The sequence below is a fragment of the Shewanella sp. ECSMB14101 genome, assembly GCF_000773485.1.
GTDB lineage: Bacteria > Pseudomonadota > Gammaproteobacteria > Enterobacterales > Shewanellaceae > Shewanella > Shewanella marisflavi.
In genome coordinates this window covers 57,672-115,342 of the sequence record NZ_JSFF01000006.1, presented here as the reverse complement: position 1 = coordinate 115,342, position 57,671 = coordinate 57,672, and the positions used below count along the sequence as shown (strand labels likewise).

General features: G+C 51.8%; 50 protein-coding genes (1 of these 50 only partly in view). 33 read left to right on the top strand and 17 right to left on the bottom strand.

Features of this window, described 5'->3' with window-relative positions; translation table 11 throughout:
- Positions 1–244: 244 nt before the first annotated feature.
- The 20 genes from tsaE (at position 245) to NY07_RS07490 (ending at position 22,579) form a co-directional block, all read left to right on the top strand.
- Complete coding sequence (gene tsaE / locus NY07_RS07585; RefSeq protein ID WP_033538744.1) at positions 245–703, top strand: tRNA (adenosine(37)-N6)-threonylcarbamoyltransferase complex ATPase subunit type 1 TsaE; 459 nt, start codon at positions 245–247, stop codon at positions 701–703.
- A 2-nt stretch (positions 704–705) separates the two neighbouring features.
- A complete protein-coding gene (locus tag NY07_RS07580; RefSeq protein WP_033538743.1) occupies positions 706–2,025 on the top strand; it encodes an N-acetylmuramoyl-L-alanine amidase in 1,320 nt (439 codons plus the stop codon).
- A 9-nt stretch (positions 2,026–2,034) separates the two neighbouring features.
- Positions 2,035–3,849 carry a DNA mismatch repair endonuclease MutL gene (mutL, locus tag NY07_RS07575; RefSeq protein WP_033538742.1) on the top strand — a complete coding sequence of 605 codons (1,815 nt, stop codon included), beginning with the start codon at positions 2,035–2,037 and terminating at the stop codon, positions 3,847–3,849.
- Positions 3,842–4,768, top strand: a complete 927-nt coding sequence (gene miaA, locus NY07_RS07570) for a tRNA (adenosine(37)-N6)-dimethylallyltransferase MiaA (RefSeq protein WP_033538741.1) — start codon at positions 3,842–3,844, stop codon at positions 4,766–4,768. The genes mutL and miaA overlap by 8 nt, the downstream gene beginning before the upstream one ends.
- Before the next feature lie 91 nt (positions 4,769–4,859).
- The gene (gene hfq, locus NY07_RS07565) at positions 4,860–5,138 is read left to right on the top strand and encodes an RNA chaperone Hfq (protein WP_033538740.1); all 279 of its coding nucleotides are present in this window, start codon (positions 4,860–4,862) and stop codon (positions 5,136–5,138) included.
- A 20-nt stretch (positions 5,139–5,158) separates the two neighbouring features.
- Positions 5,159–6,457, top strand: a complete 1,299-nt coding sequence (gene hflX, locus NY07_RS07560; protein WP_033538739.1) for a ribosome rescue GTPase HflX — start codon at positions 5,159–5,161, stop codon at positions 6,455–6,457.
- 43 nt (positions 6,458–6,500) lie between these two features.
- Complete coding sequence (hflK, locus tag NY07_RS07555; RefSeq protein WP_033538738.1) at positions 6,501–7,643, top strand: FtsH protease activity modulator HflK; 1,143 nt, start codon at positions 6,501–6,503, stop codon at positions 7,641–7,643.
- 2 nt (positions 7,644–7,645) lie between these two features.
- The gene (gene hflC, locus NY07_RS07550; protein ID WP_033538737.1) at positions 7,646–8,524 is read left to right on the top strand and encodes a protease modulator HflC; all 879 of its coding nucleotides are present in this window, start codon (positions 7,646–7,648) and stop codon (positions 8,522–8,524) included.
- 334 nt (positions 8,525–8,858) lie between these two features.
- Complete coding sequence (gene petA / locus NY07_RS07545; protein ID WP_033538736.1) at positions 8,859–9,449, top strand: ubiquinol-cytochrome c reductase iron-sulfur subunit; 591 nt, start codon at positions 8,859–8,861, stop codon at positions 9,447–9,449.
- On the top strand, positions 9,449–10,663 hold the full coding sequence (locus tag NY07_RS07540) for a cytochrome b (protein ID WP_033538735.1): 1,215 nt from the start codon (positions 9,449–9,451) through the stop codon (positions 10,661–10,663). The genes petA and NY07_RS07540 overlap by 1 nt, the downstream gene beginning before the upstream one ends.
- Positions 10,663–11,364: a cytochrome c1 gene (locus NY07_RS07535; RefSeq protein ID WP_033538734.1), complete on the top strand. Its 702-nt coding sequence runs from the start codon at positions 10,663–10,665 to the stop codon at positions 11,362–11,364. The genes NY07_RS07540 and NY07_RS07535 overlap by 1 nt, the downstream gene beginning before the upstream one ends.
- Before the next feature lie 109 nt (positions 11,365–11,473).
- Complete coding sequence (gene sspA / locus NY07_RS07530; protein WP_033538733.1) at positions 11,474–12,103, top strand: stringent starvation protein SspA; 630 nt, start codon at positions 11,474–11,476, stop codon at positions 12,101–12,103.
- Entirely contained in the window at positions 12,104–12,562 is a 459-nt protein-coding gene (locus tag NY07_RS07525; protein WP_033538732.1) for a ClpXP protease specificity-enhancing factor, read from the top strand. It begins immediately after the preceding gene.
- Positions 12,563–12,746: 184 nt separating this feature from the next.
- Entirely contained in the window at positions 12,747–13,334 is a 588-nt protein-coding gene (locus NY07_RS07520) for an anthranilate synthase component II (RefSeq protein ID WP_033538731.1), read from the top strand.
- Positions 13,335–13,537: 203 nt separating this feature from the next.
- Positions 13,538–16,012, top strand: coding sequence for a S9 family peptidase (locus tag NY07_RS07515; protein ID WP_033538730.1), 2,475 nt, complete (start codon positions 13,538–13,540; stop codon positions 16,010–16,012).
- A 117-nt stretch (positions 16,013–16,129) separates the two neighbouring features.
- The gene (locus NY07_RS07510; RefSeq protein ID WP_033538729.1) at positions 16,130–17,275 is read left to right on the top strand and encodes an HDOD domain-containing protein; all 1,146 of its coding nucleotides are present in this window, start codon (positions 16,130–16,132) and stop codon (positions 17,273–17,275) included.
- 524 nt (positions 17,276–17,799) lie between these two features.
- Positions 17,800–19,017, top strand: coding sequence for an aspartate aminotransferase family protein (locus NY07_RS07505; RefSeq protein WP_033538728.1), 1,218 nt, complete (start codon positions 17,800–17,802; stop codon positions 19,015–19,017).
- A 134-nt stretch (positions 19,018–19,151) separates the two neighbouring features.
- Entirely contained in the window at positions 19,152–20,171 is a 1,020-nt protein-coding gene (gene astA / locus NY07_RS07500) for an arginine N-succinyltransferase (RefSeq protein ID WP_033538727.1), read from the top strand.
- A gap of 9 nt (positions 20,172–20,180) precedes the next feature.
- On the top strand, positions 20,181–21,641 hold the full coding sequence (astD, locus tag NY07_RS07495) for a succinylglutamate-semialdehyde dehydrogenase (RefSeq protein WP_033538726.1): 1,461 nt from the start codon (positions 20,181–20,183) through the stop codon (positions 21,639–21,641).
- A gap of 137 nt (positions 21,642–21,778) precedes the next feature.
- Positions 21,779–22,579, top strand: coding sequence for a DUF1338 domain-containing protein (locus NY07_RS07490; protein WP_033538725.1), 801 nt, complete (start codon positions 21,779–21,781; stop codon positions 22,577–22,579).
- A 57-nt stretch (positions 22,580–22,636) separates the two neighbouring features.
- Here the strand turns inward: NY07_RS07490 and NY07_RS07485 are convergent, their stop codons facing one another.
- The 4 genes from NY07_RS07485 to crp form a co-directional block, all read right to left on the bottom strand.
- Complete coding sequence (locus tag NY07_RS07485; RefSeq protein WP_033538724.1) at positions 22,637–23,968, bottom strand: ATP-binding protein; 1,332 nt, start codon at positions 23,966–23,968, stop codon at positions 22,637–22,639.
- On the bottom strand, positions 23,965–24,639 hold the full coding sequence (locus NY07_RS07480; RefSeq protein WP_033538723.1) for a response regulator: 675 nt from the start codon (positions 24,637–24,639) through the stop codon (positions 23,965–23,967). The genes NY07_RS07485 and NY07_RS07480 overlap by 4 nt, the downstream gene beginning before the upstream one ends.
- 109 nt (positions 24,640–24,748) lie before the next feature.
- Positions 24,749–25,087 carry a PepSY domain-containing protein gene (locus NY07_RS07475; protein ID WP_081953791.1) on the bottom strand — a complete coding sequence of 113 codons (339 nt, stop codon included), beginning with the start codon at positions 25,085–25,087 and terminating at the stop codon, positions 24,749–24,751.
- 82 nt (positions 25,088–25,169) lie between these two features.
- Positions 25,170–25,805 (bottom strand): cAMP-activated global transcriptional regulator CRP, encoded by a 636-nt coding sequence (gene crp / locus NY07_RS07470; RefSeq protein ID WP_011864391.1) that lies wholly within the window; start codon positions 25,803–25,805, stop codon positions 25,170–25,172.
- A 508-nt stretch (positions 25,806–26,313) separates the two neighbouring features.
- Here crp and NY07_RS07465 point away from each other — a divergent pair.
- The gene (locus NY07_RS07465; RefSeq protein ID WP_373681774.1) at positions 26,314–27,027 is read left to right on the top strand and encodes a tetratricopeptide repeat protein; all 714 of its coding nucleotides are present in this window, start codon (positions 26,314–26,316) and stop codon (positions 27,025–27,027) included.
- Between the two features lie 353 nt (positions 27,028–27,380).
- On the opposite strand, the gene NY07_RS07460 is transcribed toward NY07_RS07465, so the two are convergent.
- From NY07_RS07460 to NY07_RS07450, 3 genes are all read right to left on the bottom strand, one after another.
- Positions 27,381–28,268: a phosphoribulokinase gene (locus tag NY07_RS07460; protein WP_033538722.1), complete on the bottom strand. Its 888-nt coding sequence runs from the start codon at positions 28,266–28,268 to the stop codon at positions 27,381–27,383.
- Positions 28,269–28,350: 82 nt separating this feature from the next.
- Positions 28,351–28,614, bottom strand: a complete 264-nt coding sequence (locus tag NY07_RS07455) for a YheU family protein (protein WP_033538721.1) — start codon at positions 28,612–28,614, stop codon at positions 28,351–28,353.
- On the bottom strand, positions 28,608–29,582 hold the full coding sequence (locus NY07_RS07450) for a hydrolase (protein ID WP_033538720.1): 975 nt from the start codon (positions 29,580–29,582) through the stop codon (positions 28,608–28,610). Before NY07_RS07450 ends, NY07_RS07455 begins: the two co-directional genes overlap by 7 nt.
- A gap of 135 nt (positions 29,583–29,717) precedes the next feature.
- Between NY07_RS07450 and NY07_RS07445 the strand changes: the two genes are divergently transcribed.
- Entirely contained in the window at positions 29,718–30,224 is a 507-nt protein-coding gene (locus tag NY07_RS07445) for a twin-arginine translocation signal domain-containing protein (RefSeq protein ID WP_033538719.1), read from the top strand.
- Between the two features lie 63 nt (positions 30,225–30,287).
- Positions 30,288–31,886, top strand: a complete 1,599-nt coding sequence (locus NY07_RS07440; RefSeq protein WP_033538718.1) for a GMC family oxidoreductase — start codon at positions 30,288–30,290, stop codon at positions 31,884–31,886.
- Positions 31,887–31,921: 35 nt separating this feature from the next.
- Here the strand turns inward: NY07_RS07440 and NY07_RS07435 are convergent, their stop codons facing one another.
- On the bottom strand, positions 31,922–32,377 hold the full coding sequence (locus NY07_RS07435; RefSeq protein WP_033538717.1) for a TIGR02444 family protein: 456 nt from the start codon (positions 32,375–32,377) through the stop codon (positions 31,922–31,924).
- A gap of 48 nt (positions 32,378–32,425) precedes the next feature.
- On the bottom strand, positions 32,426–34,336 hold the full coding sequence (locus NY07_RS07430; protein ID WP_033538716.1) for an ABC transporter ATP-binding protein: 1,911 nt from the start codon (positions 34,334–34,336) through the stop codon (positions 32,426–32,428).
- Positions 34,337–34,510: 174 nt separating this feature from the next.
- Here NY07_RS07430 and NY07_RS07425 point away from each other — a divergent pair, with 174 nt between their 5' ends.
- Positions 34,511–34,711 carry a YheV family putative zinc ribbon protein gene (locus tag NY07_RS07425; RefSeq protein ID WP_033538774.1) on the top strand — a complete coding sequence of 67 codons (201 nt, stop codon included), beginning with the start codon at positions 34,511–34,513 and terminating at the stop codon, positions 34,709–34,711.
- Here NY07_RS07425 and NY07_RS07420 read toward each other — a convergent pair.
- Positions 34,708–35,019: a hypothetical protein gene (locus NY07_RS07420; protein ID WP_033538715.1), complete on the bottom strand. Its 312-nt coding sequence runs from the start codon at positions 35,017–35,019 to the stop codon at positions 34,708–34,710. The two genes, NY07_RS07425 and NY07_RS07420, sit on opposite strands and share 4 nt — an antisense overlap.
- Before the next feature lie 315 nt (positions 35,020–35,334).
- Here NY07_RS07420 and NY07_RS07415 point away from each other — a divergent pair, with 315 nt between their 5' ends.
- From NY07_RS07415 to NY07_RS07405, 3 genes are all read left to right on the top strand, one after another.
- On the top strand, positions 35,335–36,744 hold the full coding sequence (locus NY07_RS07415; RefSeq protein WP_033538714.1) for an MFS transporter: 1,410 nt from the start codon (positions 35,335–35,337) through the stop codon (positions 36,742–36,744).
- A gap of 203 nt (positions 36,745–36,947) precedes the next feature.
- Positions 36,948–38,354 (top strand): ATP-dependent RNA helicase DbpA, encoded by a 1,407-nt coding sequence (gene dbpA, locus NY07_RS07410; RefSeq protein ID WP_033538713.1) that lies wholly within the window; start codon positions 36,948–36,950, stop codon positions 38,352–38,354.
- Positions 38,355–39,058: 704 nt separating this feature from the next.
- A complete protein-coding gene (locus NY07_RS07405) occupies positions 39,059–39,259 on the top strand; it encodes a hypothetical protein (RefSeq protein ID WP_033538712.1) in 201 nt (66 codons plus the stop codon).
- A 45-nt stretch (positions 39,260–39,304) separates the two neighbouring features.
- Here the strand turns inward: NY07_RS07405 and NY07_RS07400 are convergent, their stop codons facing one another.
- Positions 39,305–39,742, bottom strand: coding sequence for a GFA family protein (locus NY07_RS07400; RefSeq protein WP_052125542.1), 438 nt, complete (start codon positions 39,740–39,742; stop codon positions 39,305–39,307).
- A gap of 141 nt (positions 39,743–39,883) precedes the next feature.
- Positions 39,884–41,317, bottom strand: a complete 1,434-nt coding sequence (locus NY07_RS07395; protein ID WP_033538711.1) for a DEAD/DEAH box helicase — start codon at positions 41,315–41,317, stop codon at positions 39,884–39,886.
- 321 nt (positions 41,318–41,638) lie between these two features.
- Between NY07_RS07395 and NY07_RS07390 the strand changes: the two genes are divergently transcribed.
- Positions 41,639–41,968 (top strand): DUF3622 domain-containing protein, encoded by a 330-nt coding sequence (locus NY07_RS07390; protein ID WP_033538710.1) that lies wholly within the window; start codon positions 41,639–41,641, stop codon positions 41,966–41,968.
- Between the two features lie 88 nt (positions 41,969–42,056).
- Here NY07_RS07390 and nrfD read toward each other — a convergent pair whose 3' ends face one another.
- From nrfD to NY07_RS07370, 4 genes are all read right to left on the bottom strand, one after another.
- Positions 42,057–42,998, bottom strand: a complete 942-nt coding sequence (gene nrfD, locus NY07_RS07385) for an NrfD/PsrC family molybdoenzyme membrane anchor subunit (RefSeq protein WP_033538709.1) — start codon at positions 42,996–42,998, stop codon at positions 42,057–42,059.
- The gene (locus tag NY07_RS07380; protein WP_033538708.1) at positions 42,995–43,567 is read right to left on the bottom strand and encodes a 4Fe-4S dicluster domain-containing protein; all 573 of its coding nucleotides are present in this window, start codon (positions 43,565–43,567) and stop codon (positions 42,995–42,997) included. Before NY07_RS07380 ends, nrfD begins: the two co-directional genes overlap by 4 nt.
- A 12-nt stretch (positions 43,568–43,579) precedes the next feature.
- Positions 43,580–45,862, bottom strand: coding sequence for a thiosulfate reductase PhsA (phsA, locus tag NY07_RS07375; RefSeq protein ID WP_033538707.1), 2,283 nt, complete (start codon positions 45,860–45,862; stop codon positions 43,580–43,582).
- Between the two features lie 295 nt (positions 45,863–46,157).
- Positions 46,158–46,745 (bottom strand): response regulator transcription factor, encoded by a 588-nt coding sequence (locus tag NY07_RS07370; protein ID WP_033538706.1) that lies wholly within the window; start codon positions 46,743–46,745, stop codon positions 46,158–46,160.
- 193 nt (positions 46,746–46,938) lie between these two features.
- Between NY07_RS07370 and NY07_RS07365 the strand changes: the two genes are divergently transcribed.
- The 5 genes from NY07_RS07365 (at position 46,939) to cydC (ending at position 54,542) form a co-directional block, all read left to right on the top strand.
- Entirely contained in the window at positions 46,939–48,801 is a 1,863-nt protein-coding gene (locus tag NY07_RS07365; RefSeq protein ID WP_033538705.1) for a sensor histidine kinase, read from the top strand.
- Between the two features lie 428 nt (positions 48,802–49,229).
- On the top strand, positions 49,230–49,829 hold the full coding sequence (locus NY07_RS07360; RefSeq protein WP_081953790.1) for a DUF3885 domain-containing protein: 600 nt from the start codon (positions 49,230–49,232) through the stop codon (positions 49,827–49,829).
- Between the two features lie 111 nt (positions 49,830–49,940).
- Entirely contained in the window at positions 49,941–50,324 is a 384-nt protein-coding gene (locus NY07_RS07355; protein ID WP_033538704.1) for a hypothetical protein, read from the top strand.
- A 679-nt stretch (positions 50,325–51,003) separates the two neighbouring features.
- Positions 51,004–52,767, top strand: a complete 1,764-nt coding sequence (gene cydD, locus NY07_RS07350) for a heme ABC transporter permease/ATP-binding protein CydD (RefSeq protein WP_033538703.1) — start codon at positions 51,004–51,006, stop codon at positions 52,765–52,767.
- Positions 52,767–54,542 (top strand): heme ABC transporter ATP-binding protein/permease CydC, encoded by a 1,776-nt coding sequence (gene cydC / locus NY07_RS07345; protein ID WP_033538702.1) that lies wholly within the window; start codon positions 52,767–52,769, stop codon positions 54,540–54,542. The genes cydD and cydC overlap by 1 nt, the downstream gene beginning before the upstream one ends.
- A 118-nt stretch (positions 54,543–54,660) precedes the next feature.
- Here the strand turns inward: cydC and putA are convergent, their stop codons facing one another.
- Positions 54,661–57,671: the 3' portion of a bifunctional proline dehydrogenase/L-glutamate gamma-semialdehyde dehydrogenase PutA gene (putA, locus tag NY07_RS07340; protein WP_033538701.1), read on the bottom strand. 169 nt of this gene lie beyond the right edge of the window; 3,011 of the gene's 3,180 nt are visible here — the last part of the coding sequence; its start codon lies beyond the right edge, outside the window; its stop codon occupies positions 54,661–54,663.

Here is a 57,671-nt window from a genome sequence, read left to right as displayed (position 1 = left end):
CCCGTTGGTCTTTCAGGGGTCATTTGGATGACCCCTTTGTACGGCATTATCGCCAGCCGGTGTAGATAAAAACTTTACTGGCTCTGCCTTGTACAATTGGCCAACAAGCTGCTGCAAAAACAATCAGGAAAGATTAACAGGCTCTAACCAGATTAAAATGCGCTAATGTTTGTTTAGATAAACGTCGGTTTAGGTTAAAGTATCTGGCTCAAAAAAGGTTTGTCCTGAATTAGTGATAGATACGATGAGAACAGTGAAAGTTTATCTTGAAAATGAAGCAGAAACCGTTAGTTTAGGTCAAAGGTTAGCCAGTGCGATTAAGCCGCCATTGACTCTCTATTTGAGCGGTGAATTGGGCGCAGGTAAAACCACATTTAGCCGTGGTTTGATCCAAAGCCTAGGGCATAAGGGCGCGGTAAAGAGCCCTACCTATACACTGGTTGAGCCATATGAGTTGGGTGATATAGATGTGTATCATTTTGATCTGTATCGGTTAAGTGATCCTGAAGAACTTGAATTCATGGGGATTAGAGATTATTTCACTGAGTCGAGCCTGTGTATCGTTGAGTGGCCTGACAAGGGCGTTGGACTCTTGCCTGAGGCTGATCTGGCGATCGATATTCAATATCATCAACAGGGCCGCGAGGTCACACTGACGGCGCAATCGCGTGCCGGCGAGATTTTGTTAGATAGTTATACATAATAATGATAAGAACTGAATCACTAATAAAACGTATATTATTGATTGTCCTACTTTGTATTCCTTCCATTGCCTATAGTGCAAATAAGCTGGAAGGTGTACGCATCTGGGCGGCTCCTGAATCGACACGTGTGGTGTTTGATCTGCGTGAGCCGCCAAAATACACCCACTTCACCCTGACCAGTCCCTATCGTTTGGTCGTGGATCTTGCGACCACGGCAACGGGCCTAGATCTAAGTAAGATTGAAAATAACAGTAAGCTGGTAAAACGGGTACGTGTTAGTAAACCGCCGAAGAAGGGAACGCTGAGGTTGGTGATTGATCTGGTGAAGCCTGCTAAAGCTAACTTATTTTCATTGGCACCCACAGCCCCCTATGGTAACCGCCTGGTCGTGGATCTTGAAGGGGATAGTGTTAATAAGAAAACGGTAAAAGCGGATCCAGAGCAAGAGCTTAGGGACGTTATCGTGGCGATTGATGCGGGACATGGTGGCGATGACCCAGGTTCCATTGGGCCCAAAGGCACTTATGAGAAAAAGGTGGTGCTGCAGATCGCTAAAAAGGTGGAGGCCAAAATTAATGCCACCCCAGGTATGCGCGCCGTTATGACCCGCACCGGCGATTACTTCGTCAACCTGAATAGACGCTCGGAGATTGCCCGCAACAGCAAGGCGGATCTGCTGATCTCTATCCATGCAGATGCCTTTACTTCTCCTCAGCCTCACGGCGCCTCGGTATGGGTGCTGTCGATGCGCCGGGCCAACAGTGAAATTGGTCGTTGGTTAGAGCAAAAAGAGAAACATTCTGAACTGCTTGGTGGAGCCGGTGAAATTATTCAAAACACCGACAATGAGCAGTATTTGGCTATGACGCTGCTGGATATGTCCATGGATAGATCGATGGCGATCAGCCATAACATTGCCGGCGACGTACTAGACAACTTGGGCAAGGTGACGCGTCTGCACAAGCATAAGCCTGAGGCGGCGAGTTTCGCGGTGCTCAAGTCGCCAGATATTCCTTCCATTCTGGTCGAAACAGGCTTTATTTCGAATCATAGAGAAGAGCGTCTGTTGACCCAGCGCGATCATCAAAACAATATCGCCAATGCCGTTCATAAAGGTGTGGTGCGTTATTTCGAGAATAATCCGCCCGCACATACCCTGCTGGCGAGCAAGAGTGGTTTCAAGCATAAAGTGGCCGCCGGTGAGTCTTTATCTGTGATTGCCCATCGTTATCAGGTTTCAATCGCCAGCATTAAAAAAGCCAATAAGCTCAAGTCGAATACCTTGTTTATTGGTCAAAAGCTGATTATTCCCAGGGCTTAAGGATCCAAGATGACGATTAGAGTTTTGCCTCCTCAATTGGCTAACCAGATAGCCGCCGGGGAGGTGGTGGAACGTCCGGCATCTGTTATCAAGGAGTTAGTTGAAAACAGCCTGGATGCGGGTGCCACACGTGTCGATATCGAGATCGATAAGGGCGGCAGTAAGCTTATTAAGATCACAGATAATGGCTCGGGTATTCCCAAAGAGGAGCTTAGTCTCGCGTTGTCGCGCCATGCCACCTCTAAGTTGGCCTCATTAGACGATCTCGACGCTATTTTGAGTTTTGGTTTTCGCGGTGAGGCCCTTGCCAGTATCAGTTCGGTATCCAGATTAACCTTTACCTCTCGTACCCAAGAGCAAGCAGAAGCCTGGCAAGCCTACGCCGAAGGCTCAGAGATGGCGGTCAAGGTGATCCCTGCTGCCCATCCAGTGGGCTCCACGGTCGAAGCGGCGGATCTGTTTTTCAACACACCAGCCAGGCGCCGATTTCTAAAGAGTGATAAAACTGAATTTACCCATATCGATGAATGGCTTAAGCGTATTGCCCTAGTGCGTAGCGAGATTCACTTTACGCTTAAGCACAACGGCAAACAGGTGCGTAACTATCGTCCAGCGAAGACCGAAGCCCAGTATCTGCAACGTCTGGGTCAAGTTAGCGGTAAGGCTTTTGCCGAGAATGCCCTAAAGGTCGACTGTGAGCATAACGGCTTGAGCTTGAGTGGTTACATTCAGTCTCCCAACAGCGAGATGCCTGTCGGCGATACTCAATATTTTTATGTTAATGGCCGCTTGGTGCGTGACCGATTGGTGAATCACGCGGTGCGTCAGGCGTTTGCACAGCAACTACAGGGCGAGCAGATAGCCTTTGTGTTGATGTTGAGCTTGGATCCCCATCAGGTTGATGTGAATGTGCATCCGGCCAAGCATGAGGTGCGCTTTCATGAGAGCCGCTATGTTCATGATTTTATCTTGCAAGCCCTAGAGTCGGCGCTGCGCCAAAGTAGCGAACTGAGTTTTGAACCTGTATTCGCTAGGCCTGCCAATGTTCCCGCTGCAGAGACGCAAACCGCTTATATCAGGCCGTTGATGTCTGAGTCTCAACGGGGAGAGAGCGGGAGGGAGTATGGCGACGCTCGAATCAGCGAGTCTCACGGCCAGGGTTACAGCAGTCAGCACCAGACAAGCAGTCGCGGCCGAAGTTATGCCAGTACCGAGCTCCCAAGCCAGGCGGCAGTCGATAGTTATGCTCAGTTGATGACCACTCCTGGTCAAGTAAACCATCAGGCTACAGCCAATCAGCCGCAGATGCCTCAGGTGCTAGACGGCCGCTATTGGCTGCTGGTGCGAGGAGCCGAATTGGCTTTGCTCGGTTTATCTAGCGTGGCGCGCGAAGTTGCTCGGCAACAGATATCGGCCAAGCTGGCATCGGGGCTGATAGGTCAGCCGCTCTTAATGCCTGTGTCGGTTAAAGTCGATGAAGATTGGCAACAAACCCTGCTTGAGCGTGAGCAGCTAATTAGAAAATTAGGCCTAGAGCTAACTATTCGTCTTGGCCAGTTGATAATTAAAAAAGTGCCCCCATATCTAAGGCAGAGTCAGCTGGCGAGCGTGGTTCCTGAGTTTTTACAGTGGATACGCTTCGAAGAGCCCACGACCGATGCGTTGATTAATTGGTTGGTTGAACAGTCGAGCGGCCAGTTTAGTTCTGCCAGTGCGCTGTGGGCTGAACTTATGGGATTACCAGAGTCGCAGCAGCAAGACATTTTATCTATGGCTAAGGCTTTGCCTTGGCAAGAATGGTTAGGTGAGCAAACGAGTGAATAGCGAGAGTCAGCCGACAATTATCACCCTGATGGGACCGACCGCGTCGGGTAAGACTGCGCTTGCGATGGCTTTGGCCGAAGAGCATAATTGCGAGATCATCTCGGTGGACTCAGCGCTTATCTACCGTGGTATGGATATCGGCAGTGCTAAACCGACCCAGGAAGAGCTCAGTCGTGCACCTCATCGTTTGATCGATATTCGTGACCCGAGCGAAAGTTATTCCGCGGCGGATTTTCGCAGCGATGCGATAGCAGAGATAGAGCAGATTTTAAGTGCGGGTAAAACACCACTCTTGGTGGGAGGCACTATGCTCTATTTCAAGGCGCTATTAGAGGGGTTATCTCCATTGCCGCCAGCCGATGAAACGATTCGGGCTGAGATAGCGAAAGAGGCTGAGACCAAAGGGTGGCAAGCCTTGCATGATCAGTTACGCCAGATAGATCCTGTGTCTGCAGAGCGTATTCACCCTAATGATCCGCAGCGACTGTCGCGGGCATTAGAGGTATACCGCATTAGTGGTAAGAGCCTGACGACCTTAACTGAGGTTAAGGCTGATGCTTTGCCTTATAAGGTGGTGCAATTTGGTATAGCACCTAAAGATCGTAAAGTGCTACACCTTGCTATAGCAGAAAGATTTAAATTGATGTTAAATCAAGGTTTCGTCGAAGAGGTGCAAGCGCTCAAGGCGCGAGAGGATCTGCATCTAGACCTGCCTTCGATGAGATGTGTGGGATATCGCCAAGTGTGGCAGTATCTCGATGGGGAATATGACTATGATACTATGGTCGAAAAATCCATAGTTGCGACTAGGCAATTGGCTAAGCGTCAATTAACATGGTTGCGAGGATGGGCTGATCTAAATTGGCTGGAGAGTGGTGATGAATCAAATCTGGCGCGACTATTAGAGCATTGTCGCTAGCTAATTCATTCACTCTGTATAATACTAAAACCAAACCAGAAATTGATGCTGTATTAGGTTTTAATTAATTTTAATAAAAAGGAAATTACAAATGGCTAAGGGGCAATCTTTACAAGACCCATTTTTGAACGCATTACGACGTGAACGCGTTCCGGTATCTATCTACCTAGTTAATGGTATCAAGCTTCAAGGACAGGTTGAGTCATTCGATCAGTTTGTTATTTTATTGAAGAACACCGTCAGCCAGATGGTATACAAGCACGCTATCTCAACTGTGGTGCCTGCACGTCCATTTAACGTGAGCAGCCACCATAATACGCCAAATCAGTCTGCCGGTTATAACGCACCGCATGATGATAGTGCTGAGTAATTTCCTAAGGAGTTCGATTTTTGTTTGAACGCTATGAGGCGGGAGAAGCTGCAGTACTTGTCCATATCGACTTTTCAGATGAAGACAGTAGGGAAGATATTACCGAACTTCGTTTATTAGTCGAATCGGCAGGCGCTGAAACCGTAGGCGTGATCACGGGAAGTCGTCGTTCTCCAGATAGAAAGTATTTTGTTGGTACAGGTAAAGCGGAAGAGTTGGCAGCTATGGTTGCCGCTACTGACGCCAATGTGGTGATTTTTAACCACGCCTTGAGTCCTGCACAAGAGCGTAATCTTGAGTTGATCTGTCAGTGCCGGGTCTTAGACCGTACGACACTGATTCTTGATATTTTTGCTCAGCGCGCCAGGACTTATGAAGGCAAGTTGCAGGTGGAGCTAGCGCAATTGCGCCACATGTCAACGCGCCTGATCCGTGGTTGGACCCACCTTGAACGTCAAAAAGGGGGCATCGGCCTGCGGGGACCGGGTGAAACTCAGCTGGAAACCGATAGACGTTTGCTTCGTGGTCGTATTAAGACCATCAACAAGCGGCTCGAGAAAGTCGATAAACAGCGTGAGCAGAGTCGACGCGCAAGACAAAGAAGCGAGTTAGCCACAGTATCACTGGTGGGTTATACCAACGCGGGCAAGTCAACCTTGTTTAACGCGTTAACCGTTTCCGAGGTCTATGCTGCCGATCAGCTGTTTGCGACACTCGATCCGACCTTACGTAAGCTGGACTTAGAAGACGGTTCGGTCATTTTGGCTGATACCGTTGGATTTATCAGACATCTTCCCCATGACTTGGTGGCTGCGTTTAAAGCCACGTTACAGGAAACTCGCGAAGCGGATCTTCTGTTACATGTGGTTGATAGTGCTGATGAAAACATGGGCGACAATTTTGAACAGGTACAATTAGTACTGAAAGAAATTGGCGCCGAAGAGATTCCACAGCTCATTGTCTGTAACAAGATAGATCTGTTGGAAGAAGTGGGACCTAAGATCGACTATGATGGCGATGGGGTCCCAACGCGTGTTTGGGTTTCGGCTCAACAGCGTTTAGGCTTGGAATTACTTGAAAAGGCAATCAATCAATTGATTGGTCGTGCCATAGTAGAGTTGACCTTGTGTATTCCGGCGACGGCCGGACATTATCTTGGCCAGTTTTATCGACTGGATGTGATACAGCAGAAAGAGTATGACGATCTGGGGAACTGTATCGTGTCTGTACGCTTATTGGAGGCCGATTGGCACCGATTAGCTAAGCAGAGCCAAGGGGAGTTGGAAACCTTTATTGTTGAAACAGCATCAATAGAGTAGTTTTTAGTAATCTCGTTTATTTCATACACCTATGGAGTGCTAAATGGCTTGGAACGAGCCCGGTAACAAGGGTCAAGACCCTTGGGGAAACAAGAACGGCAATGACAAAGGGCCACCAGATCTCGATGAAGTATTTAAGAATATTTCTAAGCGTTTTGGTGGTAAAGGTAATGGCGCTGGCGGTGGTTTCAGTGCATTAGGTTTTATCATTGTATTAGGCATCGCCGTTGTCGTGTGGGGACTCTCAGGTTTCTATACGGTGAAAGAAGCCGAAAAGGGTGTGGCGCTACGTTTTGGTGAATATATTGGCCAAGTAGAGCCGGGCCTGCAGTGGAAGGCAACCTTTATCGATGAGGTCTTCCCAGTGAACGTGAGTAATGTTCGCTCTATTCCTGCCTCTGGCAGCATGCTTACCGCGGACGAAAACGTCGTGCTGGTTGAGCTGGATGTGCAATATATTGTTGTCGATCCTTATCGCTATTTGTTTAGCGCGGTTGATGCCAATTCGAGCTTGCGTGAAGCGACTGACAGTGCGCTGCGTTATGTCGTAGGTCACAACAGGATGGATGACATTTTGACGACTGGTCGTGATCAGATCCGTCGTGATACTTGGGAAGAAGTTGAGCGTATCATCAAGCCTTACAATCTAGGTATTGAGATCCGTGACGTGAACTTCTTGCCAGCACGTCCGCCTGAAGAGGTAAAAGATGCCTTCGATGATGCCATCGCCGCTCAGGAAGATGAGCAGCGCTTTATTCGTGAAGCTGAGGCTTATTCTCGTGAGATCGAGCCTAAGGCGCGCGGTACTGTGCAGCGTATGGAGCAGCAGGCAAATGCATATAAAGAACGTGAGATCTTAGAGGCTCGCGGTAAAGTGGCTCGTTTCGAGAAGTTGTTGCCTGAGTACCAGGCGGCACCAGAAGTGACTCGTAACCGTCTCTACATAGATGCCATGTCAAAAGTGCTTTCTGGCACCAATAAGGTATTGGTCGACTCTAAGTCGGGCAATAACATGATGTATCTGCCGTTAGATAAGTTAATGGAACAGCGCACTCAAACTAAACCGACTAAGTCTGTTGAGTTGGATGCGGTCAATGATTCAGTTAATAGCATAGTAGATAGTGTGAGCATGCCGCTGGATGGAAGACCTTCTCGTAGCGACCGAACTCGTCAGGGGAGGAACTAAACATGGGTAGATTATCTGTCATTATTGCAGCTATCTTAGTTGCCGTGGGCCTGTCATCTTTGATGGTGGTTAACGAAGGTGAACGCGCTATCGTGTCTCGCTTTGGTAAGATCCTTAAAGATGATGGTGTGACTCGTATCTACAAGCCGGGTCTGCACATAAAGTTACCAGTGATCGATAAGATCAAGATTTTAGATTCTCGTATCCAGACGATGGATGGCGCTGCGGATCGCTTCGTGACCTCAGAGAAGAAAGATTTGATGGTCGATTCTTATGTGAAATGGCGCATCAAGGATCATGAGAAGTACTATCTGGCCACTAACGGCGGTAACAAGGTTCAGGCTGAGTCTCTACTCCAGCGCAAGATCAACAACGATCTGCGTACCGAGTTTGGTCGTCGTACCATTAAAGATATCGTTTCTGGTAGCCGTGATGAGCTTCAGCAAGACGCTTTGCGTAATGCTTCTGATAGTGCTCAAGATCTAGGTATCGAGGTGGTCGATGTGCGTGTTAAGCAGATCAACCTGCCTGCTAACGTGAGTTCGAGCATTTACCAGCGTATGCGCGCCGAGCGTACCGCGGTGGCGAAAGAGCATCGTGCTCAGGGTAAGGAGCAGTCTGAGATCATTCGCGCTAAGACAGATGCGAGTGTGACTATTCAGATCGCCGAGGCTGAGCGTAAGGCTCTGCAGGTACGTGGTGAAGGTGATGCCATTGCCGCGAAGATCTATGCAGATGCTTATAAGAAAGATCCTGAGTTTTACTCTTTCTTGCGTAGCCTAGAGGCTTATCAGGCAAGTTTCGAGAAGGGGTCTAACGTTATGGTCATTGAGCCGGAAGGTGACTTCTTCAAGTATATGAAGGACGCTAACGCTAAATAGTTCTCATTGAGTCTGATTTGTATTAAAGCCCGACAAGTTCGGGCTTTTTTTACTCTTATCGGTGCAAGTTACTAATTTAGCTTTGATTGTTATTCTTGTTTATTATTTTTTGTCGTAAAATCCTGGTCGATTATCTTTTGTATTGCTGCTCTTTATCTTCTAGAATCGCCATTTTTCTATCATAGTTAACTTTGTGCTTTGTTTTACTATGATCTGGTTCTAATTTTTGGCTATAATGAGCCCCGCCTCAAATTTGATTTTTGCGCTTTGGGGTAAAACCCCAAAATCAAAAATTTTTAAAACAAAAATTCCAACACTCTCTGGAGATAAGTGGATGAGCAATGCGCCAGTCGATACCGGACGTCGCAGATTCCTGACCGCAGCAACCGCCGTAGTGGGTGGTGTTGGTGCCGTCGCTGTAGCGGTTCCTTTTATAAAGTCGTGGAATCCGAGTGCCAAAGCGAAAGCTGCAGGTGCGCCGGTTGAAGTAAATATTAGTAAGTTAGAACCGGGTCAGCTGATCCGTGTTGAATGGCGTGGTAAGCCTGTATGGGTTGTCCGCCGCACTGAAGAGATCTTAAACGGTCTTGCTACTCTCGATGATCAACTACGTGATCCAGCCTCAAACGAAGAGCAACAACCTGCCTACGCGCAGAATGCGGTTCGTTCTATTAAGCCTGAGTATTTTATTGCTGTTGGTCTATGTACGCATCTAGGTTGTTCGCCAACGTATCTACCTGATACCTTTGGTGAGCAAGTAGAAGGCGTTGCGTCTGGTTTCTTCTGCCCATGTCATGGTTCTAAGTTTGATATGGCAGGCCGTGTATTCCAAGGTGTACCAGCGCCGTTGAACCTAGTTGTTCCACCTCATCAATATATTGATGACGGCAACGTGATTATCGGTGTCGATCAGGGGGCTGCATAATGGTTAAGAATATTATCGATTGGATTGATGCACGCATCCCAATGACGGCGACTTATAATCGTCACGTTGGTCAATATGCGACGCCGACCAACTTCAACTTCTGGTATTTCTTTGGTTCTTTGGCTATGTTGGTGCTGGTTAACCAGTTGCTGACCGGTATCTGGCTAACCATGAACTATGTGCCGACTGCAGAAGGTGCGTTTGCCTCTATCGAATACATCATGCGTGATGTGGAGTATGGCTGGCTACTACGTTACATGCACTCAACGGGGGCTTCTGCCTTCTTCGTGGTGATCTACCTGCACATGTTCCGTGGACTGCTCTATGGTTCATACCAAAAGCCAAGAGAACTGCTCTGGTTGTTTGGTATGTTGATCTTCCTGGTACTGATGGCTGAAGCCTTTATGGGTTATCTGCTGCCATGGGGACAGATGTCTTACTGGGGAGCACAGGTTATTATCTCGCTGTTCGGTGCGATTCCTGTTATCGGTGACGATCTAACACTTTGGATCCGTGGTGACTTCGTTGTTTCTGGCGCGACACTGAACCGTTTCTTCGCCCTGCACGTTATCGCGCTACCTTTAGTCCTAGTGGTATTGGTGTTCTTACACCTTATCGCTCTGCACGAAGTGGGTTCGAACAACCCTGATGGTATCGAGATTAAGAAGAACAAGGATGAGAATGGCTGGCCGAAAGACGGTATCCCATTCCACCCATACTACACAGTGAAAGATATCATGGGCGTCGCTGGTTTCCTGATTGTCTTCTGCTACGTGTTGTTCTTTATGCCTGAAGGTGGTGGATACTTCCTGGAGAAGCCAAACTTTGAAGCGGCTAACCCAATGAAGACCCCTGAGCATATCGCTCCTGTTTGGTACTTCACGCCTTTCTACGCCATTCTGCGTGCGATTCCTGATAAGTTATTAGGGGTTGTCGGCATGGGCCTAGCGATTGCTGTCCTCTTCGTTCTACCTTGGTTAGATCGTTGTAAGGTGAAGTCAATTCGCTACCGTAGCATGATTCATAAGCTGAATATTGGTCAGTTTGCCGTATCTTTCATTGTCTTAGGCTACTTGGGTGCCGTACCTGCGACGCCGACGCTGACAATTGCTGCGCGTATCTTTACTCTGACATACTTCGGTTTCTTCTTAGCGCTGTGGCTATACAGTAAGAATGAGAAAACTAAGCCTGTACCAGAGAGGTTGACCCACTAATGAAAAAATTACTGATTGCATTAGTTACATTAGTACCATCTCTTGCGTTTGCTGCAGGTGGTGCCAATGTTCATCTAGAAAGTGCTAACGTCGACCTGAATGACAAAGAGTCGCTCGAACGTGGTTTGGATGCTTTCCAACACTACTGTTCAGGTTGTCACAGCACTCAGTACCAGCGTTATAACCGCGTTGCCGAAGACTTAGGTATCTCTGTAGACGATATGCGTAACAAGTATATGTTTAACAGTGACGCTAAAGTGGGCGATCTGATGGAGAACGCCATTCCTGAAGCCGAAGCGGCTAAATGGTTTGGTGCTGCGCCGCCAGATTTGACCTTGGTAGCTCGTGTACGTGGTGAAGACTGGGTTTACACTTATTTAAAGAGCTTCTACAAAGATGACTCTCGTCCATTTGGTGTAAACAACACAGTATTTCCGTCAGTGGCCATGCCACACGTACTGGAAGAGCTGCAAGGTTTGCCGGTTAAACAAGAAGATGGCAGCTTTGTCACTATGGGTGGCAAGCTAACCGCAGAAGAATATGATCAAGTGGTTCGTGATATCACTGGCTTCCTGGTTTATTCGGGTGAGCCAGTCAAACTTGAGCGTGAACGCTTAGGTTGGTGGGTATTGGGCTTCCTGTTTATTTTCTTTATTGTGGCCTACCTCTTGAAGAAAGAGTACTGGAAAGATGTACACTAACCCCCAATAAAGGTTAGAATATATTATCCGCATATTATAAACGGGGGGCTTTGCCCCTCGTTTGTTTTTGCTTTTTTAGCTTTTTGAATTTAAATCTTGGAGGGTATCAATGGCTGTTGCTGCCAATAAACGCTCAATCATGACCCTGTTTTCAGGCGCCGACGATCTCTATAGCCATCAAGTCCGTATCGTCTTGGCGGAGAAGGGAGTGACTGTCGATGTTCTGCAGGTAGATCCTAGTGAAATGCCTGAAGATCTTATTGAGCTAAATCCATACAACACAGTACCGACTCTGGTTGATCGTGAACTTGTGCTCTATAACTCACGCATCATAATGGAATATCTGGATGAGCGTTTCCCGCATCCACCTCTTATGCCTGTTTACCCTGTATCACGTGGTCAGACGCGTCTGATGATGCACCGCATCGAAAACGACTGGTACAGCCTGGTCGATCGTATCCGTAATGGCGATCGTGCCGATGAGGCGCGTAAAGAGTTGCAGGAAAGCCTGACCGCTATCGCACCTATCTTTAACGAAATGCCTTACTTCATGGCTGAAGAGTTCGGCCTGGCCGACTGCTACTTAGGCCCGCTGTTATGGCGTCTGCCTGTATTGGGTATCGAGCTAGATAGCCGCACAGCAAAAGAGGTTAAAGCCTATATGACACGTCTGTTTGATCGTGATTCATTTAAGGCGTCTTTGACCGAGGCTGAGCGCGAAATGCGCATGGGTATCTAAATGAAGCCGATGACCCCTAACCGTCCTTATTTGTTGCAGGCCTACTATGATTGGCTGATGGACAATGAGCTGACACCACATGTAGTGGTCGATGCCTATGTACCTGGTACGCAAGTGCCGCAGCAGTATGTTAAAGATGGACAGATAGTGCTTAATATTACCGCCAGTGCTGTGGGTAATTTGCAGATAGGTCATGACTTCATCGAGTTTAACGCCCGTTTTGGTGGCGTACCCCAGCAGGTGGTATTGCCTATGGCCTCGATCGTCGCTATCTATGCCAGAGAAAATGGCGCAGGTACCGTATTCGATCAGGAAGAGGCCTATCAACTGGAGGCGGATGCCCAAGATTTAGGGCTCTCCGTTGTCGATGAGACTAAGACTGAAGACAAGCCGTCTTCAACGGCGTCGCAAGACAAGGAAAAGCCAAAGCGTCGTGGTCACCTCACTATAGTGAAGTGAAACACCAACACCCGATAAAAAAACCAGCCTAGGCTGGTTTTTTTGTATCACAAATCTTCCATTAGCATGTTGCTTTATCGGCAGAGGTTTAAGCTCGAATAGGCAGAGTGGATGATCCCATCAGGACTCTGTGTTAGCATCGGCGCCAGAAAAACGCGACACAACTCACACGAGCAATTTATCCATGATCCTGATGATCGACAATTACGACTCCTTTACCTTTAACCTAGTGCAGTATTTTCAGCAGTTAGGTGAGGAGATAGTCGTCAGGCGCAACGATGAGGTGACGCTTGAGGAGATAGAGGCCTTGGCTCCGAGTTTGTTAGTGATTTCACCTGGTCCCTGCAGCCCCAATGAGGCGGGGATATCCTTAGCAGCCATCAGCCACTTTGCCGGCAAACTTCCCATATTGGGTGTGTGTCTGGGCCATCAGGCGATCGCCCAGGCCTTTGGTGTTAAGGTGGTTCGAGCGAAGCGGGTGATGCACGGCAAGACCAGCGCCATCACGCACAGCAATTGTCGCCTGTTTCAGGATTTAAATCAGCCGCTGACCGTCACTCGCTATCACTCCTTGCTAGTCGATGAAGTGCCAGAAGGATTTGAGCTGGATGCCTGGTTTGATGACCCTGTACATGGGCGTGAGATCATGGCCATGAGTCATCCTAGCCTTGGTCTCTACGGCGTGCAGTTTCATCCAGAATCGATACTGACCGAACAAGGGTTAGAGCTTCTGGCTAATATGGTTAAGTTAGCCCAAAGGCCATTAAGCTAGTTTTTACTTCCAGAAATATCAGCTTTTCTCTCTCCAAATTAGGTGTCGCAAAAGTTAATGAATCGCGCGGCTTTTTTTCAAAATGTTACAAGTTTTATCCTGCTAATCTCACCGTCCTTTCCTCATTTTATGATATAAAAGGCAGCAAAATAACAAGGCTCAGCCTCTTGCTGTCTGGGTAATATCAATAATAAGGAAGGACGATGACGGGTGCGTTTCGTGGATTGGGTCTGAGCATATTGACCCTCACCATCTTAGGGGGCTGTGCTGCAACCCCTTCAACTGACAAGGTTCAAACCAAGGCGCCATCGCCTGTCGTGCTGGCAACGCCGCCGAGTGTTGACAGTCAGCTGACACTGAATCAGATCATGGCTAATCCAGATTGGATGGGTATCCTCGCCAAGGGCGAATACTGGAGTGATGACAGCCAGTCAGTTTACTTTGCCCGTCAGGCGCATCAGTCTCCTCTGCGAGACTATTATCAACAGTCAATAACAGCCGGTGAAGCCTCAAAGTTGGCACTTGATGCCCTACATCAAGCGGATCAGCAATATGGCGTGCTAGATAGTGACCGTACTCGTAAGGCCTATATCTATCAGGGCAATCTGTTCGTTAAAGATCTGCTCAGTGGCAAGGTGTCACAGCTGACACGTCAAAACACTAAGGTCGATGGCGTGCGTTTCCTGACCAATGGCGATATCGCCTATTGGCAAGGGCAGCAGGTGTTCCGTATCCATGGCGATACTGGCCTGTATGAACAGATTGCCAATATTAAGATGGCTAAGGCACCTAAAGGTGTTGAGGCGCCGAGCAGCTATATCGCCAAGCAGCAGCACAGGCTGATTGAGTATGTCGCCTTGCAGCAGACCCAAGCCGAACAGAACGAGCAATATCAGGCTGAACTTGCCAAGCAAGATCCCACAATGACCGCTAAAACCTGGTATCTGGGCGAAGAGGAAACCGTTTCTCAGATGAGTCTGTCGCCCGACGGTCGCTACCTGCTGCTCTCTCTGGTCGATAAAAACTATAGCTGGCGCTCAGAGCATGACATTATGCCCAACTACTTAGGCAGTCAGGGTTATGTTGATGCCGTACCTGCCAGGGCCCGTGTCGCCGAAGATAAGTTTCCCGGGGAGCGTCTGGTGTTGCTTGATCTGGTGCAGCATGAGAAGCGCGATATCACTATCGAAGGACTCACAGGTTTCGATGAAGATGTGCTGGCTTCGGTAAAGGCCGAAAATGCCAAAGCGAAAGGCGAGACCTATAAGAGCGAGAAGAGTCCGCGTAAAGTCCAGCTGATGCAAGACTGGGGCTGGACTCAGAGCGCTATGCAGTGGCAGGCCAAGGACAACAAAGTCGCTATCATGCTCGAAGCCGTGGACAACAAAGATAGATGGATTGCCACCCTTAACCTGGCTGCAGGCAAGCTTAATACCGAGCATAGACTGCACGACGATGCCTGGGTTAACTACAATTTCAATCAGTTTGGCTGGCTACCAGAGAGCGATACCCTTTATTATCTCTCGGAAGAAACCGGTTATTCTCACCTTTACCTTAAGCCAAGTGGAGCCAAACCCCAGGCACTGACCCAGGGTCAGTATGTGGTTAGCGACATCACCCTGGGCCCCAAGGCCGAGTATATCTACTACAAGGCCAACAAAGACCATCCGGGTATCGACAATGTGTACCGCGTTAAGCTGGCCACGGGGCAGAGTGAGCAGCTTACCCAATGGGATGGTCAGTTGGATTACAGCCTGAGCCCAGACGGTAGCAAGCTACTGCTTAATGCATCGCGCCGCACCGAGCCTAGCGAGCTGTTTGTACAGGCCATTGGCGGAGAGATTAAGCAGTTGACTCATTACACGTCAGATGCCTTCAAGCAGTATCCTTGGCAGGCACCAGAAGTGGTTAAGGTGCCATCGAGCCATGGCGCAGGAGATGTCTATGCAAGGGTTTATCTGCCACAAGGTTATGATAAGGCGAGCGCTGATAAGTACCCAGCGGTGATCTTTAACCATGGTGCGGGTTATCTGCAAAACGCCCATTATGGTTTCTCGGGCTACTTCCGTGAGTTTATGTTCCACAACCTGTTAACCCAGCAGGGTTATGTGGTGATGGATATGGACTATCGAGGCTCTAAAGGCTATGGCCGTGACTGGCGAACTGCGGTGTACCGCAACATGGGCCACCCAGAAGTCGAAGATCTCAAAGATGGCGTCAGCTGGATGGCAAGCAATGTCAATGTCGATGCCAATCGCGTCGGCACCTATGGTGGCTCCTACGGTGGTTTCCTCACCTTTATGGCGCTGTTTAACGAACCAGAGTTGTTCCAGGCCGGGGCGGCACTACGTCCGGTAAGCGATTGGGCTCATTATAATGCGCCTTATACCTCTAACATACTCAACACCCCGGATGTGGATGCTATCGCCTACGAGCGCAGCTCACCGATTGAACATGCCGAGGGCCTGCAGAAGCCTCTGCTTATCATGAGTGGCGTACTGGATGATAACGTTTTCTTCCAAGATAGCGTGCGTCTGGTACAGCGATTGATTGAGCTGGAGAAACCAATGTTTGAAACGGCAATCTATCCGGTTGAACCTCACGGTTTCCGTCAGCCATCGAGCTGGTTAGATGAATATCGCCGTATCTTTAAGTTATTCGAGCAAGAGTTAAAGTGATAATCAAGAGGGTCTCCAATGGAGACCCTTTTTTTGTTGCCAACTTCTCGCTGTGAAGTCACTGAATTGGTGTAATATAAGGCCAGTGAGCTTAGTTTGCTGAGGAGAACAGCTTAGGTGGCAAAGTCCATTGCCGGTGGTGTCCGTCCGGGGATCATCATTGATATAGAACACAGGCTTTTGAAACAGATCATCGTCGGCAAGCAAAAAGCCGCGGCGTCTATGTTTGATGACCTAGACCGTGAACTGGAAAATGATGCCAATAAGCTCGATATCGAGCGCGACGCCGTGTTTGAGCGCCTCTCAAAGCAGATCCAAGCCAGGCAGGTGTATGAGGCGGTGTCGGCCCAGCTGATCACCACGATCACCACCACCTTGGATAATCAACTTGCGTCGCCTGATCTCTTGATAAAGCAGTCGGGGATCAACGAGAACCAGATGTTGATGCTGGAGCTTCTGTATGAGAAAAACCTCGATCTCAATCGCTTACGTCTGCTGATCGCCGATCTGCCTTGGCTGGCGCGGGATCTCACCAATATGGTCAATAGTCCATCCTTCAGACACAAGCGGCAACATCGTTCTGACGTTAAGGTGACTGAGATAAAGCTGGTGCTTAACTTTATTGGGGTGGAAAACCTTAAGCTGGTGATTCCCTATTTTTGCTTGCGTAATTGGTTGCCTACAGGCCATGCCAATTTACTGTGGACAACACGTAAGCTGTGGCGATACGCCATGTTAACTGGCATTGCCGCCAAGGCGTTGGCACAGCTTAACGAGCTGGATATCGCCCAAGCCTATACCAGCAGTCTGCTGCACCAACTCGGGATCTCTGTGGTGCTGAAAAACAGCGCTAAAGTTTATGAGAATATCTGGGGAACCTGGCTGCGCGAGGCTAGTGCCAGTCGCGATAAGGAGCTGCATGACGCCGTGCTGGCTACCGAGTTCCCCGCCGAGGAGATCTATCAGCAGGTGCTACAACATGCCCATAAGTTGAATTGGCGTCTGCCGGAGCTGCTCGACTTTAACACCAGCCTCCTGACCCAGACGCAAAAGGAACTCGACACCTCGCTTAGCTATAGTGAGCTTTCCGAGTATGCCGCCTTAGTGGCTCGCGCCAGCTGTTTTGCTAAGGTATTGATGCTCGAAGAGATGCGGATGATCTCGCCGAAAGAGAAACAGCTGATGTTCGACTATTATCAGTTGTCAGAGCAGGAACAGATACGTCTTAAGGGGCAAAACTACCGCAAGCTAGATCTCTATTGATTTTGCTTGTTGGATTCTTGTTATTTGGACAAAGCCATGGCGCCTCTAGTGAGGGCTGTGGCTTTTGTTTTATGGAGCGCTAATCCCCGGCAGCAGTGACCTGAGGTAACAGAGCCGGCGGAAAAGGTGAATTCATTATGACAGTCGAAAGGAACTGGGTTACTGCCTGTTTTTAGTGTTATTTGCTGTGGAAATGTTTTACTATCCACGTCACGCCGAATGTGACTATATATTCAAAATATTTACATTATTAGTGAAAGCTTGGGTCGATAAATTTTTTTCTGACTATTTATGCTCAACGCGGGGTTATAAACGCTTGTATAACCTTTAAGCTCAAATCTTTATGCATTTGTTATGCACATACAAAGAAGGCTTGACTAGAGGAACTGGTATTTTGATCACGTTTTCGCTATTAATGACCCCCTAGAAAACAAAATAACCGTCATCGAAGGGCGCCGCTTTTCGAAAAAAGACGGGTACGACAGGCTGTTGAAGCCTTCGGCAACATTGAAAGGATGAGTAGAATGAGCGTAAACCATAAGCTAACCCGAGCCCAGTTTGATGAAGTAATGGTGCCTAACTATGCACCTTCGGCTGTGATCCCTGTCCGTGGTGAGGGGAGCCGAGTTTGGGATCAGGATGGCAACGAGTTTATAGATTTTGCCGGTGGTATCGCGGTGAACTGTTTAGGTCATTGTCATCCGGCGCTTGTGAGCGCATTAAAAGAGCAAGGCGAGAAGCTTTGGCATCTTTCAAACGTTATGACGAACGAGCCAGCTCTGGCGCTGGCGACTAAACTGGTTGAGGCCACTTTCGCCGAAAAGGTTTATTTTGCCAACTCTGGCGCAGAAGCTAACGAGGCAGCCCTTAAGCTGGCGCGCCGTTATGCCATGGAAAAATTTGGCGCTGAAAAAGATCAGATCATCGCCTTCGACAAGGCTTTCCACGGCCGAACCTTCTTCACCGTAAGTGTTGGTGGTCAGGCGGCATACTCTGACGGTTTTGGTCCTAAGCCACAATCTATTACTCACTTACCATTTAACGACATTGCGGCGCTTGAAGCCGAAGTGTCTGATAAGACATGTGCCATCATGCTTGAGCCGCTTCAAGGCGAAGGCGGTATCATTGATGCCGATCCTGAGTTCCTGCAGGCTGTTCGCGCCCTGGCCGACAAGCACAACGCCCTAGTGATCTTCGATGAAGTACAAACGGGTGTGGGTCGTCTGGGTGAACTTTACGCCTACATGCGTACCGACGTGGTACCGGATATCCTCACTACCGCTAAGGCGCTAGGTGGTGGTTTCCCTATCGCGGCGATGCTGACTACGACTGAGATTGCCTCTCACCTTAAGATTGGTACTCATGGTTCGACTTACGGCGGTAACCCGTTAGCGTGCGCCATAGGTAATGCGGTACTTGACGTAGTGAACACCCCTGAGGTGCTTGAGGGTGTTAAACGTCGCGAGCAGCTGCTACGTGATGGCCTGAACCAGATCAACGAAAAGTACAATGTATTTAGCCAAGTGCGCGGTCAAGGCTTGCTACTGGGCGCGGTACTGAATGAGCAATACCAAGGGCGTTCAAAAGATTTCTTGGTTGCCGGTATCGGTGAAGGCTTGATGAGCCTGGTTGCCGGTGCAAACGTTATTCGTTTTACTCCTTCTCTTGTTATCCCTGAGGCCGATATCGCCGAGGGTCTTGCTCGTTTCGAACGTGCAGTAGCCAAAGTAGTAGCTGGCTAAGCGACAGTATAAGCGCGGGGTAACAGCCGCGCTTTTTTGTCTGTGGAAATACTTGAACCTCAAACGTGTCATATTGGTCTTAGTGTTAAGACTGTCTGCGTTTGAACGACAAGGACAAGTGAGGAGACTCAGAGATGTTAATTATCCGCCCCATCCGCTCAAGCGATTTTGATGCCTTGTATCAGATCGCTATCGAGTCTGGACATGGATTCACGTCTTTACCTGTCAATGAAGAACTATTAAGAAAAAAGATTGCCCGCGTTGAAGCCTCGTTCGTCAAGGAGATCGAGAAGCCCTTCGATGAAGGTTATCTTATGGTGCTGGAAGATACAGAGACTGGCGAAGTGGTCGGTACCTGTGGTCTCGAGGCCGCCGTAGGCATGGTCGATGCTTTCTATCACTATCGTCTGGGTACCGAGGTCTACTACTCTGAGCAGATCGATGTGCGCAACGAAGTGGAGACTCTGACCCTGTGTCACGATTACACCGGCGCCGCCGAACTATGTACTTTGTTTTTGCGTGATTCCTATCGTAAAAACAACAATGGTCGCATGCTGTCTCGCAGCCGCTTCCTGTTTCTGGCGCAGCACGCCGAGCGTTTCGGTGAAACTGTGATTGCCGAGATGCGTGGCGAGAGCGACGCAGAGGGTAACTCGCCTTTCTATGGTTGGTTGCAGAAGCATTTCCTGGGCATAGATTTTGTGCAGGCAGATTACCTGTCTGGCCTGGGGCAGAAGGCCTTTATGGCCGAGATGATGCCGAAAAACAGCGTCTATGTTTGTCTTTTACCAGAAGAGGCGCAAAAGGTGATTGGAGAGGTACACACTAACACTCGTCCAGCGCTTAACCTGTTACAGGCTGAAGGCTTTAGGTGTCGTGGCTATGTGGATATTTTCGATGGTGGCCCGACGGTGGAGTGTAATCTTCACGACATTCGCTCGGTCAGAGAGAGCCGTCTGCTGACGGTTAAGTTGGGTGAAATGCCCGCCTCTAGCTGTAGCTTTATTATCTCAAATACTTTGTTAGCGGGTTACCGTGCAACCTCGGCCAAATTGATGGTCAGCGATGAAACGGATGAGGTGATCCTCTCTCCCGAACTCGCCGGTGCGCTTTTGGTGGCCGAAGGTGAACAGATCCGTGTTTTGGCAATGTAGGAATTTATGATGAGTCAATTTATTAACGGCCAGTGGGTTGCCGGTCTGGGCCATGATGTGGTCTCGAAGAACCCTGCAAATCAAGAAGTCATATGGGAAAGCAAGACGGCGACACCTGAACAGGTTAACGCAGCGGTTGAGGCGGCTCGCGCCGCACAGTTCGACTGGTTTATGTCGGGTTTCGATGCACGTCTGGCGATTATTGAAGCCTACCGCGATCAGCTAGAGGCCCACAAAGCCGATATCGCAGAGGTGATCGCTCAAGAAACCGGTAAGCCACAGTGGGAAACCGCCACCGAAGCGGGTGCCATGATTGGTAAGATCGGTCTGTCGGTTGCGGCCTACCATAAGCGTACCGGTACCACCGAGAGTGATACACCAGCGGGTCGCGCTGTGCTGCGTCATAAGCCGCATGGTGTAGTGGCTGTTTTCGGTCCCTATAACTTCCCGGGTCATCTGCCTAACGGCCACATAGTGCCTGCATTACTGGCGGGTAATACTGTCGTATTCAAGCCTTCTGAGCTAACCCCTAAAACGGCCGAGCTAATGCTTAAACTGTGGGAAAAGGCGGGTCTGCCGGCTGGAGTGATCAACCTGGTTCAAGGTGAAGTGGAAACCGGTAAGGCGCTGGCGTCACACTCTCAAATCGATGGCCTCTTCTTTACCGGTAGCTCTCGCACAGGTCATATCCTGCATCAGCAATATGCGGGTCATCCGGGTAAGATCCTGGCCCTTGAGATGGGTGGTAATAACCCGCTTATCATCAAAGGTGTTAAGGATACCAAGGCTGCCGTGCATGACATTATTCAGTCGGCCTATATCTCGTCGGGGCAACGCTGCACCTGTGCTCGTCGTCTTTACGTACAGAAGGGCGCCGAGGGCGATGCCTTGTTGGCGCAACTTGTTGAGGCGGTTAAGCAGATCAAGGTTGGCCCTTGGGATGCCCAGCCACAGCCTTTCATGGGCTCTATGATCTCAGAGACGGCGGCTAAAGGCATGGTGGAAGCTCAGCGTAACTTGGTTAACTTAGGCGGTACGCCTCTGGTTGAGCTGCAGCACCTAGAAGCTGGAACGGGTCTGGTTTCTCCGGGTCTTATCGATGTGACTCAGGTGATCGAACTGCCTGACGAAGAGTATTTCGGTCCACTGCTACAGGTGGTGCGTTACACTGATTTCGACGAAGCGATCAGGTTGGCAAACAACACCCGCTATGGTCTTTCGGCCGGTATTTTGGCCGATAGCCGTGAAGATTACGATTACTTCCTGGCGCGAATCCGTGCGGGTATCGTCAATTGGAACAAGCAGATCACTGGCGCATCAGGTTCGGCTCCCTTTGGTGGTGTCGGTGCATCGGGTAACCACAGAGCGAGCGCCTTTTACGCCGCCGACTACTGTGCCTACCCAGTGGCTTCGGTCGAGGCCGATGCGCTGGCGATGCCAGCGAGCCTGAGTCCAGGTTTGACTATTTAGTAAAACAAGCATGGGAGTGGGTATTTTGCCTGCTCCCATTTTTATAGGCGTACACGAAAACTCTCGTTGTACTTATATCGTGAAAACAAACCGGCGCGATAACGACCGGTAACACGATGATGTTAAGGAAGAAATTGATGCATACCGATGTAAACCAGCTATTTGCCGCCCTATGGGACGACTATGTTGAAATGACCCCCTCAGCCGCCAAGGTTCACCAGTTACTGGCCAAGGGTGAGACCATCATCAACGATCATATCGCCCTACGTACCTTCAACATTGCCAAGGTGAACCTGAGTGTTCTGGCTAAGCATTTCGAGTCACTGGGCTATGTGGCCTGCGGCGATTACGACTTCGAAGCCAAGAAGCTAAAAGCCAAGCACTTTGAGCATCCGGATCCAACTCAGCCAAAGGTGTTTATCTCTGAGCTGATGGTTGAGGCATTTAGCCCCGAACTACAAGCCATTGTCCATGGCCTGGTGGAGCAGGTGGACGAAGCCGCAACGACTGCGGATAACTTCCTCTATTCTGGCCGTCACTGGGAGCTGGATTATGCAACCTATGAGCAGTTACTGGCAGAGAGCGAGTATGCGGCTTGGGTAGCGGCTTTCGGCTACCGTGCCAACCACTTTACGGTATCAATCAACCATCTGCCTGGATACAACACTATCCTTGAGGTGAACGAGACCCTGAAGCAGGGCGACTTCGTGCTCAACAGTGTCGGCGGCGAGGTGAAAGGGTCGGCTGAAGTATTGCTGGAGCAGTCATCCACCATGGCGGACAAGGTTGAAGTCAGCTTTAAAGATGCCCAGAAGACGATTCCAAGCTGTTTCTATGAGTTTGCCTTGCGCTACCCTAAGGCTGATGGCGAGCTTTACACAGGCTTTGTGGCGGCCTCTGCGGATAAGATCTTCGAGAGCACTAATAACGCCGGTTAATATTAGGCAGATAAAAAAAGCCGCGATGCACTGCATCGGCTTTTTTATGTCTGAATGTTAGGCATTGAAGCCTAAGGTGATCTTCAAGCCGCCGAGTTGTTGGCTATGCTCGAAGTTCAGGCTTATCTCGTACTGCTCGGCAATGTCTTTGACGATGGAGAGGCCGAGCCCATGGCCCATAATGCCCTCGTCCAGGCGCTTGCCTCGTTGGGTGAGCTGGCAAAGCGCATCGTCAGCCACACCCGGGCCATCATCTTCTATGGTGAGCAGTATCTGCTCCTTGGTTAATTTCGCCGAGACTGTAACCTCTTGATTGGCCCACTTGAAGGCGTTATCCAGCAGGTTACCGATAAGCTCCATACCGTCTTCACGGTGTATGGGCAGGCGACAGAGTTGGTCGGGCAGATTGAAGCGGCACTCAATGCTCTTGTGACCGTGGACCTTGGTGAGGGTCTGCGTAAGATCCTGCAGATCTTTAGGCAGTTGCATCTGCGCCGCGGGTAGCATGTCGCCGGTGATCCTCGCCGCCGCCAGCTTGCGCTCTATCATCTTGTGGATCTGATCCAGTTGATTCTGCATGGCGCTGGCGGTCTCGGGATCTTTCAGTCCCAAGACTTCCACCTGTTGCTGCATCACCGCCAGCGGCGTCTTCAGTCCATGACTGAGGTTGCCCAGATTATTGCGGCTGCGCTCCATCTGCTTGCTCGAATACTGCAGCAATTCGTTGTAGGTCTGCGCCAAGGGAGCCAGTTCAGGTGGGATCTTATTGACCTCAAGCGCCGTGATCTCGCCCTCTCTGAGTTTCATCAGGGCCTGCTGCATGTCGTTGATCGGTTTGAAGGATTGTCTTAGCAGAATAAAGATCCCCGCCACCATGGCCAGTAACATGGCTAGGTTGACCGACAGCTTAGTGCCATACACCTGGGAAAATACCTGACGACCGATACTGAGATCCTGGGCGACCGTGAGCGTTGCCTGTACCTTGGCGTCGGCACTGCTAAGTCCTAGCGACAGTAGCTGGATATCATGGTTTTGCGGCCCCTTAGTTTGCCAGACACGTGTCTGTCCCTTGGGCAGCGGTTGTATCTCTAGACGCTGATCCCACAAGGAGCGGGACCTGAGTTCGATATCTTTTAGATTAAGCTGGTAATAACGCCCGGAATAGACGGGCTTATAGAAGTTAGAGACCTGGCTGGGGTCAATGCTGATATCGCCGTTATCGAGCTGTATCGCCAGTAATACTTGTTCTAAGTCTTCCTCAAGACGATCGATAATCGAGTCATGAAACGCCTGGCGTAACATGGACTCGAAGATAACGATCGCCACGAAGGTGGAGATGATGACTAAGGCTGACAGCCAGAGGCTGAGCTTAGTGCGGATTGATATCATGGTTTCAGGCCATGGAAAATATAACCCTGTCCACGGCGAGTCTCGATGGCCGTTTTGCCTAGCTTCTTACGTAGGTGGGTCACATAGACCTCGACCACGTTACTCTCTTTCTCGTCGTCAAATTGGTACAGCTTGTCGGTCAGCTGGGCCTTGGAGAGCAGTTTCTTGGGTGACATCAGGAAGATCTTCAGCAGGCGAAACTCCATGGCGGTGAGTTCAAAATGTTGCTCGCCTACGGTGACACTCTGCTGCCCTTCATCTAAGGTTACGCCTTCGAAGCTCAGCTCCTTGGTGGCGGTGTTGGTCTTGCCATGGGCGCGGTTGATCAGCGCATGAATACGCGCCAGCAGCTCCTGGCTGTGGAAGGGTTTACCCAGATAATCGTCGGCGCCGGCGTTAAAGCCTTCGACCTTCTCATGCCATTGGCTGCGGGCGGTGAGCATGATCACTGGCGTGTTAATGCCTTGGTTGCGCCAGGTTTCCAATAGCTGCAAACCATTGCCATCGGGCAGGCCGATATCCAGGATGACGCAGTCGTAGTGGGTCTCTTTGATGAGGTAGTCGGCTTCGGCGGCTCTATCGGTGACATCGGTAACATAACCAGCCTGTTTCAGCTGTTTGGCAAGCTCTTCGACCAGTAGGGTGTTGTCTTCAACCAGCAGCAATTTCATCGTTTCTTTCTACCTTAGCGTTGTCGCACTGAATCTAGTTCTTGAGGCGCTTTAAATCGGACGCCTCGATTGATAATACACTTTTTCGTCTTAAGCGGATATTTCAGCGCTAATTTTTGTGCGGTACGCAGGCGTCTGGCAGGGGCTTACCCGTCTGATGTTGGCCAGTGGTAGCGTCAATATCGAGGGAGATGAGTTCACCGTTTGCGGATTTGATCTGCAGATCATATTGCCATCTGCCCTGGGCATGGAACAGGTGGGCATCGACCAGTTTGCCATCACAGTAGGCCTGTACTTGGCTGAGGGTGAGATCGAGAGAGAGAATTTTACCTTCGCTGACCAGTTGTTTGGCCTGGTTGTGTTCCAGTTCGATGGCAGCGTGTACGGCAGGGCTTAACAGTGAGCTGACGATAAGCATGAGTGTGCTGGCTACGGCTGTCGGTTTCACTGATGCTGTCCTAAAAAAAAATGGCCTGACAAGGAGTCAGACCACTTTAACTAAGATCTATTAAATCTAACTTAACGTTAGCTTAGCGGGTGCCATAAACCACGATAGTTTTGCCGTGGGCTTGGATCAAGTTCTGCTCTTCAAGCATCTTGAGAATACGACCCACAGTTTCGCGTGAACAGCCAACGATCTGACCAATTTCTTGGCGAGTGATCTTGATCTGCATACCATCAGGGTGAGTCATGGCATCGGGTTGCTTCGCTAGGTGCAGTAGTGTCTGCGCGATGCGACCAGCAACGTCTAGGAATGCAAGGTCACCTACTTTCTGGCTGGTGCTTTGCAGACGGTAAGCCATCTGAGAAGAGAGCTTCATCAGGATCTCAGGGTTTACCTGGATCAGCTGCTTAAATTTCTTGTAAGAGATCTCGGCAATTTCACAGGCTTGTTTAGCGCGAACCCAAGCGGTACGCTCAGCTTGCTCTTCGAACAGACCTAATTCACCGATGAAGTCACCTTGGTTTAGGTAAGAGAGGATCATCTCTTTGCCTTCTTCATCTTTAATCAAGACGGCGACAGAACCTTTTACTATGTAATACAGAGTATCGGAGTCTTCACCTGCATGGATCAGAGTGCTTTTGGCTGGGTATTTATGAATGTGACAGTGTGATAAAAACCATTCCAATGTTGGATCCGGTTTAGGCTTACCAATCAGAGCCATGCCTGTGTTCCTCGACTGATTAATGTAAATACAAGAATATGCTAAATAAGCAGACTACGTCAATTAGACCCCAAAAACCTCGTCAGAGATCAAATTATTGCAATAAGTATGCAGCGGGTAACGTAATTTAACTTGCTCTCAATAGTGGGAGTTTATTTTGATACATTAGTAATATATGTCAACTAATACCGTACGGTGCCCTGTTTATTTGGCTGACAATGCTGCCCATATCACATCTGTCTAAGATCTTGCTGTGCTTTCAGGAGATAAAGCTAGTGATTTTCATGCATTAAAATGCGGTTTTTACTCGACTTAGCCGGGAGATTATTGGTAGTGTTAGCCTCTGCGTCCCTGTAAATCCTTGGACAGAGGAACCTTAACGTTGTGGCTATTTCGTGTCTGTTAGCTGATAACACGAACTGGTGAAGGAGAGTCTTGAATCGTGACAAAGCATGTTTGGAAACTGGCTACCGGTCTGTTCGCCCTGTTTGCCTTGCATCAGCAAGCCATGGCGTTTTCAATTCCCGCAACCGCCGCGGCAGAGCCCGCCAGTAAGTTAGCCCATATTCAACTTAAGGCGGCTCAAGGAGAGTCTGAGGCCCAGTTTCTGCTCGGCCTTATGTATCTCTCTGGTCGTTTCGTCGATCCCAATCCGCAGTTAGGTGCCACTTGGGTTGAACGCGCTGCCGAAATTGGTCACAAGAAGGCGGCTCAGACCATAGCGGATCTGGCCTTTGACGGTAAGATCATCCCACGGGATCTGGCCTTGGCCGAGCGATGGTATCTAAGCCTTGCCAGTGAGAATGACAAGTGGGCTCAGTTTCGTTTGGGGTTCATCTATGCCGCCGGTGGTCACGGTGTGACACGCAATTGCGGTAAGGCGGTGGACCACTTCCTGGCGGTGGGCGATGAGATCTCATTGGGCAATGTGGTGTGGATTCTCTCTACCTGTCCCGAGGCCAAATACCGTGATGGCGGAAAAGCGCTGGCAATCGGTAAGGGCTTGGTCGCGGCGAACAGTCAAGACCCCACCAATCTGGATAACCTAGCTGCTGCCTATGCCGAAATTGGTGACTATAGCTCGGCGGTCGACTTGCAAAAGAAAGCGATAAAGGCGCTCAAGCAGACGGCAGAGTATGATAAGTCAGATGAGTTTGAGTTAAGACTGGAAAACTATCGTCAGCAAAAACCTTACCGTGAAGTGGTGCCACTGTCGCAGTAATGAGTGTGTTCTCGCTGTAAAGATCTCGCCGTAAACGCCGACGCAAGTTGGCGTTTTTTTATGCCTGTCGCTGGGCAACGCCTAGGGAAATCATTTCTCATTTAGCGGAAATGCTAAATATCATGGGAGACGAATTAGATAATTTAGCTTCGGATTGGTATCGCTGGAAGAGTGTCGGGACGCTAGCATACTCAAGGAAGCAAACAGATCAAGATGGGGGAATTCACTCCCAAGAGTATACTAACTATCAGTCTTTCGCCTGAAATCCCGATAGCAAACATTCTATGTGAGCTGACTTAAATAAAGCTTAAGTGAAACTCACTCTCGCTGAACTTCACCTATTTGCCGAAATATTATTCGTTATCGAGATCCAAAAGGTGCTGACGCTTCTCCATGAGATCGCGGATCAAGGGCGTCAGGATCAGTTCCATCGCCAGCGACATCTTGCCACCAGGTACCACGAGTGTGTTGATGCGCGACATAAAGGAGCCGTCGATCATCTTCAGGTAGTAGGGAAAGTCGACATTCTTGATGCCGCGAAAACGGATCACCACGAAGCTTTCATCCAGGCTGGGGATGGTCTTGGCACTAAAGGGGTTAGAGGTATCGACCGTGGGTACCCGCTGGAAGTTGATATGGGTTCGGGAGAACTGCGGCGTCATATGATTGATATAATCTTCCATGCTGCGCACGATAGAACCCATCACCTTTTCGCGGCTGTGTCCTCTGTCTGAAGTGTCACGAATGATCTTCTGAATCCACTCCAGGTTAACGATTGGCACCATGCCAATGAGGAGATCCACATGCTGAGCCACATCGCAATCTTCGGTCACTACGCCCCCATGTAACCCTTCGTAATAGAGCATGTCGGTATTTTCCGGCAGTGGGCGCCATTGAGTAAAGGTGCCTGGCATCTGGTTAAAGGGCACCGCCTCATCGAAGGTGTGAAGATAGGAGCGGGTTTCGCCCTGGCCTGTGGCACTGTAATCGCTAAAGCACTGTGCGAGCCTGGCAAAGTCGTTGGCCTCTGGGCCGAAATAACTGATATTGCGGTTTTCATTTTGCGCCTGGCGGATCTTTAGCTCCATCTCGGGACGCGTGTAGTGGTGAAAGCTGTCGCCCTCTATCATCGCGGCGTTGATCCCCAGCTGACGAAAGATATGACTGAATGCCGTCGTGGTCGTAGTGGTACCTGCTCCAGAGGAGCCGGTGACGGCAATAATTGGGTGTTTGGCTGACATGTTCCTACCTAAAAGCGCTAAAGCCACGCCTTTTCAAAAGCATTTGTGAATCAATAGTTATACGGCACGGAGAACCTAAAGGTCAATAAGGGCCATCATTTCGCCCCGATGACGCCAGGGTGTTTTGTCTGTGACGAATGGCGATAGATTCATCCTCTTCACTGTACTCCACAACGAGTTCATTGCGGGCCAGTGCCTGACGACACTGCTTGATGGCATGGGTCAACGCCGCGTCATCCAGGCTGGCGAAACTGCCATCTTCGGTCTGCGCGAAGAGGAACTCCTTGATCAGATTATCCAGGGTGTCGCCGGGGAGCTGCAAAAGCGCCTCATAGGGGACTAACATGCTGCCTCCAGGAGAAAGTTAACTATACGTTGTTCCAGATAAAACCTGGGTTTGAGCGGATGACCACCGTCGATAAAGCCCACATGACCCCCTTGCTGATGTAGCTCATAGGTGACCTGAGGCGACAAGGCCTCTTGGCTAGGGATCACTTCATCTGTCATGAAGGGATCGTCCTTGGCGTGGATCACTAAAGTCGGCTTAGCCACCTGGCTAAGGTAGGGCAGGCCGCTGGCTCTGTGGTAATAGTCTTCTACGCCGGTAAAGCCGTGCAGCGGCGCCGTGATCCTGTCGTCGAAACGATGAAAGGTGGTCAGGCTGTCGACTTCGGCAGGGGTGACCGGCATCTGAGCGCTCAGTGTCTCCATGGCCAACTTGTCGCGAACCTTCTGCTGTAGCTGCTTGATGAGATAGCTTTGATATACCTTAGAAAAACCACGCTTAAGCCGGGTGGCACAGGCGCCCAGCTGCAGCGGCGCCGAGATCACCACGGCGCGCTCTACCAGACTGTCGGCGCCTTGTTCGCCCTGATACTTGGCCAGCACGTTACCGCCCAGGCTGTAACCCACCGCCAGTAGTGGTGAGTTGGGATAGTCTCGTTTTAGCATGCTCAGTGTGGTGTGTAGATCTTGCGTATCGCCGCTGTGATAGCTGCGGGCGAGGCGATTAGTGACCCCGGAGCAGCTGCGGTGGTGATGCACCAAGGCGCTGACACCATCCTGACTTAGTCGGCTTAACAGGCGTCTGGCGTAGTGTGAATCGGCGCTGCCTTCGAGTCCGTGCACTATCACCACTATGGGCTCACCAGGGGCGGGTTTGGCTAACCAGTCGAGATCGATAAAGTCGCCATCTTCCAGCTCCAGCCGTTGACGGGTTAAGCTGGGTTTATCCACTTTTCTCAGAACGGGCAAGATGGTTTGCACATGAGGATTTCTTGCCCACCAAGGGGGCGTAAAGGTACGCTGGGTCATAAATCGCTATTGCCGAAAATTAAAACGTATGTTTAATTACTAGATGTGTGGCTAGTGTAACATAGTTTAGAGCGCGCCCTTGCTCCCTAAGGACGGCTCATAGGATATCGTCAATGACAGAGCACAGGGAATAAGATGAACCGACGCACCTTTCTGACCACGGCCCTGGTGGGCACAGGCGCCTTAGCCCTGGGGGTGAACCTATATCATCCGCCGCAGGTGAGAGTGAGTGCCTCCTTGGATCAATCCCACCGACTGCTCTTCAGCCTTCTGGTGCCAGTGTTTCTCGATGGCGCCTTACCCGATACCCAGTCGCTAAGGGTAGCGGCGCAAAATCGCACCCTAGATGCCATAGTGGCAACCATGGATCTCTTGCCCGATGACGCCCGCGATGAACTTGAACAACTTTTAGAGTTGCTGGAATCGCGCCTGGGGCTTTTGCTGCTTACGGGGAATATGACCCCACTGCTGATGAGGCAGCCTCAAGAATTAGTGGCCATGTTAGAGGCCTGGCGAACCAGTTTTCTCGACCTTATGGTTACCGCCTATCAGGGGCTGAGGGAGTTAGTGATGGCCAGCTACTATAGCTGCCCCGAACATTGGAAACGCCTAAATTACGAGAAGCCCAGTTTGTTTGGGTAACAAACAATTTCATATAGTTAGCGCAAAAGAATAAGCCCCTAATCTCAGGGCAAAGGAGCAACATTGGCCATTGAAGATCCCATAGTAAGCGGCTTAGCCAGGGGGTGGCAGCATATTGATGCCAGCCAGCTCACCGAAAACAGCACCTTGGAGGCCGATGTTGTCATCGTCGGTAGCGGCGCCGGTGGCGGCGTGGCGGCCGAGATACTGACCGAGGCGGGCCTTACTGTGATTATTGTCGAAGGCGGGCCGCTGAAATCGTCGCAAAGCTTCAATATGGAGGAGCGCCGCGCTTACCCCAATCTCTACCAGCAGGCCGCGTCGATGAAGACCAAAGACAAGGCGATCGGCATCTTTCAGGGCCGGGCGGTAGGGGGCTCTACCACCATTAACTGGACCACCTCGATCCGTACCCCAGAGAATGCCTTGGCGTTTTGGGCTGAGCACAAGTCGGTGACAGGTTTCTCCAAAGAGGAGTTGGCGCCCTGGTTCGATAAGATGGAGCAGCGGCTCAATATCACTGAGTGGCCTTTTGAGCCTAATCGCAACAACATGGCGCTCAAGCAAGGTTGTGAGGCGCTCGGTTGGGAATACACTGTCATTAAGCGCAATGTGGCTGGCTGCTGGAATACCGGCTATTGCGGCATGGGCTGTCCGGTTAATGCCAAGCAGTCGATGTTAATCACCACCATTCCCGCGGCACTGGACCGTGGTGCCACCTTAGTCAGTCGTGCCAAGGTGCATAAGATAGAGCATCACAATGACAAGGTGTATGCCCTCAAGGCCCAGGCGTTGAACGAATCACTGCGCCCTAACGGCGTACAACTGATGTTTAAGGCCAAGCACTATATCTTGAGCGGCGGCGCCATCCACACGCCTGCGCTGATGATGCGCTCTGGCCTCGCCGATCCACAGCAGATCTTGGGTAAGCGGACTTTCCTTCACCCGACCGTGCTCAGCGGCGCCCTGTTTAACGATGCCATCAATGGTCATAGCGGCGCGCCCCAGTCCATCTATTCGGATCAGTTTGTCTGGCAAGATGGCGCCGACGGTGAGCTGGGCTATAAGCTGGAAGTGCCACCTATTCATCCCGTGTTGATCGCCTCTAAGTCCCTGGGCTATGGCCTGAGTCATGCCGAGCTGATGGCGCAGTTTAATCAGTTACAGATAACCATCGCCTTGATCCGCGATGGTTACCACGCCGACAGCCCAGGCGGTCAGGTGATGCTGACCGACAAGGGCTATACCTTGGACTACCCGCTGACTGACGCCTTCTGGCGTGCTGCGCGGCGCGCCTTTGCCAGTATGGCTGAGCTACAGTTTGCCGCCGGGGCGCAGAAGGTACTGCCCATGAGTGAAGGTATGCTTTATCTGCCGAACTGGCAGGCGGCCAAGGAGGCGATTGCCGAGATGGCACTGGCTCCACTTAAGACTGTGGTGGCCTCTGCTCATGTGATGGGGGGCTGCCCTATGGGCGAAGATAAGATGCTCGCTATGGTCGATAGCCGAGGGCGTAGTCACTATCTGGAGAATCTATCTGTGATGGACGGTTCGCTGTTTCCCACTAGCCTGGGGGCCAACCCACAGCTTTCTATCTATGGGATCACCGCCCGTAATGCCAGCCTGTTGGCCAGTGAGCTGACGGGAGCGACCGCCAGTTAATTCTTAGTCCAGTGAATTCTTGGTCCAATGAATTTTTAGTTAATTGGCGTCAGGGTCTGTGCCAACTGTTGATACTGCTTCAGATCTATCTGATAGAGGGCGAGATAGCGGGGTAGGTTGGCGCTGCGCTGCTCGTTTGCCAGCTGTCTGAGCTGGAGGAGTATCATCGCCTGTGACTTGCGCTCCAGCATCAACTCAACCTCTAGCATCTGCTGATACTCTGCCTTAGCCAGATTGTGTTTGCTTAGCTTTCTCAGCCTGCGGTAGGGCTTGAGTACCTTCTCTTCCCAAGCTGCCACCTGGTCGGCTAACTCTTGCCAGTCTTGATCGCTCAGGTAATAGTGTTGCTCGTCGAGCCACTGAGCCAGCAGCAATAGGTTGACGTTGAGGCCATAATCATCCTGCAACTTGAGATAGAGCAGTTGCCCCTTCTCATAGAGGCGGTCACAGGTCTGCCAAAGGGAGGCGTCGAAATGATTAACATGGCTCATGGTTCATCCTTGTTGTGTCGGCCTGAGTGTTGACCTTAGCGTTGGGGGTTAGCCCAGCGCCTTGGCTTCTTGTTCTATGGCTTCGATGGTCTCTTGCAGTTCGAGCCACTCCATCTCACTGGCCTCCAGTGTCTGGGTGTGCTCGGTACGCTCGGCCAGGATCTGGGTCAGTTTGGCCTTGTTGTCGGCCTCATAAAGGCTGGTATCGGCCAGCAGATTTTCCAGCTCGGCTAGCTTGTCGCTGCACTCTTGCTGTACCTTCTCCAGCTTGGCTTGAGATTTTTTCAGCGGTGACAGCTTCTGTCTCAGCTCGGCTTCCAGGCGTTTCTGCAGCTTCTTGTCCAGAGCCGGCGTGGCCTCAAGTGAGGCGGCCGGTTTATTGGCCTCTTTGGCGGCGTCCAGCAACCATTGATGGTAGTCATCGAGATCGCCATCGAAGCTCTTCACCTCGCCGCCATCCACCAGGTAGTAGTCACTGCAGCTCAGGCGCAGCAAGTGTCTATCGTGGGATACGATGATCATGGCACCTTCGAAGGATTGCAGGGCCATGGTCAGGGCGTGACGCATCTCGAGATCCAAGTGGTTGGTGGGCTCATCGAGTAGCAGCAGGTTAGGTCGTTGCCACACCAGCAGCGCCAGCACCAGACGGGCCTTTTCACCGCCGGAGAAGGGACGAACTGGCGAGAGCGCCATGTCGCCGTTAAAGCCATAACCGCCGAGGAAGTCTCTCAGTTCCTGTTCTCTGTGTGTGGGGGCGAGTCGCGTCAGGTGCTGCAGTGGCGACTCATCCAGGCGCAGAAATTCCAGCTGATGCTGGGCGAAGTAGCCTATATTGAGGCCAGGGTTGGTTTCGTAGATGCCGCTCATGGGCTTGAGCTGCTCTGCCAGTAGCTTAATCAGCGTCGACTTACCGGCGCCATTGCGTCCCAGCAGGCCGATACGGGCGCCGGGCACCAGGTTGAGGTGCACATGGTTTAAGATTGGCGTGTCGCCATAGCCGACCGAGACTTGCTCCATCTTCACCAAAGGATTCGGCAGGGCATCGGGGGCGCGAAATGACATATAGAAAGGGCTGTCGGCCTTCGACGGCAGCAGCTCTGTCATCCGTTCCAGCGCCTTAAGGCGGCTCTGGGCCTGTTTGGCCTTGCTGGCCTTGTAACGGAAACGGTCGACGAAAGATTGTATATGGGCACGCTCTTTCTGTTGGCGCTCAAAGGCGACCTGTTGCTGAGCCATACGCTCGGCGCGGATCCGCTCGAAGGAAGTGTAGTTGCCCTTGTAGAAGTTGAGCTTATGGTGCTCAACATGGACTATCTCGTCGACGATGGCGTCGATAAAGTCTCTGTCGTGACTAATGAGGACTAGCGTGCCTTGGTAGGCCTTGATCCAGCTTTCCAGCCAGTACATGGTATCTAAGTCGAGGTGGTTGGTCGGTTCGTCCAGTAGCAAGAGGTCAGAGCGGCATAGCAGTGCCTGAGCCAGGTTGAGGCGCATGCGCCAGCCCCCTGAGAAGCTCTTCACCGGATTACCCTGCTCGGCTTCACTAAATCCCAGCCCTGCCAGCAGGCTGGCGGCGCGTGACTGTATGCTGTAGCCGCCAATGGCGTCTATCTTGCCGTGGAGCAGGGCGATTTGGTGGCCGTTGTCCTCAAGCTGGGCCTTGTTCAGGGCTTGTTCCAGCTCGCGATATTCTCTGTCGCCGTCAATCACATATTCCAGGGCGCTGACATCTAATGCCGGGGTCTCCTGCGCAACAGTGGCTATTTGCCAGCCCGATGGCACGCTGATTTCGCCCTTATCCAGACTAAGCTGCCCCATGATCAACGCAAGCAGAGATGATTTGCCCGTGCCATTGGCACCCACCAAGCCCACTTTGTGGCCGGGGTAGACGGTCAGAGAGGCTTCATCCAATAGGGTCTTGGAGCCGCGAATAAGTTGCGCTTGGGAAATGGTGATCATTGAGGTCGACTTGATGCATAGCTAAGGATTAATAAGCTTGGGATGATAGCCCAGTTGGGGTGTTGCTTACCACTCTTTAGCGGGGAGATTTTGAATACGATAGGGTGTTTTACATTTGCTTATGGCAAAATGTCCCTATCGTCAGAGTTATCATCACCACAGGTTGAGTCAAGCGTGAGTAAAGTGAGAGTCAAGAAACGTTTCGTTGCCGGTGCCAAGTGCCCCAAGTGTCAGGCTCAGGACAGCATAGTGCTGTTTAAGGAGCAGGGTGTCGAGACAGTTGAGTGCGTCGAGTGCGATTACCGTGAGCAGCAGGCCGAGGCCGAGGTGGCCAAGCAGGCCACCGGAGACGTAATAGGGGTGTTTAAACCCTAGTCGTGAAAGCCCTGTTGTAGAAACAGGTGGCGCGTCTGGTTAAAGCGCGCCTCATCGGCAAGAACGAAGTCGATCGCCAGCTGGGCGTTTTCCTGTCTGAACTTCTCTGTTTTGGCTATCTCATATTCGTTCATCACGATATTCATCGCCTCTACCGTCCATTCGCACTCCCCCTGGCCTATGCTGACCTCGTCGGGATCATAATGGGTCACCATCCAGTCTTGTAACTGTTCATTGTCTATCTTGGCCTGCTGCCATGCCGTGAGTTGATCGATAAGTTGCTGTTTGCTGATATTCGTTGTGCTCATTTTTCTCAAATGTCTGCTGTAAGTGGGCATTTCATTGGATACATGATAGCGATAAAGCGCTATTGATGCGATGGTGCTTTATGCGATGGTGCCGAGCTAGCGCCTCATCATCTCAGGCAACAAGAATGACAGCCTGGCACCAGCCATTGAGGGTTGCCTCCATTCCCTCAGCTCCCATTGGGTGGCGTTTGTTATGGTCTTTTGGTCAGTTTGTTGGCTTCTTTTTGTAAAAATTGATCCCTATCATGACGCTAAGGTTGCGTCCTTGCTCGCCTCAGGGTAGTTTGAGGTGTTTTTTCGCCTGGAAGACTAAAAATGAATAATAAAGCTACGTCCACTGCGGCGCCGCGCTTTCCTAGAATTTTCTGGATCGCCAACGGTGTCGAGCTGCTCGAACGAGCGGCATATTATGGGGTGTTTATCGTTATCACCCTCTATCTGTCACGCATCCTTGGCTTTAGTGATGTCGAAGCCGCCTGGCTGGCGGGTTCATTCTCCGCGGGTCTCTACTTTTTACCTACCTTTAGTGGTGCGTTAGCCGATAAGATTGGCTTTCGCGGCGCCCTGCTGTTGGCGTTTGGCCTGTTAACCATAGGCTATGCGTCGCTGGCGATATTTCCGGCGCTGATCGAATCTCAGGGGCTGGTGGAGTATGGCAAGGAGACGGTTTATCACGGCTTGAGAGAGGCAGATATCCGCTGGGCAATTGTGCCTATCCTTATCGTCATCATGATAGGTGGCTCCTTTATCAAGGCGGTGATCACAGGTACCGTGGCGCTGTCTACCACCACAGAGACCCGCGCCAAAGGTTTCTCGATTTTCTACATGATGGTTAATATCGGCGCCTTCTCGGGTAAGACAGTAGTGAAGCCACTGCGTGAATCCATGGGCGATCTGGGTCTGATTAACCTTAACTATTTCGCTGCCTCTATGACGCTGATTGCCTTCTTCAGTATCTTCTTGTTCTTCAAGAGCACTGAGGAGAATCGCTCGGGCAAGAGCCTGGGAGAGATCTGGCAGGCGCTGCTTAAGGTACTCGCCAATGGGCGTCTAATTGCGCTAATTCTGATCATTACAGGTTTCTGGATGGTGCAGCATCAGCTCTACGCCACCATGCCTAAGTATGTGCTGCGTATGGCCGGTGAGGGCTCATCACCTTCTTGGTACGCCAACGTTAACCCGCTGGTGGTGTTCCTCTGCGTCAGCCTGGTCACGGGTATGATGGCTAAGCGTAGCGCGCTGACCTCTATGACTGTGGGGATGTTTATCATGCCTGTGTCTGCACTATTGATGGCCTCTGGCAACATGTTTGCCGGTACTGAGACCATCTTAGGCATGCACCCTATCGCGGCTATGATGATTGTCGGTATCGTATTTCAGGGCTTGGCCGAGTGTTTTATCTCGCCGCGCTTCCTAGAGTACTTTTCCTTGCAGGCGCCTAAAGGCGAAGAGGGGCTCTATTTGGGCTTCTCGCACCTGCACTCCTTCATCAGCTCGCTGCTGGGCTTTGGTCTGTCGGGTTACCTGCTGGAAGCCTACTGCCCAGATCCACGTAACTTTAGCGACCATGCCGCCTGGGTTGAGGCTTCGTCTCATGCCCACTACATCTGGTATGTGTTTGCCGTAATCGCCAGTATCTCGGCGGTCTCTCTGATCGTTTATGGCGCCGTGATCAAGCGTATCGATGCCAAGACTGACTCAGATGCGGAACTGGCCACCGCATAAGCAGGATAGCCGCCGCGACGGTTCGCGGCGGCTTTGATTAAATTCCCTTCCAATAGGCAGCATTGGTGAGTATTTGCTGCTATAATCGCCGCCATATTCACGCATGCCCTTGATCCGACTCAACGGCTGCGGCCATCTATTATTTGCATTACTTGTGTTTGAGACCGCCGAGTCTCATCGAGACACATCATTAGGACATTACCGTGAGTCAATCTGACGCTACTACGCCAAGCGGGGCTTTTGATAGCCTGCCGCTAAAACCCGCTTTGCTTGAGACCCTGCAATCCATAGGCTTTCATCAGATGACGCCTATTCAGGCCCAGAGTCTGCCTGCCATTCTCAATGGACAGGATGTCATAGGTCAGGGGAAGACGGGTTCGGGTAAGACGGCCGCCTTTGGTTTAGGGCTGCTTAACCGTCTGGATGTGAAGCGTTTTCGTATTCAGTCTCTGGTGATGTGTCCTACCCGTGAGCTGGCGGATCAGGTGGCGGCTGAGCTACGTACCCTGGCGCGCGGTATTCATAACATTAAAATCCTCACCCTGTGTGGTGGTGTGCCTATGGGGCCGCAGATAGGCTCGCTGGAACACGGAGCCCACATCATTGTCGGTACACCGGGACGCATTATCGATCACTTAGACAGAGGTCGTTTAGATCTCGACAACGTCAACATGTTGGTGCTCGACGAGGCGGATCGTATGCTGGAAATGGGTTTTCAGCGCGAGCTGGATGCCATCATGCAGTCGGTGCCGCGCGAGCGACAAACCCTGCTGTTTAGCGCCACCTTTCCCGAGCAGATCCAGGGGCTTAGCGAGCAGATCATGATCGACCCCCTCATGGTAAAGGTCGAGGCCCAGCATGACAGCGAGAGCATCAAGCAGCACTTCTACGAGTGCAGCAATAACAATGATCGCATGAAGGCGCTGCAGCTTCTGCTGTTGGCTCATCGCCCCGAGAGCGCTGTGGTCTTCTGTAATACCAAGCGTGAAACCAAAGATGTGGCGGCGAAATTAATTAACGCCGGTTTTAGTGTGGTGTCACTGCACGGTGATCTGGAGCAGCGGGATCGCGACCAGATGCTGCTCAAGTTTGCCAACAAGAGTGCCAACATCATGGTGGCGACCGACGTAGCCGCCCGCGGCCTAGATATCGACGCCTTAGACATGGTGGTCAACTACCATGTGGCCTATGACACCGAGGTGCACATTCACCGCATCGGCCGCACCGGACGTGCCGGCAGCAAGGGCGCGGCCTACACCTTTTTTAATCACGAAGATGGTTACAAGATAACACTACTGGCGGACCTTATTGGCCGCGAGATAGACGGGGAAGAGTTACCAGACGAAAGTCTGCTAAATACCCTGCCGCCGCAGCCTAGAATGGTCACTATTCAGATCGATGGTGGTAAGAAGCAGAAGGTACGTCCAGGCGATATCTTAGGCTGCCTCACCGGTGACAACGGCATCGAGGGCAGTGAAGTGGGTAAGATTAAGATCACCGAGTTTCGCTCTTATGTGGCGGTGGATCGTAAGGTGCTGCGCAAGGCGCTCAATAAGATCGTCAAAGGTAAGCTCAAGGGTAAGAGTTATCGGGCGTGGGAGTTGAATTAATTAATCGCGTAATATAGCGCGGTGATTGAAAAGGAGCTGACTGAGGTTGGCTCCTTTTTTGTTGTCTGGTGTTTGGCGGGATTTGGTATAGGGGAGTTTGTTTGTAGGCCATACCTTCATGGATACTTATTGCCTGCCGCAGGCTTTATGTGCAGCTACGCCTGTGAGACGGTGAGTGAAGCGCAGCTTCGTGCTTACGAACGAGAGGCATGGATGCCGAACGGGCATTTAAACACGGATGTTATTTGAATATTTCCCTATAGGCTCTACCGAAACATCCCTGTTTCGGAAGCTCACCGGCGTATCTACACTCGGTATCTAACGTCTCTCCGATTTGGCCGTGTTCGGTGTGAAGAGGGGGCAAAAAGCTGATTTGGTTTTGCCCTAAAGTGTGTTGGCCTTAGAATGAAGGTTTGGCATTTCTATAGTTTGCTTAATTAGCATTTGGCGACATCCTCATTTAATAAATGAGTTGAAGGTCGTACCTTCATTGCGATCTAACGCCTGCCCGGCGGGGGTTGTGCAGATACGCCTGTGACACGCTGTGCGCCATCCTTGGCCGCTCTGCGGTTTCATCCCTGAAACCGAAGGTCACCGGCGTATCTACACTCGGTATCCAACGTCTCTTCGATTTAACCGCACTGAATTCTCCCTAAGACAAGCTATTATTTTTCTAGAAGAAACAGGCAAATATGTGACATAACATGGTGATCGCCACAGGTATACCGGCAAAGGAGGAGCGCCTCACCCTTGGGGAGCGTTTCGATAATGCCGAACTGGTTAACATCACCTACTTTCTCAAGGAGAAGGAAGAGGCGCAAGAGCAGGGCGAGCGGCCCTACGAGATGCGTCCTGATATATATGACACTCCGACCTTTATTTGCACTAGTTCACTAAAGAAATAGATGAGCCAAGCTGCCGACAAGGCTCTCAAAGATAACCATCTTGCGTTAGCCCTGACTGCGGCTCTGGCGGTACTTGGGCAGGTTATCGCTTATTATGAGCCAGTCTGGCTGCTGATCAGTGTGAATATGATATCTGGGCGCCACAGCGTTTGGATTATCCAGCGAGGCGATGCTCAGGGTGTAGTAATCTGGGTAATCCAGGCTGCGATAGCTGATGCTGGTACCACACTGGTCGCAAAAGCCGCGGCGAATGGTGTCAGATGAGGCGAATTCCTTGGGCGTGCCCTTGAGCCAGTTGACCTGCTCGGTCTTAAAATCCATCCAGCAGGCGGCCATCGCGCCTGTGCTCTTGCGGCATTGGCTGCAGTGACAGTAATCGCTGTCAAAGGGCTCGGCCGATACCCGGTAGCGCAGGGCACCGCACAGGCAGCCGCCACTCAAGGTGTTTGTTTTGTCTACTTGGTCTATTTCGCCTGTTGTCATGTCATACGCCTCTCCATGCCCAAAGCCATACTGTCGGTAAATTCCCAAGCTAAGTCAACGCTAGTGCCTGACCAATAAAAAAGCCCGTCAAATGACAGGCTTATTTTGCTAATTGCGGTCGTATGTCCGCTATCTGTGAGCTTAGACTTTAGGAGTCGCTTGGCTTGGGCGGCGACGTCTGCGACGCGCTGGGGCGTTACCGTCTCTGTGCTCGCTCTTGCCTTGGCCCGCACTTTGTTGCTTACCTGCAGATGCCTGACCTTGGCTAGCAGGCTTGCCATTGCCCGAGCGACCTTTGCTTTGGCCTTCATTATCTGCCTTGGGCCTGTTGGCCTTCTGGGGCTGGCCGCTGCGCAAGTTGCGGTTGCCATCTGATTTGGGATTACGAGGTCCCTTGTGCTGTCCATGGCGCTTAGGTGTCAGCGTGGTCTCAGGCAGCTCGTGGGTCGGCTCAAAGCCCTCTACCTCGGTGCGGGGTAGTTGCTTGCCGATCAGGCGCTCGATATCCACCAGTAGCTTAGCTTCTTCGCTGCTAACCAGAGAGATCGCCTTGCCGTCGGCGCCGGCGCGACCGGTACGGCCGATACGATGCACATAATCCTCGGGCACATTGGGCAGATCGAAGTTGACCACTTGAGGCAGTTGATCGATATCTAGGCCGCGGGCGGCGATATCAGTGGCGACCAGTACGCGTACATCGCCGCTCTTAAAGTTGGCCAGCGCCTTAGTGCGGGCGCCCTGGCTCTTGTTGCCGTGGATTGCCGCTGCGGTGATCCCTTTGCCGTCCAGGGTCTTGGCCAGACGGTTGGCGCCATGTTTGGTACGGCTAAATACCAATACCTGCTGCCAGTTATTCTGTTTGATGAGGGCGATAAGGGCCGCCGACTTCTTACTCTTATCCACGGGGCAGATAAGCTGCTGTACCGTATTAGCCGTGGTGTTACGTGGCGTAACCGAGATCTCCACCGGATTGTTAACCAGCCCTTTAGCCAGGGTGCGGATCTCATCGGAGAAGGTGGCCGAAAACATCAGGTTCTGACGTTTGGTCGGTAAGATGGCCAGGATCTTCTTAATGTCGTGAATAAAGCCCATATCCAACATGCGGTCGGCTTCGTCCAGGACTAAGACCTCCAGCTGGCTAAAGCTTAGGGCATCTTGCTGGTAGAGATCCAACAGACGACCTGGCGTGGCCACTAGGATATCGACGCCGCGCTTAAGTTGACTGATCTGCGGCCCAATGCCGACACCGCCAAATACCACGGCGCTGCGAAGAGGCAGATGCTTTCCATAGGTGGTAACGCTTTCGGCGATCTGCGCCGCTAATTCGCGAGTAGGGGTGAGCACCAGGGCGCGTACCTGTTTGCTGCGGGCACGTGGTCCCTTGCTTAGTAGCTCGAGTAACGGCAGGGTAAAGCCTGCGGTCTTGCCTGTCCCGGTTTGCGCGGCGGCCATCACGTCCTTGCCTGACAAGACGGCGGGTATTGCCTGGGCCTGGATGGGGGACGGCGTCAGATAACCTTTTTCGGTTACGGCGTTTAAAATGGGGGCGGATAAACCTAGGGAGGTAAAACTCATAGATGGGTCTCTTGGGCTACAAAGGGCAGCAAAATACGGGGCCAAGTGCACTGGCGGGCGTGCAGCTTACAGTAAGACAGGCTAAAGTGCTATTTAATTCGCCTGATCGCCGTAGGGCCAGGGCGGGGATTGGTGCTAGGTTTTATGCTTATTAGCGCCTGGTTAGAGGGATCTTTTTTAGCGAATTGTGCGCGCTAATGATTGAGTTTTATCCAGAGGAGACTACAATAGCCGCCTTTCTGACGACAGTGGATAAATTCATCGACTGTTTCCCTCAATGAGCGGCAAGTTTGCACTCGAAGATCGAATTAGGAAATTAACATGACACAACAAAAGAAATACGGTCTTCGCGTGATCGAAGCCGAAGGTAGCTGGACCGCTGAAGTGACTCGTCGTATGACGGCGCGCAAGACAGTGGTGACTAAATCAAAAACTGGCTTTGCCACTGAAGCCGAGGCGACCGCCTGGGGCGATGAGACCCTAAAAGGTATCGTTGAAAACCTGATGGTGCGCAACGAGCGCCGCGCCAAGCAACGCGCCGAGCGTGATCAGGCGCTTGCCGATAAAGAAGCTGCCGCCGAGAAGTGGCGCGCCGAGCGTGATGCGGCAGGCGAGAGCGATGACGACTTGTTCGACGAAGACGACGAGTAATCGCTCGCACAACATATGCGAAGAACCATAAAAAAGCCCAGCATCTGCTGGGCTTTTTGCGTTAGTGGAGATGAAATTCGTAACTGCCTTAGCTGATATAGCTCTGACCCGCGTAGAGCACAAAGTGTCTCAGCGCCAGCACCCCGGTGAGGCTACAGCAAGCTACTGCGATCATCACGCCCTTGCTGTGGCGCGTCTGTGATGGCATCAGCATGGTGAGCAGTGGGATGGCAAAACCGATACCGACCACACCGACCCAGAAGACACTTGCCCACACACCTGTAGTGAGTGACGCCAGCGCCGCTGCAGCTGCACCGCCCTTGAAGTAGAGGGCGCAGAACAGCATGAACAGGAACATGATCTCGCTCAGCATCACGGGCAGTTCCAGGCCGTGCATCTTGCCCAGATTCGCATCATGGGGGTGAGTGTTAAACATCAGCAGCGCGCCAACGGCGTTGGCTGCGGCGCCTGCAGACAGACCCGATACCAAAAAGAGTGCCGGTAGCACAGCCGTGTTTAACATAGGGTAGGCGTTCATCGCCGAGATGAGGAAGCCTGTATAGGCACCTACACCAATGGCGAGCACAAATAACACCACTTCCATCGCCTTTCTAAATGGCATTAAGGCGTGTGCCACTGGCACTAGGAAGCCCAGTTTCCACTTAGGCAGCTCATCTCGCAACACAATTAAGGAGTAGGCGATCCCTATGGGTGAGTAAGCTAACAAAGCCAGCACCCCTATGGACATTACCGAGCTCAAGTTGTAGTTGATTAGAATAAGCCAGAAATCAAATGGCTTAGTTAAATCAAATATTAAGCAGGCAAGACCGACAGAGATAGCCACTGGGCTGATAATCGCCGCCGCTTTTAATATTGCACTCTCTACCGACTTATCTTTGCTGTACCAACGCAGACCTATGCCGATCAGAATGGAGCCTGCCGAGAGGCCTGCCATAAACAGGTAGACCGCGATAATCCAGTTCCAGGTGACTGGATCATATTGCGCCATATCGCCCCAGGTATTGTTCATGACTGTATCCCCCCACGTTTAGTTGGAATGCGATAAACCCTGGGCTTGGTACCCAGATGGGTCTTCTCCTGATAGGTCGCTTTAGTGTTGATCAGTTTGGCCACCTCGCTGCTTGGATCGTTGGCATCGCCAAAGGTGAGTGCATCGGTGGGACACACGGTCACGCAGGCTGGCAGTTCGCCACGGGCCAGGCGGGTATCCTTACAGAAGTTACACTTGTCAGCCGCCTTGGTTTCAGGGTTCATGAAACGTACCTTGTAGGGACAGGCCGCCACACAGTACATACAGCCGACGCACTTATCTTCTTTGATAGAGACCAGTCCATCTTCGCCCACATAGGCCGCGCCTGTCGGACAGACGGTGACACAGGGCGCGTTTTCACACTGCTGACAGGAGACGCGGTTGTATTTAAAGTGCAGGTGCGGGGCATCGCCAAAGGGGCCTTCGACCCGCACTTGCAGACGGGTGACTCCTTCTGGGGTACCGTTTTCGCTGCGACAGGCGACGCTACAGGCCTGACAGCCGATGCAGCGATTCTCGTCGTGCACCATTACATATCTTTTACTCATACTGGACTCCTATTAGATCTTCGCTAGCGTGATGCCAGTAGTGTGAATATTCATGCCGCAGATAGGCGCCGTTTTGTTTGGCAGCAGGTTACCGCAGTGAACCCCTTTGCCGGTCGCTCTGGATAGCTCTTTGTTTTTAGAGCCGAAGCCCATGTAGGCGAACACGGTATCCTGACGAATACCAGGGGTGACCAGGGCGGTACCTTCTTCGCTGCCGACACTGCTGGTGAGGCGTATCTTATCGCCGCTGGCGATCCCTAAGCGTCCTGCGGTGATAGGGTGGATCCACACGCCGTTGTCAGACATCAGGTTGGCCAGCATGGGAATGTTGTGGGTGGCGCCATTGGTGTGCACCGCGACCTTGCCCTGAATAAAGTAGAGTTCGTTGTCCTGTTTGAGTTTGACCTCGCGGTATTTGATCACCCCGCGTCCGGCGGCCATCTGCTCGACCTTATCTGAGCTGAGTTCTATCTTGCCGCTTGGGGTCTTAAAGCTCATGGCGCTGGCATAGGTGCCGTCGTCATCGGTGGGCTTAGCATTGGGATACTGCTTCACGAACGCTGCTACCATAGCGGGTTCACGCAGCATTAATGGCTTGCCGTAGCTGACATAGCCCTTTTGCTTGATCTCATTAAAGCGTGCCACGTCGCGATCCACTTGCAGCAGTTGCAGGCTTTCGATGTTTTCCCATGGGAAGTATTGCTCTAGCCCCAACTCGTGGCCTAGCTCTTTGAAGATCTGCCAGCTTGGCTTAGTGTTGCCTATGGTCTCAACCACACGTTGGCGCACGTAGTAGGCCGGACTCTTGCCTGACTTGTCGGCGATCTCTTCGTCCCGTTCCAGATAGGTTGATTCGGGGAGAATGATATCGGCGTAGGCCGCCGTTTCGCTGATATAAACATCACAGCTGACCACAAACTCGAGTTTCTTCAGGGTCTCAACCACCAAGGCTCTGTCTGTCATGGTCTGCATCGGATTGGTGCGGCTCATCACCCAGGCCCTAAGCTGATAGGGTTTGGCCTCTAATGTGGCATCGAGAATGGTTTGATAGATGCCGCCTGATGACCACATCATGGCGTACTGCTCATCTACCTGATCGATACGCTTGGCCTGCGGCTTAGGCATGCCTTCGACACCGGGTTTACCTAGACCAGGAGCGACCTTATCACCGGCAAACTTGTTGTAAGTTTTAGCCTTCTTACCCAGGTAGAGGCCGCCCTTGCGCTCAATGTTGCCGATTAAGATGTTGGCGGAAAACAGGGCGCGGCGCATCTCAAACTCTTCTGGGGTGAAGGTGGCGCGGTGACCAAAGTCCACTACGGCATGGGGCGCCTTGGCGGCAAACTCATGGGCGATACGGCGAATGTCCTTGGCGGGCACGTCGCTGATCCCCTCGGCCCATTCTGGGGTGTAGGCTTTGACTTCCTTGGCGAAGGCATCAAATCCTTCCACGTGGCGCTCGATAAAGGCTTTGTCGTAGAGGTTGTCATAAATCAGCACATGGCACAGGGCCAGCGCGACTGTGACATCCGTACCCGGACGTATGGCAAACCATTCGTCGGCCTTGTCGGCGACCACAGAGAAGCGTGGTTCGAATACCACTAACTTGGCGCCTTTATCCATCTGGGCCTTCATCATGCCGCGAGTCTCGGACATGTTGATCCCTTCATAGAGATTGTGACCGAAGTTGATGATGTACTTGGAGTTGCCTAAGTCACGCTTCACCTTAGTGCCAAACATTGCCTTGGCGGCAATCACATAACCACCCGGGCAGGTAGTGGCATGGGTGAAGGTATTAGGTGAGCCGAAGGCCTTGGCTAAATGGAACAGGTGGCCTGAGAGTGAGCCAGATTTAGAGGAGAAGGCCACGGCCTCTGGGCCATGATCTTGCTTAATTTGATTGAGCTTCTGGGCGATCGTCTTATAGGCCTCTTGCCAGCTGATCTCTTCCCATTTGCCTTCACCGCGCTCGCCGACCCGGCGAAGCGGTTTAACGATACGCTGCGGATCATACAGCAGGCTGTGTCCGGCGCCGCCTCGGGCGCAGACTTTACCGCCAAAAGATTTGGCTGCCTTATTACCGCTAATAAATACATTCTTGTCATCGACGACCCGTGCCGAGATGGGACAACGCGTCGAACACATTTCACAGATACTGGCGACTTCCTTGCCCACCCCTTTTAAGGGTTTCTGCTCCAGCGCAGCTAAAGAACCGGGTAATAATGTCGCTAGCGCACAGCTTGCACCCCCTGCGCCGGCGCCCTTAATAAACGTTCGTCTATCAAGCTCTATCATGGTTTCCTCCTTCATCTGCCTGAGCAGATGAAATCACACACTGTTATTGGTTTTTGTTCCCTCCCGCAGGAGGTCTGAGGCCATTGTTATCCCATATGAAATACAGGGGTATTGTGGTAAACCACATAGGCTGAGGTGGCGTGATCTGGCGCAACGATTTTTAGCGCGAATGTAAAAAAAGTGTGATCTTCGCTCTCGCTTAGAGGCAAGGAGGAGGGGGAGTTTGTGGGTGATGAAGGCCAGGGCTAACAGCCAGTCTGAGCCGAGCAAAAAGTCAGCAAGTGTATCTTAAGTGTCAGATTTGACTGTATTTTGCCAGTTCGGCCAGGTTGTGTACCTTGAGCTTTTTCATCACGTTAGATCTGTGCACTTCTATGGTGCGCAGCGATAAATAGAGTGCCTCGGAAAGTTGCTTGTTGGTTTTACCTTGAATCAACAGTTCCAGAACTTGATGTTCACGCTCGCTGAGGGTGGCTAGGTTTTGACTCAGCTGCAGCGCCTCGAAGGCCTTCTGGCTGTGGAGCATGCTCTTGTCGATGGCGGCCGCCAAGGCCTGACCCGAGACAGGTTTTTGGAAGAAGTCGCAGGCACCCTGACGAAAGGCGTTGACCGCCATGGGCAGGTCACCATGGCCGGTGAGAAAGATGATCCCAAGTGGGCTTTGCTGGTCCAGGAGTTCCTGTTGCAGCGCCTGACCGCTAATGGCTGGCATGCGGCTGTCGAGGATGACGCAGCCTGGCTGGCTCAGATCCACCTCTTCTAAGAAGTGCAGGCCAGAGACAAAGGTGGTGAGTTGGTAGCCAAACTGGCGCAGCATATAGCTGAGCGAATCGAGCACCGCTTCATCATCGTCGACCAAGTAGAGGGGCAGGGTTTGTGACATGGGATCTCCTGAGTCAGTTGCATCTAGCCTAGCGCCTTGATGGGCAAGCGGCAAAAACGGCGTTTGGGCCTTTGAGACAGATCACTAAATGATAATTTTCTGATGGAGGGCCTAGAGGGAGTTTGCACCGCTTCACATCAAAGCGTGGGCTTCTTGCTTAGAGTAGGGTTTGGATTAAGTGATTGGGCGCGCGATGAAAAGGCAATTAGGTAAATGGTTAGTATCTTGTCTGTGCACTGGCTGGCTGAGCCTGTTTGTGCCCTGCCTGTTACTGAGCTCCAGTGTCAGCGCCGAAGGGGGCAAGCAAGAGCGCGCGGATCTTATCCATCTCAGAGTCGGGGTATTGGCTAATCACGGCGTGCAGAAGGGAATTGAGCGCTGGCAGCCCATGATGGATTACCTTTCTCAAGAGGTGCCTGGCACCCATTTTGAGGTGGTGCCGGTGGATTTCGATGAGATGAGCCGCCAACTGCTGGCCCATGAGTTGCAGTTTATCGTCACCAACCCTGGGCAATACTTAAACCTCAGCAGTAATTTTCCGCTTTCCTGGCTGGCGACCATGAAGAGCCATATGCATGGCGGTGCCACCTTTGCCATCGGCTCCACCATTATTGTGCGTGCCGACAGTCAGATCTATACCCTGCAAGATCTCGAAGGCAAACATCTGGTGGCCAGTGACCCTCAGGCGTTGGGGGGCTATCAGGCCGCCATAGGTCTGCTGCATAAGATGGGTTATAACCCTGAGAACTACTTCGGCTCGCTGCGCTTTCTGGGTTTTCCCTTAGAGCCCATCGTCTATCAGGTGCGCGACGCGACCGTCGATGCCGCTATCACCCCCTTCTGTACTCTGGAGGAGATGATTGAGGAGGGGCTGGTAAACAAGGAGGATTTTCGGGTGATCCACCCCACCAAGCCCGCAGGCTATGAGTGTCTGGTGAGTACCCAGCTTTATCCTAACTGGTCATTTGCCGCTGCCGATACCGTGCCCTCGGCCATTACTCAGAAGATCACCCAGGCACTGTTTGCCTTGCCTTCGGATCATCCCGCCGCCATTCAGGCCAAGACACTGGGCTGGACAGCCCCCATCAGTCAGCTTAGGGTGATTAAGCTGTTCAAAGAGTTACAACTCAAGGCGCCACCGCCACCCCTGCATCATACGGTATTGAAGTGGATGGAGAAGAACAAGGAGTGGGGCCTGACGTTTCTAATGCTGTTTCTGGTGTCGACCGTCTATCACCTCTGGCTGGAATATAAGTTCAGGCAGAAGAGTGACTTTTTGATCGACACCGAGCGCCAACTTAAGGACAAGGCGCTGCAGGTAGAGCGGATGAAGAGCGCGGCGATCCTCGGCGAGATAGGCTCGGGTCTGGCCCATGAGCTGAACCAGCCTATCGCCGCAATTACCCAATACAGCGAAGGCGGCATGATGCAGCTTAACCGTCATGGTGATGCCGACTCAGAGCTCTACGAGCTGCTGGCCAAGATCAACGCCCAGTCTACTAGGGCAGGCGCCGTGGTGCACCGCATTCGAGGTCTGCTTCAGCGGCGTAAATCCCAGTATGAAGAGCTGTCTCTCGATGAGCTGGTCACCAACACCTTGGCGCTGTTTCGCCGCGAGTTTCAGCAGCAGGGCGTTGTCCTCACTCAGGAGGTTCAGGGCGCGCCCTATCGTCTGTGCGGTGACAGCGTCGGCCTGAATCAGGTGCTGGTGAATTTGATAAAAAACAGTCTCGATGCCATGGCCGAGATGCATTCAGAGCGGGAGAAGCGGCTGCTACTCAGCCTTGATTATGGTGAGCAACAGGTGATCCTTAAGCTGGTGGATAATGGCCCCGGCCTCAAGGGTAAGGCGCAGGATCTTATGGCTTCCTTCTATTCCACCAAGGACGACGGCTTGGGGCTGGGGCTTGCCATCTGCTGCGACGTGATGCGTCAGCACAAGGGCAAGTTCACCATAGATAATTGCGTCGATCACGCCGATCATCCCTGGAAGGAGGGATGCGTGGTGAGTTTAACTTTACCAAGAAAGTTGGGGGCTTGTGAGAAGGGAAGTTAGCCGGTTGGGGCTAATCGGCAAATTAGCCTTGTTACCGTTGATTACATTAGTTGTAGTTTGAGTTTAGTTACTTAGTTGTAGCGTTAACCTGAGCTGTTACCTAACGCCTGCCCGGCGGGGGAATGTGCAAGCACTCTTTTGGCACGCTGTGAATATATCCCTATACGCTTCACGGCGGCGTCCATGCCGCCGAGAGCCAAAAGCGTGCTTACACCCGTATCTAAACGTCTCTTCGATTTGGCGGTATTGGGTGCGAGTAGCGAATTTAAAGGCTGGGTTATTTTGGTCTCATTGCGCGTTTTTCCAAATGGTGTATCTAGCAAAATGCTGATAAGTTCATTACATACAGATAGTTAACTGTGCGCGTTTTCACTGGTCCAACGAGGTAAACGCGCATGCGCACTAATAAAATGTTAGAGAGCTCAAGGATGATCCAGCAAGCATTCGAAAAATTTGGAAAGAATTCCTTTCAACATGCGATTTTCTATAGCAATGAAAACTGTTTAAGATTTGAGTTGTCGGAAGCTGCAAAGTATGACTCTCATATTTCGATGTTTACAACCGCTCTAGAGCGTTCTACTGAAATTATCGAAACTGTATTCGAAAAGAACGATGAACTTTCAATCTGTATCTCTTTTGCTGGAGATTCTTTTCTATCAAATTTGTCTCAGTTTCGTGAGTTAAAACAGTTAGGAATCAAGTTCCCAAAAACAAGGTACATATACAATGAATGGGACGAAGATGAAGAATGGCATCGAAACTACGTCTTTTTCAAAATAGCTAAAACCGAACTACATAAATTGCTCTTTGGTAAAATGGCAAATGAACTAGGGATCAGCCCATCTTATTGGCTCGACATTTACATATTTGATTTGGAGCTAGGCGTTTTGGCACATCCATATGATGATAGAGGTATGGACCTAGTGGGTAGCAATAAATTCATGCTTTCTAGAATCTACAAACAGTTTAATAGTTGGCTTTTACAATATGATATTGGCATCATGAAGCAATGGTTTGGTGCTCTCTAACAAGTGCCTAAACCAAAGGACGCAAAACAGCAGGCTTGCGCTCCTTCGTCGCTAATTTTAGCCTGCTATTTTTCGCCGGTTAGGCAAGCGATAGGTGTATCCTGGGTTTAGATGTTGAAATCACTATTTTTATCTTTAGCACTTCGAGAAATAAATAAAGGCGGTACGCATTTTTATTCTGCCATATCCGCTTCGACAACTCTGTCATTTTTTATACTTCTAAACTTGTGGTCAATGTTACTGTTTAGCGAGTATTTCTTTGGCGGTTTACTTACAAGTCTAAACAATGTTTTATTTAGCGAGCAGCATTATATTGCTACTGTCATAATTACGTATTTGGTCGTTATGGCAATCATTTATCAAAGATATAATAATCTGGATTTAGCGTTGTTAGCTAAACAGTATCAAATTAGTATTACTAAATTCGTTACTTATGGTGTTATTAGCAGTATTGTGTATATATGTGCTTTGCTGGTGGGTGTTAAGTACACCTAACAATATAATTAATAAGGGAAAGAGTTGGCTGTTTCGTCCTCTAACATTTTAGCCAATGATTTTTTGTCCACTATTATGGCGTTACCCATATAAATATAAATCAAATCTAAGTGGCTTAAAGCATAAAATCTAACTTCGAAATGTCCAAAAATGACTTGGCTCTAGACAGTCCGATAAGGTCAAATCGAAGAGACGATAGATACCGGTGTAAACACGTTTTTGGCCTTCGAAATCAGGGATGATTTCGCAGAGCCCACAGGGACGTGCTCAAACAACATCCCTGTCTAACGGCCAGTTCGGCATCCATGCCTCTCGTTCATAGGCACGAAGCTTTGCTTCATTCACCGTGCCAAAAACGTGTTTGCACGTCCCCCGCCGGGCAGGCGTTAGATCGCTATGAAGGTGCGACCTTCAGTTACCTATCCAATATCAATACGGCTTAGTCGCTTCATTCCATCACTCGAAAACGGGTTGAAATCCCCCTAGGAATGGCAACAACCTACCAATAAAACTCAACCTTCCATCAAACTCGATAAAAACTGAGTTCCCAGTTTTTTTGATCTAGCTCAATTTTTGTGAGCCTACTAACAATTCCCCACCCACTGGTTTATTCCTGTGCGATTGCCTGCGATACTCTTCTATCGAACTTAGTATCCTGCCTGATAACGCGCGGAGCTCAATGGATAAAACCCTCGAAAAAGTCCTCGGCCGCTGGCTTAAACAGCAAAAATCGGCCTGTGGCGCCTATCTTAATTTAACTGTCCTGTTTGGCGTGCTCACCGGCTTTGCTCTGGTGGCCCAGGCCTATCTGCTGGCGACCATGCTTCACGGTTTGATCATCGAAAACTTGCCGCGGGAAGCCTTTACTAGCGAGTTTATCGCCCTGATTGCGGTGATAGTGCTGCGAGCGGCGCTGGCCTATGGGCGTGAGCGCATCAGCTTTAAGGCGGGCATGTTGCTGCGCAGCCGTATTCGTCAGACTGTACTGGATAAGCTGGTGGAGCTGGGACCTGTGTTTATCAAGGGGCGTCCGGCGGGGAGCTGGGCCAGTATCGTGCTGGAGCAGGTAGAAGATCTCCATGATTTCTATGCTAAATATCTGCCGCAGATGATGCTGGCGGGCTTCATTCCGCTGACCATATTGGCCGTGGTATTTCCCATCAACTGGGCGGCAGGGATCATCTTGCTGGCGACCGCGCCGCTGATCCCTCTGTTTATGATCTTGGTAGGTATGGGCGCTGCCGATGCTAACCGCAAGAACTTCGGCGCTTTGTCGCGCCTGAGTGGTCACTTCATGGATAGGCTGAGGGGGCTAGGCACGCTACGTCTGTTCCATGCAGGGGCAAGGGAGCAGCAGGCGATTGAGAGCGCCTCTGAGGAGTTTCGTAGCCGCACCATGGCGGTGCTGCGTATGGCGTTTCTCAGTTCGGCGGTACTGGAATTTTTTGCCGCCGTTTCTATCGCCGTGCTGGCCGTCTATTTCGGTTTTAGCTTTTTAGACCATCTCGATTTTGGTCATTATGGTGCTGGCCTGACCCTGTTTATCGGTCTGTTCGTACTGATTTTGGCCCCTGAGTTTTATCAGCCACTGCGTGACATGGGTACTCACTATCATGCCAAGGCCCAAGCCATAGGCGCCGCCGAGGCTTTGATGGAGCTGCTTAATCACCAAGGGGATGAGCCTGTTGATACGCCGCGAACGACCTTTGCCAGCGAAACTCCTCTGAGCATCAAGCTGCAAGGGGCCGAGGTGTTAAGCCCGGACGGCCAGGTGTTGCTGGGGCCGATAACGGCTGAGATCACCAGCGGCGAGCAAGTTGCCATCGTCGGCCCTAGCGGGGCGGGTAAGACCAGCCTGCTCAACATGCTATTGGGCTTCTTATCCTATCGCGGCAGTGTCCTGGTCAATGGCGAAGAGCTGAGCAGCTTAGACAGGGCGAGCTATCGCCGTTATCTTGCCTGGCTGGGGCAGGAGCCGCAGCTGTTTCACGGCACCATTGGCGACAACGTCGCCATGGGCAAGACAATGACGGATGAAGCCATCTATAAGTTGCTGGACAGCGCCCGTATCGGCGATTTTGTAAGGGCGCAGCCAGAGGGGCTATCTCACCCCATAGGGGAGCAGAGCGCCGGGGTTTCAGTGGGTCAGGCGCAGCGTCTGTGTCTGGCAAGGGCGCTTGGGCAGTCGGCCAAGCTGTTTGTGCTCGATGAGCCGACAGCTAGCTTAGATAGCCATAGCGAGGCGGCGGTAATGCAGGCACTGACTGATGCGCGTCTCGGTGCCACTAGCCTGCTGGTGACCCATCGTCTGGATGCCTTGGTTGAGATGGATAAGATCTGGGTGCTCGACGGCGGCAAGCTGGTGCAACAGGGGGATTACCAAACCCTGATGGCCGAGCCCGGGCTGTTTAGCGACCTGTGTCATCGACAGGAGGAGGCGTAATGAAACATTTGCTGCCTTTTATCAAGCTGTTTAAGCGCCAGTGGCTGATGATGCTGGTGGGACTACTGCTGAGCGTGACGACCCTGATGGCAGGTATTGGCCTCTTGTCTCTGTCGGGCTGGTTCCTGTCGGCTACCGCTGTTGCGGGACTGAGTGTGGCGACCGCTCAGGCCTTTAACTATTTCACGCCGGCCGGTGGGGTGCGTTTTCTCTCTATTGCCCGCACCGCCAGCCGCTATGGTGAGCGTTTGGCGACCCATGAGGCCACCTTCCGTCTGCTGACCGAGCTGCGCACCTGGGCCTGGGGCAAGCTGATGCCATTGAGCGCCAAAGATCTTAGCCATCTGCGTGGCGGCGATCTGCTCAATCGTCTGGTGGCGGATATCGACACCCTAGATCATCTCTACCTGCGGCTGATAACGCCGCTGCTGGCCTCGCTGCTGATGATTGCCGCCCTGTATGGCTTTCTTTCCTGGTTCGATAGTGAGCTGGCGCTGACCCTGTGTAGCGTGCTGCTGACCCTATGGTTTTTGTTGCCGCTGGTCTTCTATCGCCTGGGCCACAGACCGGGAATTGCCCAGTTGGAGAACCGACGTCAGTATCGGGTGCTGCTGCTGGAATACTTGCAAGGTCAGGCGGAGCTGACCCTGTTTGGCGCCGAAAAGCGCTTTAGGGCCGAGCTGGATGACGCCCAGGCCAAGCTGTTTGCCAGCCAGTCCACCATGACGGCGGTGACTGCCCTGAGTCAGGCGTTATTGATCCTAAGCCATGGTCTGGCGTTGGTATTGATCTGTTATCTCGCCGCCGATGGCGTGGGGGATAAAGTGCCGCCCGGGCCGCTGTTGGCTATGGTGGTGTTTATGACCCTGGCCTGTATCGAGATGTTGATGCCGCTAGCGGGCGCGTTTCAGCACCTGTCGGCCTGCGTGCAGGCAGCCGAGCGGGTAAGCGATATTACCGAGCGTCGCCCCAGTATTGGCTATGGGGAAGAGGCCAGCCTGTCGGCGAGTCGCGGCGCACTGTCGATTGCGGATGTGCGTTTTGGTTATCAGCCGGGCCAGAAGGTGCTTGATGCACTTAGCCTTGAGGTGAAACCGGGCGAGAAGGTAGCCCTGCTCGGGCAAACCGGCTGCGGTAAGTCGAGCCTGCTATCGCTTATCACCCGGGAGTGGACGCCTGAGTCGGGCACTCTCTTACTCGATGGCCGACCCATTGAGGCCTATAGCGAGCAGGCACTGCGCTGCGCCATGACGGTCGTGAGTCAGCGTATCTATCTGTTTGCCGGTACCTTGCGTGATAATTTGACCCTGGCGCAGTTTGAGCAGGCGGGCGAGGGCAGCCGCGCCGAGCGTAAGGCCTGGCGTGAGGCTAACGATGCCAAGTTAATTGAGGTGTTAGAGCGTGTCGGTCTGGGAACATTAACCCAAGGCGACAAGCCGCTGGATAACTGGATAGGCGAGGGCGGTAGGCAGCTCTCAGGCGGCGAACGTCGCCGTATCGGGGTCGCCAGGGCACTGCTACGCGATGCGCCGCTGTTGCTGCTTGACGAGCCGACCGAAGGGCTGGATCAACGCACCGAGCGGGAGATCATGGCGCTGCTACTCGATTTTGCCAAGGATAAGACCATGGTGATGATTAGCCATCGTCTGACGGCCATGGAGAAGATGGACTGTATCCACCTGATGGAAGCGGGCAAGATCCGCATTAGCGGCAATCATCAAACGCTGCTGGCCCAGGATGCCCATTATGCCAGCCTGAATCGGGTATTGAGTTAGGCGTCTGCTTAGTCCTTATCCTTAGTTCTTTTAGCCCTTGTGATGGGTAATAAAAAAGCCAGTGGTTGTCCACTGGCTTTTTTGTTTGTCGCTTAACGAGAGCGCTTAGCGAGCGAGATTAATCCTCGCTGTCACCCAGAGAAAGTAGGGTCGCGTTACCACCGATGGCGGTGATGTTGTTGGTGCGCGTCTTCTCGGTCACGAAACGGCTCAGGTAGTGTGGACCACCCGCCTTAGGACCTGTGCCCGACAGGCCTTGGCCGCCGAATGGCTGTACGCCAACCACAGCGCCGATCTGGTTACGGTTGATGTAGACGTTACCCACATTCACCTTGTCGGCCACTTCCAGGGCGTGACCCTCGTTACGGCTGTGAATGCCCAGGGTCAGACCGAAACCGGTAGAGTTGATCTCGTCGATCACCTTAGGTAAGTCGGCCGCCTTGTAGCGGATCACGTGTAGGATAGGCCCGAAGTGTTCTTTTTCAAGCACCTTGATAGAGTCGATCTCGACCGCAGTCGGAGCCACAAAGTGACCATTTTCGGTACCCGCTGGCAGCTCCAGTTGGTTGATCAGACGACCCACCTGCTTGATATGGTCGATGTGCGCGTTAAGGTTCGCCTTGGCTGTCGCATCGATCACTGGGCCTACATCTGTCTTCACTGAGTTTGGGGTGCCTATGGTCAGTTCGTCCATGGCGCCCTTCATCACGTCGATCACACGCTCGGCGATATCTTCCTGTAGATAGAGCACACGCAGGGCTGAACAACGTTGACCGGCGCTGGTGAACGAAGAGGAGATCACATCGTTAACCACCTGCTCAGGTTGTGACGTTGAGTCCACTACCATAGCGTTTTGACCACCCGTTTCGGCGATCAGTGGGATGATGGCGCCGTCGCGCTGAGCCAGCGTCAGGTTGATGCGCTTAGCGGTCACGGTCGAGCCGGTAAAGCAGACGCCGCCGATACGCTCATCGGCGGTGATGGCCGCGCCGACGGTAGCACCAGTTCCTGGCAGGAACTGTAGGGCTTGTTTCGGAATACCGGCTTCATGGGCCAGCTGCACCGCGCGGTAACCCACGATAGAGGTTTGCTCGGCAGGCTTAGCAACCACAGTGTTACCTGCCGCCAGCGCCGCAGCGACTTGGCCTAGGAAGATCGCCAGAGGGAAGTTCCACGGGCTGATACAGACGAATACGCCGCGACCTTGCAAGAACAGCTCGTTCAGCTCACCCGTTGGGCCAGGCAGTAGTTCAGGCTTGCCCATCATCTTCTTGGCTTGTACTGCGTAGTAGCGACAGAAGTCCACCGCTTCGCGCACCTCATCGATGCCGTCTTGAATGCTCTTACCCGCTTCACGGGTACAGAGGGCGATCAGCTCTTCGCGGTTCTCTTCTAGCAGATCCGCCAGCTTTTGCAGGGCATTGGCGCGCACTTCAACCGGGGTTGAGCACCAGCTGCCGAATGCGTTGTGAGCGCTGGCCAGGGCCTGCTCTACCGCCTGATTGTTGGCGAAGGCAACCTTGCCGACGATCTGTGTGGTGTCGTAAGGGCTCTTCACCTCAATGGTGTCACCGCTGAGGGTTTCGCCATTGACGATTGGGCCGGCAGACCACTGTTGATCTTTAAATTTATCCAGTGCGGCGAAGAAAGGCTCAGATTCTGAGATGATGTTCATGTTGATTCCCTTGGAGTTTTTACGCTCGGCGCCGAAGATGTCGATGGGCTGAACGATTTTATTGTTGGCTAGGGTTTTATAGCTTTGTAGGGTCGTCAATGGATGGACAACCAAAGATTCGATCGGTGTCTTAGGGTCGACCAGCTTGTGCACGAACGAGGTGTTGGCGCCGTTTTCCAGCAGGCGACGTACCAGGTAGGGCAGCAGATCTTTATGGGCACCCACAGGGGCGTAAATACGTACCGTGCTTACGCCGCTCTCGGCCAGCAGGGTGTCATATAACTCTTCGCCCATGCCGTGTAGGCGCTGGAACTCATACAGACGATCGCCGGCCATGTCGGTAATGGCGGCCACAGTCTGGGCGTTGTGGCTGGCAAACTGCGGATAGATGGCGCCGCGGGTGGCGTCAGACAGCAGGTAGCGCGCACAGGCCAGGTAGGACACGTCAGTGCCTGCCTTGCGGGTAAACAGCGGGTAGCCGCCTTCACCAGCTACCTGAGCCCATTTCAGCTCGCTATCCCAGTAGGCACCTTTCACCAGGCGTACAGGGATCTCATCGCCCTGATCTTTAGCCAAGCGGGTGAGCCAGCACAGCACAGGCAGGGCACGCTTAGAGTAAGCCTGCACCACTATGCCTAGCAGACCCCAGCCCTTGGCTGTTTCTGAGTTATAAAGCTTCTGGAAGAGTTTCAGTGATAGTTCGAGACGGTCAACTTCTTCGGCATCGATAGAGACGCCCACATTAAGGCTACGCGCCTGTGAGACCAGCTTGACGAGCGTGTCGTACAGCTCGGTCATGGTTCTGTCTTCGTTAGCCACCTCATAGCGAGGGTGCAGCGCTGATAGCTTGATAGAGATAGTCGGACGTGGCGCCTCACTCTCATCGTAGTGCTGCGCGCCCAGGGCCGCGATGGCACTGGAGTAATCTTCAAAGTATTTCTGCGCGTCTTTCATGGTCAGGGCGGCTTCGCCCAGCATGTCGTAGCTGTGGGTGTAACCCAGCTTGCGCTTGTCGGTGCTGTTTTTCAGCGCCTCTTGCACAGTGCGGCCAAGCACGAACTGCTTGCCCATGATCTTCATCGCCGCCAGCATGGCTTGACGGATCACTGGCTCGCCCAAGCGGTTGACCAGACGGTTTAGCAGGCTGCTTGGCTTGCCGTCTATGCTCTTGTCCAGGGTGATAATCTTACCTGTGAGCATCAGGCCCCAGGTCGACGCGTTGACCAGGGTCGAGTCACTCTTGCTCAGGTGCTCATCCCACTTGGCGCCTGAAAGTTTATCTTCGATCAGGGCGTCGGCGGTTGCGGCGTCGGGAATACGCAGCAGGGCCTCAGCCAGACACATCAGGATGATCCCTTCTTGGGTCTCCAGGCTGTACTGTTGCAAGAAGGCGTCGATACCGACCATGAGTCCTTTCTTGTCGTATTGACGCACCTTGTGCACCAGGTCGTGAG

What these genes read in the sequence shown, in the direction of transcription:
- tsaE (WP_033538744.1), top strand. Translation starts at nt 245, where the DNA reads ATGAGAACAGTGAAAGTTTATCTTGAAAATGAAGCAGAAACCGTTAGT.
- NY07_RS07580 (WP_033538743.1), top strand. Translation starts at nt 706, where the DNA reads ATGATAAGAACTGAATCACTAATAAAACGTATATTATTGATTGTCCTA.
- mutL (WP_033538742.1), top strand. Translation starts at nt 2,035, where the DNA reads ATGACGATTAGAGTTTTGCCTCCTCAATTGGCTAACCAGATAGCCGCC.
- hfq (WP_033538740.1), top strand. Translation starts at nt 4,860, where the DNA reads ATGGCTAAGGGGCAATCTTTACAAGACCCATTTTTGAACGCATTACGA.
- hflK (WP_033538738.1), top strand. Translation starts at nt 6,501, where the DNA reads ATGGCTTGGAACGAGCCCGGTAACAAGGGTCAAGACCCTTGGGGAAAC.
- hflC (WP_033538737.1), top strand. Translation starts at nt 7,646, where the DNA reads ATGGGTAGATTATCTGTCATTATTGCAGCTATCTTAGTTGCCGTGGGC.
- petA (WP_033538736.1), top strand. Translation starts at nt 8,859, where the DNA reads ATGAGCAATGCGCCAGTCGATACCGGACGTCGCAGATTCCTGACCGCA.
- NY07_RS07540 (WP_033538735.1), top strand. Translation starts at nt 9,449, where the DNA reads ATGGTTAAGAATATTATCGATTGGATTGATGCACGCATCCCAATGACG.
- NY07_RS07535 (WP_033538734.1), top strand. Translation starts at nt 10,663, where the DNA reads ATGAAAAAATTACTGATTGCATTAGTTACATTAGTACCATCTCTTGCG.
- sspA (WP_033538733.1), top strand. Translation starts at nt 11,474, where the DNA reads ATGGCTGTTGCTGCCAATAAACGCTCAATCATGACCCTGTTTTCAGGC.
- NY07_RS07525 (WP_033538732.1), top strand. Translation starts at nt 12,104, where the DNA reads ATGAAGCCGATGACCCCTAACCGTCCTTATTTGTTGCAGGCCTACTAT.
- NY07_RS07520 (WP_033538731.1), top strand. Translation starts at nt 12,747, where the DNA reads ATGATCCTGATGATCGACAATTACGACTCCTTTACCTTTAACCTAGTG.
- NY07_RS07515 (WP_033538730.1), top strand. Translation starts at nt 13,538, where the DNA reads ATGACGGGTGCGTTTCGTGGATTGGGTCTGAGCATATTGACCCTCACC.
- NY07_RS07505 (WP_033538728.1), top strand. Translation starts at nt 17,800, where the DNA reads ATGAGCGTAAACCATAAGCTAACCCGAGCCCAGTTTGATGAAGTAATG.
- astA (WP_033538727.1), top strand. Translation starts at nt 19,152, where the DNA reads ATGTTAATTATCCGCCCCATCCGCTCAAGCGATTTTGATGCCTTGTAT.
- astD (WP_033538726.1), top strand. Translation starts at nt 20,181, where the DNA reads ATGAGTCAATTTATTAACGGCCAGTGGGTTGCCGGTCTGGGCCATGAT.
- NY07_RS07490 (WP_033538725.1), top strand. Translation starts at nt 21,779, where the DNA reads ATGCATACCGATGTAAACCAGCTATTTGCCGCCCTATGGGACGACTAT.
- NY07_RS07485 (WP_033538724.1), bottom strand. Translation starts at nt 23,968, where the DNA reads ATGATATCAATCCGCACTAAGCTCAGCCTCTGGCTGTCAGCCTTAGTC.
- NY07_RS07480 (WP_033538723.1), bottom strand. Translation starts at nt 24,639, where the DNA reads ATGAAATTGCTGCTGGTTGAAGACAACACCCTACTGGTCGAAGAGCTT.
- crp (WP_011864391.1), bottom strand. Translation starts at nt 25,805, where the DNA reads ATGGCTCTGATTGGTAAGCCTAAACCGGATCCAACATTGGAATGGTTT.
- NY07_RS07465 (WP_373681774.1), top strand. Translation starts at nt 26,314, where the DNA reads ATGGCGTTTTCAATTCCCGCAACCGCCGCGGCAGAGCCCGCCAGTAAG.
- NY07_RS07460 (WP_033538722.1), bottom strand. Translation starts at nt 28,268, where the DNA reads ATGTCAGCCAAACACCCAATTATTGCCGTCACCGGCTCCTCTGGAGCA.
- NY07_RS07455 (WP_033538721.1), bottom strand. Translation starts at nt 28,614, where the DNA reads ATGTTAGTCCCCTATGAGGCGCTTTTGCAGCTCCCCGGCGACACCCTG.
- NY07_RS07450 (WP_033538720.1), bottom strand. Translation starts at nt 29,582, where the DNA reads ATGACCCAGCGTACCTTTACGCCCCCTTGGTGGGCAAGAAATCCTCAT.
- NY07_RS07445 (WP_033538719.1), top strand. Translation starts at nt 29,718, where the DNA reads ATGAACCGACGCACCTTTCTGACCACGGCCCTGGTGGGCACAGGCGCC.
- NY07_RS07435 (WP_033538717.1), bottom strand. Translation starts at nt 32,377, where the DNA reads ATGAGCCATGTTAATCATTTCGACGCCTCCCTTTGGCAGACCTGTGAC.
- NY07_RS07430 (WP_033538716.1), bottom strand. Translation starts at nt 34,336, where the DNA reads ATGATCACCATTTCCCAAGCGCAACTTATTCGCGGCTCCAAGACCCTA.
- NY07_RS07420 (WP_033538715.1), bottom strand. Translation starts at nt 35,019, where the DNA reads ATGAGCACAACGAATATCAGCAAACAGCAACTTATCGATCAACTCACG.
- NY07_RS07415 (WP_033538714.1), top strand. Translation starts at nt 35,335, where the DNA reads ATGAATAATAAAGCTACGTCCACTGCGGCGCCGCGCTTTCCTAGAATT.
- NY07_RS07405 (WP_033538712.1), top strand. Translation starts at nt 39,059, where the DNA reads ATGGTGATCGCCACAGGTATACCGGCAAAGGAGGAGCGCCTCACCCTT.
- NY07_RS07400 (WP_052125542.1), bottom strand. Translation starts at nt 39,742, where the DNA reads ATGACAACAGGCGAAATAGACCAAGTAGACAAAACAAACACCTTGAGT.
- NY07_RS07395 (WP_033538711.1), bottom strand. Translation starts at nt 41,317, where the DNA reads ATGAGTTTTACCTCCCTAGGTTTATCCGCCCCCATTTTAAACGCCGTA.
- NY07_RS07390 (WP_033538710.1), top strand. Translation starts at nt 41,639, where the DNA reads ATGACACAACAAAAGAAATACGGTCTTCGCGTGATCGAAGCCGAAGGT.
- nrfD (WP_033538709.1), bottom strand. Translation starts at nt 42,998, where the DNA reads ATGAACAATACCTGGGGCGATATGGCGCAATATGATCCAGTCACCTGG.
- NY07_RS07380 (WP_033538708.1), bottom strand. Translation starts at nt 43,567, where the DNA reads ATGAGTAAAAGATATGTAATGGTGCACGACGAGAATCGCTGCATCGGC.
- phsA (WP_033538707.1), bottom strand. Translation starts at nt 45,862, where the DNA reads ATGATAGAGCTTGATAGACGAACGTTTATTAAGGGCGCCGGCGCAGGG.
- NY07_RS07370 (WP_033538706.1), bottom strand. Translation starts at nt 46,745, where the DNA reads ATGTCACAAACCCTGCCCCTCTACTTGGTCGACGATGATGAAGCGGTG.
- NY07_RS07365 (WP_033538705.1), top strand. Translation starts at nt 46,939, where the DNA reads ATGAAAAGGCAATTAGGTAAATGGTTAGTATCTTGTCTGTGCACTGGC.
- NY07_RS07360 (WP_081953790.1), top strand. Translation starts at nt 49,230, where the DNA reads ATGATCCAGCAAGCATTCGAAAAATTTGGAAAGAATTCCTTTCAACAT.
- NY07_RS07355 (WP_033538704.1), top strand. Translation starts at nt 49,941, where the DNA reads ATGTTGAAATCACTATTTTTATCTTTAGCACTTCGAGAAATAAATAAA.
- cydD (WP_033538703.1), top strand. Translation starts at nt 51,004, where the DNA reads ATGGATAAAACCCTCGAAAAAGTCCTCGGCCGCTGGCTTAAACAGCAA.
- cydC (WP_033538702.1), top strand. Translation starts at nt 52,767, where the DNA reads ATGAAACATTTGCTGCCTTTTATCAAGCTGTTTAAGCGCCAGTGGCTG.